The 57,671-nt window shown below is 45.8% G+C and carries 50 protein-coding genes (1 of these 50 running past the window's edge); 18 read left to right on the top strand and 32 right to left on the bottom strand.

Translation table 11 applies throughout. The features are described from left to right. The 3 genes from A4R26_RS11085 to A4R26_RS11075 all read left to right on the top strand — a co-directional run. Positions 1–1,253: the 3' portion of a CinA family nicotinamide mononucleotide deamidase-related protein gene (locus tag A4R26_RS11085; protein ID WP_081163847.1), read on the top strand. 4 nt of this gene lie to the left of the window's left edge; only the last 1,253 of its 1,257 coding nucleotides appear in the window; its start codon lies off the left edge, out of view; the stop codon is at positions 1,251–1,253. 282 nt (positions 1,254–1,535) lie between these two features. Next, a complete protein-coding gene (locus tag A4R26_RS11080) occupies positions 1,536–2,903 on the top strand; it encodes a dihydrolipoamide acetyltransferase family protein (protein ID WP_081163846.1) in 1,368 nt (455 codons plus the stop codon). A gap of 318 nt (positions 2,904–3,221) precedes the next feature. After that, positions 3,222–3,938: a hypothetical protein gene (locus A4R26_RS11075; RefSeq protein ID WP_081163845.1), complete on the top strand. Its 717-nt coding sequence runs from the start codon at positions 3,222–3,224 to the stop codon at positions 3,936–3,938. A 99-nt stretch (positions 3,939–4,037) separates the two neighbouring features. Here A4R26_RS11075 and A4R26_RS11070 read toward each other — a convergent pair whose 3' ends face one another. The 5 genes from A4R26_RS11070 to A4R26_RS11050 form a co-directional block, all read right to left on the bottom strand. Then, on the bottom strand, positions 4,038–7,019 hold the full coding sequence (locus A4R26_RS11070) for an alpha/beta hydrolase family protein (RefSeq protein ID WP_107685825.1): 2,982 nt from the start codon (positions 7,017–7,019) through the stop codon (positions 4,038–4,040). Positions 7,020–7,383: 364 nt separating this feature from the next. Further along, positions 7,384–8,259 (bottom strand): DMT family transporter, encoded by an 876-nt coding sequence (locus A4R26_RS11065; RefSeq protein ID WP_081163843.1) that lies wholly within the window; start codon positions 8,257–8,259, stop codon positions 7,384–7,386. Between the two features lie 56 nt (positions 8,260–8,315). Continuing rightward, positions 8,316–9,119, bottom strand: coding sequence for a polyprenol monophosphomannose synthase (locus tag A4R26_RS11060; protein WP_081163842.1), 804 nt, complete (start codon positions 9,117–9,119; stop codon positions 8,316–8,318). A 94-nt stretch (positions 9,120–9,213) separates the two neighbouring features. Then, positions 9,214–9,984, bottom strand: coding sequence for a 3'-5' exonuclease (locus tag A4R26_RS11055; RefSeq protein ID WP_081163841.1), 771 nt, complete (start codon positions 9,982–9,984; stop codon positions 9,214–9,216). Between the two features lie 163 nt (positions 9,985–10,147). Continuing rightward, complete coding sequence (locus A4R26_RS11050) at positions 10,148–11,515, bottom strand: UDP-N-acetylmuramate--L-alanine ligase (RefSeq protein WP_081163840.1); 1,368 nt, start codon at positions 11,513–11,515, stop codon at positions 10,148–10,150. A 419-nt stretch (positions 11,516–11,934) separates the two neighbouring features. Between A4R26_RS11050 and A4R26_RS35835 the strand changes: the two genes are divergently transcribed. Then, positions 11,935–12,066, top strand: a complete 132-nt coding sequence (locus A4R26_RS35835) for a hypothetical protein (protein ID WP_278248418.1) — start codon at positions 11,935–11,937, stop codon at positions 12,064–12,066. Between the two features lie 315 nt (positions 12,067–12,381). Here the strand turns inward: A4R26_RS35835 and A4R26_RS11045 are convergent, their stop codons facing one another. Beyond that, a complete protein-coding gene (locus tag A4R26_RS11045; RefSeq protein WP_081163839.1) occupies positions 12,382–12,582 on the bottom strand; it encodes a hypothetical protein in 201 nt (66 codons plus the stop codon). Positions 12,583–12,805: 223 nt separating this feature from the next. Between A4R26_RS11045 and A4R26_RS11040 the strand changes: the two genes are divergently transcribed. Together A4R26_RS11040 and A4R26_RS11035 are read left to right on the top strand one after the other, a co-directional pair. Beyond that, on the top strand, positions 12,806–13,378 hold the full coding sequence (locus tag A4R26_RS11040) for an RNA polymerase sigma factor (RefSeq protein WP_081163934.1): 573 nt from the start codon (positions 12,806–12,808) through the stop codon (positions 13,376–13,378). After that, a complete protein-coding gene (locus A4R26_RS11035) occupies positions 13,378–14,469 on the top strand; it encodes a S1 family peptidase (RefSeq protein WP_081163838.1) in 1,092 nt (363 codons plus the stop codon). The genes A4R26_RS11040 and A4R26_RS11035 overlap by 1 nt, the downstream gene beginning before the upstream one ends. A 178-nt stretch (positions 14,470–14,647) precedes the next feature. Here A4R26_RS11035 and A4R26_RS11030 read toward each other — a convergent pair whose 3' ends face one another. Further along, the gene (locus A4R26_RS11030; RefSeq protein WP_081163837.1) at positions 14,648–15,547 is read right to left on the bottom strand and encodes a nucleotidyltransferase family protein; all 900 of its coding nucleotides are present in this window, start codon (positions 15,545–15,547) and stop codon (positions 14,648–14,650) included. A gap of 134 nt (positions 15,548–15,681) precedes the next feature. Between A4R26_RS11030 and A4R26_RS11025 the strand changes: the two genes are divergently transcribed. Continuing rightward, positions 15,682–16,605 (top strand): 1-aminocyclopropane-1-carboxylate deaminase/D-cysteine desulfhydrase, encoded by a 924-nt coding sequence (locus A4R26_RS11025; protein ID WP_165760229.1) that lies wholly within the window; start codon positions 15,682–15,684, stop codon positions 16,603–16,605. 75 nt (positions 16,606–16,680) lie between these two features. Further along, positions 16,681–17,580, top strand: a complete 900-nt coding sequence (locus A4R26_RS11020; protein ID WP_081163835.1) for a hypothetical protein — start codon at positions 16,681–16,683, stop codon at positions 17,578–17,580. A gap of 108 nt (positions 17,581–17,688) precedes the next feature. On the opposite strand, the gene lipB is transcribed toward A4R26_RS11020, so the two are convergent. After that, positions 17,689–18,477, bottom strand: a complete 789-nt coding sequence (gene lipB, locus A4R26_RS11015) for a lipoyl(octanoyl) transferase LipB (RefSeq protein WP_081163834.1) — start codon at positions 18,475–18,477, stop codon at positions 17,689–17,691. A gap of 68 nt (positions 18,478–18,545) precedes the next feature. Here lipB and A4R26_RS11010 point away from each other — a divergent pair, with 68 nt between their 5' ends. Continuing rightward, positions 18,546–19,631: an RluA family pseudouridine synthase gene (locus A4R26_RS11010; RefSeq protein ID WP_081163833.1), complete on the top strand. Its 1,086-nt coding sequence runs from the start codon at positions 18,546–18,548 to the stop codon at positions 19,629–19,631. An 83-nt stretch (positions 19,632–19,714) separates the two neighbouring features. Here the strand turns inward: A4R26_RS11010 and A4R26_RS11005 are convergent, their stop codons facing one another. The 5 genes from A4R26_RS11005 to A4R26_RS10985 all read right to left on the bottom strand — a co-directional run bounded on the left by A4R26_RS11005 (position 19,715) and on the right by A4R26_RS10985 (position 23,670). Then, the gene (locus A4R26_RS11005) at positions 19,715–20,584 is read right to left on the bottom strand and encodes a hypothetical protein (RefSeq protein ID WP_242674886.1); all 870 of its coding nucleotides are present in this window, start codon (positions 20,582–20,584) and stop codon (positions 19,715–19,717) included. A gap of 80 nt (positions 20,585–20,664) precedes the next feature. Then, positions 20,665–21,243, bottom strand: a complete 579-nt coding sequence (gene def / locus A4R26_RS11000) for a peptide deformylase (protein WP_081163831.1) — start codon at positions 21,241–21,243, stop codon at positions 20,665–20,667. A gap of 189 nt (positions 21,244–21,432) precedes the next feature. Next, on the bottom strand, positions 21,433–21,846 hold the full coding sequence (gene ruvX / locus A4R26_RS10995; protein ID WP_081163830.1) for a Holliday junction resolvase RuvX: 414 nt from the start codon (positions 21,844–21,846) through the stop codon (positions 21,433–21,435). A gap of 88 nt (positions 21,847–21,934) precedes the next feature. After that, positions 21,935–22,906, bottom strand: coding sequence for a UbiA-like polyprenyltransferase (locus A4R26_RS10990; RefSeq protein ID WP_081163829.1), 972 nt, complete (start codon positions 22,904–22,906; stop codon positions 21,935–21,937). A gap of 206 nt (positions 22,907–23,112) precedes the next feature. Continuing rightward, positions 23,113–23,670 (bottom strand): RNA methyltransferase, encoded by a 558-nt coding sequence (locus A4R26_RS10985; RefSeq protein ID WP_081163828.1) that lies wholly within the window; start codon positions 23,668–23,670, stop codon positions 23,113–23,115. A gap of 144 nt (positions 23,671–23,814) precedes the next feature. On the opposite strand from A4R26_RS10985, the gene mutS reads away from it, so the two are divergent. After that, complete coding sequence (gene mutS / locus A4R26_RS10980) at positions 23,815–26,439, top strand: DNA mismatch repair protein MutS (RefSeq protein WP_081163827.1); 2,625 nt, start codon at positions 23,815–23,817, stop codon at positions 26,437–26,439. A 350-nt stretch (positions 26,440–26,789) separates the two neighbouring features. Beyond that, the gene (locus tag A4R26_RS10975) at positions 26,790–28,286 is read left to right on the top strand and encodes a T9SS type A sorting domain-containing protein (RefSeq protein ID WP_081163826.1); all 1,497 of its coding nucleotides are present in this window, start codon (positions 26,790–26,792) and stop codon (positions 28,284–28,286) included. A gap of 133 nt (positions 28,287–28,419) precedes the next feature. On the opposite strand, the gene A4R26_RS10970 is transcribed toward A4R26_RS10975, so the two are convergent. The 4 genes from A4R26_RS10970 to glmM form a co-directional block, all read right to left on the bottom strand. Then, positions 28,420–29,616 (bottom strand): acetyltransferase domain-containing protein, encoded by a 1,197-nt coding sequence (locus A4R26_RS10970; RefSeq protein WP_081163825.1) that lies wholly within the window; start codon positions 29,614–29,616, stop codon positions 28,420–28,422. A gap of 398 nt (positions 29,617–30,014) precedes the next feature. Further along, positions 30,015–31,565 carry a gluconokinase gene (locus A4R26_RS10965; protein ID WP_165760228.1) on the bottom strand — a complete coding sequence of 517 codons (1,551 nt, stop codon included), beginning with the start codon at positions 31,563–31,565 and terminating at the stop codon, positions 30,015–30,017. 234 nt (positions 31,566–31,799) lie between these two features. Beyond that, the gene (locus A4R26_RS10960) at positions 31,800–32,939 is read right to left on the bottom strand and encodes a cysteine desulfurase family protein (protein ID WP_081163823.1); all 1,140 of its coding nucleotides are present in this window, start codon (positions 32,937–32,939) and stop codon (positions 31,800–31,802) included. A 328-nt stretch (positions 32,940–33,267) separates the two neighbouring features. Further along, positions 33,268–34,647 carry a phosphoglucosamine mutase gene (gene glmM / locus A4R26_RS10955; protein ID WP_081163822.1) on the bottom strand — a complete coding sequence of 460 codons (1,380 nt, stop codon included), beginning with the start codon at positions 34,645–34,647 and terminating at the stop codon, positions 33,268–33,270. A gap of 339 nt (positions 34,648–34,986) precedes the next feature. On the opposite strand from glmM, the gene A4R26_RS10950 reads away from it, so the two are divergent. Then, a complete protein-coding gene (locus A4R26_RS10950) occupies positions 34,987–35,733 on the top strand; it encodes a class I SAM-dependent methyltransferase (RefSeq protein WP_081163821.1) in 747 nt (248 codons plus the stop codon). 203 nt (positions 35,734–35,936) lie between these two features. Here the strand turns inward: A4R26_RS10950 and A4R26_RS10945 are convergent, their stop codons facing one another. Next, positions 35,937–37,838 (bottom strand): LTA synthase family protein, encoded by a 1,902-nt coding sequence (locus A4R26_RS10945; RefSeq protein WP_165760227.1) that lies wholly within the window; start codon positions 37,836–37,838, stop codon positions 35,937–35,939. Positions 37,839–37,963: 125 nt separating this feature from the next. Here A4R26_RS10945 and A4R26_RS10940 point away from each other — a divergent pair, with 125 nt between their 5' ends. After that, positions 37,964–38,572, top strand: coding sequence for a phosphatase PAP2 family protein (locus A4R26_RS10940; RefSeq protein ID WP_081163819.1), 609 nt, complete (start codon positions 37,964–37,966; stop codon positions 38,570–38,572). A 21-nt stretch (positions 38,573–38,593) separates the two neighbouring features. After that, positions 38,594–39,907, top strand: coding sequence for a hemolysin family protein (locus tag A4R26_RS10935; protein ID WP_081163818.1), 1,314 nt, complete (start codon positions 38,594–38,596; stop codon positions 39,905–39,907). 120 nt (positions 39,908–40,027) lie between these two features. Here the strand turns inward: A4R26_RS10935 and A4R26_RS10930 are convergent, their stop codons facing one another. Then, positions 40,028–40,558: a DUF6702 family protein gene (locus A4R26_RS10930; RefSeq protein WP_081163817.1), complete on the bottom strand. Its 531-nt coding sequence runs from the start codon at positions 40,556–40,558 to the stop codon at positions 40,028–40,030. Between the two features lie 59 nt (positions 40,559–40,617). Between A4R26_RS10930 and A4R26_RS10925 the strand changes: the two genes are divergently transcribed. The 4 genes from A4R26_RS10925 (at position 40,618) to A4R26_RS10905 (ending at position 48,162) form a co-directional block, all read left to right on the top strand. Continuing rightward, positions 40,618–41,262: a HupE/UreJ family protein gene (locus tag A4R26_RS10925; RefSeq protein WP_081163816.1), complete on the top strand. Its 645-nt coding sequence runs from the start codon at positions 40,618–40,620 to the stop codon at positions 41,260–41,262. Beyond that, positions 41,204–43,594: a M1 family metallopeptidase gene (locus tag A4R26_RS10920; RefSeq protein WP_081163815.1), complete on the top strand. Its 2,391-nt coding sequence runs from the start codon at positions 41,204–41,206 to the stop codon at positions 43,592–43,594. Before A4R26_RS10925 ends, A4R26_RS10920 begins: the two co-directional genes overlap by 59 nt. A gap of 650 nt (positions 43,595–44,244) precedes the next feature. Next, positions 44,245–46,170, top strand: a complete 1,926-nt coding sequence (locus A4R26_RS10910; RefSeq protein ID WP_081163813.1) for a T9SS type A sorting domain-containing protein — start codon at positions 44,245–44,247, stop codon at positions 46,168–46,170. 99 nt (positions 46,171–46,269) lie between these two features. Then, complete coding sequence (locus A4R26_RS10905) at positions 46,270–48,162, top strand: T9SS type A sorting domain-containing protein (RefSeq protein ID WP_081163812.1); 1,893 nt, start codon at positions 46,270–46,272, stop codon at positions 48,160–48,162. Positions 48,163–48,277: 115 nt separating this feature from the next. Here the strand turns inward: A4R26_RS10905 and A4R26_RS10900 are convergent, their stop codons facing one another. The 13 genes from A4R26_RS10900 to A4R26_RS10830 all read right to left on the bottom strand — a co-directional run bounded on the left by A4R26_RS10900 (position 48,278) and on the right by A4R26_RS10830 (position 57,550). Then, positions 48,278–48,928 carry a toxin-antitoxin system YwqK family antitoxin gene (locus tag A4R26_RS10900; protein ID WP_133054631.1) on the bottom strand — a complete coding sequence of 217 codons (651 nt, stop codon included), beginning with the start codon at positions 48,926–48,928 and terminating at the stop codon, positions 48,278–48,280. Positions 48,929–49,172: 244 nt separating this feature from the next. After that, positions 49,173–49,598, bottom strand: a complete 426-nt coding sequence (gene aroQ / locus A4R26_RS10890) for a type II 3-dehydroquinate dehydratase (protein WP_081163809.1) — start codon at positions 49,596–49,598, stop codon at positions 49,173–49,175. 64 nt (positions 49,599–49,662) lie between these two features. Then, entirely contained in the window at positions 49,663–50,772 is a 1,110-nt protein-coding gene (carA, locus tag A4R26_RS10885; RefSeq protein WP_081163808.1) for a glutamine-hydrolyzing carbamoyl-phosphate synthase small subunit, read from the bottom strand. Between the two features lie 248 nt (positions 50,773–51,020). Then, the gene (gene rplQ, locus A4R26_RS10880; RefSeq protein WP_081163807.1) at positions 51,021–51,527 is read right to left on the bottom strand and encodes a 50S ribosomal protein L17; all 507 of its coding nucleotides are present in this window, start codon (positions 51,525–51,527) and stop codon (positions 51,021–51,023) included. Positions 51,528–51,706: 179 nt separating this feature from the next. Then, positions 51,707–52,708 carry a DNA-directed RNA polymerase subunit alpha gene (locus A4R26_RS10875; protein ID WP_081163806.1) on the bottom strand — a complete coding sequence of 334 codons (1,002 nt, stop codon included), beginning with the start codon at positions 52,706–52,708 and terminating at the stop codon, positions 51,707–51,709. Between the two features lie 129 nt (positions 52,709–52,837). Beyond that, positions 52,838–53,443: a 30S ribosomal protein S4 gene (gene rpsD, locus A4R26_RS10870; RefSeq protein WP_081163805.1), complete on the bottom strand. Its 606-nt coding sequence runs from the start codon at positions 53,441–53,443 to the stop codon at positions 52,838–52,840. A gap of 150 nt (positions 53,444–53,593) precedes the next feature. Then, positions 53,594–53,998 (bottom strand): 30S ribosomal protein S11, encoded by a 405-nt coding sequence (gene rpsK, locus A4R26_RS10865; RefSeq protein WP_081163804.1) that lies wholly within the window; start codon positions 53,996–53,998, stop codon positions 53,594–53,596. Between the two features lie 203 nt (positions 53,999–54,201). Beyond that, positions 54,202–54,582 (bottom strand): 30S ribosomal protein S13, encoded by a 381-nt coding sequence (rpsM, locus tag A4R26_RS10860; RefSeq protein WP_081163803.1) that lies wholly within the window; start codon positions 54,580–54,582, stop codon positions 54,202–54,204. Positions 54,583–54,691: 109 nt separating this feature from the next. Then, on the bottom strand, positions 54,692–54,808 hold the full coding sequence (gene ykgO / locus A4R26_RS10855; protein ID WP_010519235.1) for a type B 50S ribosomal protein L36: 117 nt from the start codon (positions 54,806–54,808) through the stop codon (positions 54,692–54,694). A 27-nt stretch (positions 54,809–54,835) separates the two neighbouring features. Beyond that, the gene (infA, locus tag A4R26_RS10850; protein ID WP_081163802.1) at positions 54,836–55,054 is read right to left on the bottom strand and encodes a translation initiation factor IF-1; all 219 of its coding nucleotides are present in this window, start codon (positions 55,052–55,054) and stop codon (positions 54,836–54,838) included. Between the two features lie 212 nt (positions 55,055–55,266). Continuing rightward, entirely contained in the window at positions 55,267–55,674 is a 408-nt protein-coding gene (locus A4R26_RS10845) for a hypothetical protein (protein ID WP_081163801.1), read from the bottom strand. Positions 55,675–55,890: 216 nt separating this feature from the next. Then, positions 55,891–57,189, bottom strand: coding sequence for an MFS transporter (locus A4R26_RS10835; protein WP_081163799.1), 1,299 nt, complete (start codon positions 57,187–57,189; stop codon positions 55,891–55,893). Positions 57,190–57,295: 106 nt separating this feature from the next. Beyond that, positions 57,296–57,550, bottom strand: coding sequence for a hypothetical protein (locus A4R26_RS10830; protein ID WP_133054630.1), 255 nt, complete (start codon positions 57,548–57,550; stop codon positions 57,296–57,298). Positions 57,551–57,671: the final 121 nt, after the last annotated feature.

The raw sequence follows: 57,671 nt of genomic DNA, 5'->3' as shown, positions 1-57,671 counted from the left end.
AAAAAATTGTAGCCTCGATAATAACCATTGGCGATGAATTGCTGATAGGCCAGGTAATTGATACCAACAGCGCCTTCATTTCACAGGAACTAAACAAAGCCGGCGTATGGGTGAAAAGAAGAGTGGCTGTGGGCGATAGCAAAGAAGAGATCGTTCGCGCCCTGAATGAAGAAAGCCGCGATACCAATATTATTATAATGACCGGCGGCCTCGGCCCTACCGCCGATGATATTACCAAACCGGTGCTGGCCGAATATTTCGGCGGCAAACTGGTGGTGAATGAAGATGTGCGCAAACACGTGGTGTATTTGTTTGAAGAGGTTTTTCGCCGTCCGCTCATCGAACGCAACCTGAAGCAGGCAGAGGTACCCGATGTGTGCACCGTACTGCCCAATGCCCGCGGCACAGCGCCGGGCATGTGGTTTGAAAAAGAAGGCAAAGTATTTGTTTCATTACCGGGTGTGCCGCATGAAATGAAGGGACTGATCATCAATGAAGTGCTTCCGCGCCTGCAACAAACGTTCACGATGCCGTTTATCAGTCACCGCACCATGCTTACCGCCGGTGTGGGCGAATCGTTTGTTGCTGAAATGATAAAAGACTGGGAAGAACGCCTGCCTGCGCATTTGAAGCTGGCCTACTTACCCAACTATGGCATGGTACGGTTGCGCATTACCGGGTGGAGCACCAACAGTGATCAGCTCGAAAAAGAACTGAACACCGAATTCGACAAACTGAAAATACTGGTACGGGAATGGCTTGTTACCGATGAAGACCAGTCGCTGCCCCTGGCGCTGAGCAACCTGTTGCGTTCAAAGAACAAAACAATGTCCACTGCAGAAAGCTGTACAGGTGGTTATATTGCCCACCTTATTACTGCTTATCCCGGCGCCAGCAACATATATAAAGGCAGCATAATAAGTTATGATAACGAGGTAAAGATCAAAGAGCTGAAAGTATCGCCCGCAACATTGCAAAAAGCAGGGGCCGTAAGCGAGGAAGTGGTAAAGGAAATGGCGGCTGGTGCATTGGCGAAGCTGAACACCGATTATACGCTGGCCGTATCGGGAATCATGGGGCCCGATGGCGGTTCGCCCGAAAAACCGGTAGGAACGGTTTGGGTGGCAGCGGGTGATCGCAACAAACTGATCACCCAAAAATTTCAGTTCCGGTTCGATCGCGACCGGAATATTGAGATGACCGCAACACAGGCTTTGAATTTATTGCGGAAATTTGTAGTAGAAAACGCATAAAGCAAACGATTGTTAGTAAATCCCTATCTTCGCAACGGTGGCTGAACTTTTTTAGTCCCAAACGAAGTGAAAAGATGCGTTCTGCTTATTAATTAATAAGTTCGCAGCCCCTGACCGCCGAAACGTTAGCGCAGGCGGTTGTTTCACTGTCATGGCAAAAAGTTATGGCACTGATGAAAAGAGGCAGACCGCCCTGCCGAAAAGCGAAGGCGGTCGAAGAAACCGAAAGCATAAACCATCCCGGCGAATTAGATGAACCGGGAAAAAAATCTGCAATTGCATATGGCTCTAGTTGACCTGGTGATGCCTAAAATGGGAGAAAGTATTACGGAAGCCACCATATTGAAGTGGTTCAAACATCCCGGTGAAACGGTGAAGATGGACGAGGCCGTTCTTGAAATTGCCACCGACAAGGTGGATAGCGAAGTGCCCTCCATCGCTGAAGGCGTAATTGAAGAAACCTTTTTCAATGTAAACGATGTAGTTCCGGTTGGTACAGTGCTGGCACGAATCAGATCAGGTGCTGCAGAACCGGCTACTACCAACACACCGGTTGTAACAAGCCCGGCAGTTGAAGTATCGGAGAACCGCCCGCTGGCCACTGACATGAACCATAAGCCGGTTTCAACCGAAACATACACCCCCTCTTCTTCCCAAAATGGGTCGCGCTTCTATTCCCCGCTGGTATTGAACATTGCCACCAGTGAAGGTGTAAGCCTGAGCGAACTGGAAAGCCTTCCCGGTACCGGCATCGAAGGCCGCGTTACCAAAAAAGACATTCTGCAATATGTAGCCAATAAAAAGGCCGGTAAAGCCGGAAGCAGCACTGCTACATCAACGGTAACCAATAAAGTACCGGAAACAACACCTACCATTCTGCCACAGGTTCAAACCGCACAGCCCGTTCAGGAAACTGAGCGCCATATACAAACCTACAGCGGAAATGTAGAGATCATTGAGTTGGACCGCATGCGCAAACTGATCTCCGATCATATGATCCGCAGTAAACAAACCAGCGCGCATGTGACCAGTTTTACCGAATGCGATGTTACCCATATGGTAATGTGGCGCGAAAAGGTTAAAAAGGAATTCGAAAAACAGGAAGGCGAAAAACTAACCTTTACGCCGCTGTTCATTGAAGCCATCATCCGTTGCATTAAAAAGTATCCCTGGCTTAACAGCAGCGTCGATGGCGATAAACTGATCGTTAAAAAAGATATCAATATAGGCATGGCCACTGCACTGCCCTCCGGTAACCTGATCGTTCCGGTAATTCGTAATGCCGATCAGCTGAACCTGGTTGGACTTACCAAACAGGTGAACGGCCTTTCCCATGCGGCCCGTAATAACCGCCTGCGTCCCGACGATACCCAGGGCGGCACATTCACGCTCACTAACGTAGGAACTTTTGGCAGCCTGATGGGCACCCCCATTATCAACCAGCCGCAGGTAGCCATACTGGCTACAGGAGCCATCAAGAAAAGACCGGTGGTTATAGAAACAGATCAGGGCGATTCCATTGCCATCCGCCACATGATGTACCTGTCGCTGTCATACGATCACCGCATCATCGATGGCGCCCTCGGTTCAACCTTCCTGAATGCGGTAGCGAAAGAACTGGAGAACTTTTCGGTTGACAGAGCATTATAATTTCAACCGTGCCACGGTTTGCAACCGTAACACGGTCCACAATATCAACCCCGTTCGGGCTTAACCTGAACGGGGTTTGTTTTTTGTATAATAAGTTAAAAGAACCTGCGTTTTCATAAGGAGGGTTCCTTTTTAATGGAAACTGACCCTGGCGCCAGCTTAGCACTACTTTATATACCATTTAACGGAAAATATGTAAACCCGCCCTTCCTGGCATGGTCTTTTTTTTGTAAATTACTATAACGACAAACCTGATTATTTTGCCTGCAGAACTAAGTGACAGCACCGGCCTTTTTCTAAAACCTAAAACGTAATCAAATGAAGACGCTTTCAGAAACCTGGTTTGCCGAAGGCTATATTGATTTCGAGTTGAAGAAATATACGCTTCTCGCCTATCTGCAACAGGTTACCAGCTATTTTAATGAATCCAAATTGTACCCGCAATTATCGGATGTAATATTCCATTACAACAATTTGCAGGCATTAAAAGAAAACAAGAAATTCCTGCAGGAACAATTCCCCAAAAAGCTTTCCGGCGTTCAAATAGAAAAGCTGCAGTTGCTCTATGAGCAGATCATCGAAGATGATGAACTGATGCAGGAACTGGAAGACATAATCAATTTCTCTGCCGATAAACTAAAGACAACCATTAGCAGCGGCACAGAGATCTATGAATTTGTAGAAGATAAGCTGAATATATTTCCGGTAGGGCTTGTACCGCTCGATACCAATGAAGGGTATTTCTTTTTAAGTGAAGGCTCGTACCGGCAAACACTGGTGTATCAATACCGGCTGAGCTTTTTTGAAAAACACGATGAAAAATACCGCGCCATCAAAACCGAATATGTGAACGAGTGGGAACGCAGTATCGTGAATACGTATGAAAACATCAAAGCCGAATTGTTACGCAACAACAAAGACCTTCCTAACCCGGCGGTATACTCAATTGAAACGGAACTGACCTTCCCTATTGGTGAAACGTTGCTACCCGTTGCAAAGCGGAGCCTGGTGAGGTATATCTCTAAAGCGGCGTAAAAAAAGTTAACGAGTTGACGAGTTAACTTGTTAACCGGTTAACTCGTCAACTTAACAAACTTATGTCCTCAAAGAAACATTTTTCAAACAAGTGCTCTCTTAAAAAGCCTTTTTCTCTTCAACCTCAACACCCCAATCAATTCCTTTCGATGTAGCAGGTAATCCCTCTGCCAGCCAGCGCGGTGCGGGTGCGCCTTTCAAAAAGTGATCGAAATACTGGCCAAGGCGAATGCTCAGGTCTTTGCGGTTCCTTCTTTCAACCAGGTTATGGTCTTCGCCATTATACTGCAACATCCATACTTTCTTCCCCAACCGGCGCAATGCCGTGAAGTATTCAATGCCCTGATACCAGGGTACGGCTCCATCGGCATCGTTATGCATTATCATCAACGGCGTATTTACTTTATCGGCATTGAACAAAGGTGAGTTTTTGATATACAGATCGGGCCGCTGCCACAGCGTATAGCCGATACGGCTTTGCGAACGCTCGTACTGGAACTGGCGGTTCAAACCGGTTCCCCAGCGAATGCCCCCATATGCGCTGGTCATATTGGCCACGGGCGCACCGGCTTCCGCAGCCGCAAACATATTGGTGCGCGTAATGAGGTAAGCTACCTGGTAACCGCCCCAGCTTTGTCCCTGGATGGCCATTTTCGTTGAATCGACCCAGGGCTTTTTGGCCATGAACTTCGCAGCCGATACAACGGCGTTGTAAGCGCTTTCACCGGGCTCGCCTTTTTTGTAATAGATGTCGGGAACGAAGATCAGGTAACCATTGCTTGCAAAGTACGGGAAGTTGACCGTTGAAGCGCTTGGCGCCGGCGGCCGGTAAGCATACAACTCATCGCTGTATTTTTCGTAGAAGTAAAAAATAACGGGATACTTCTTCTTCGGGTCAAAGTTTTCCGGTTTGTACAACAACCCTTCCGATCGTTTGCCATCGAACATGGTCCATTTTACCAGTTCACAGGTTAACCAGTTGTATTCTTTTTGTTGCGGATTGGTAGCGTGTAACTGAGTTTGCACTAGCACGGGCATCATGGCGCCGCCGCTGTTGTCAGATACATCTGTATTCTTTATCTGGGCCATCATCAAAACCGGCGATACATCAAAACTCTCCCTGGTATAAACGAACTGATCACTGTTCTTTGCTTTTACAATACCAAAACCAATCTTAAACGGTCCATCGGCCGTATCGGCCACAAACCGTCTGTCCTTCATATCATAGATCGACAGGCCGCCGTACTTGTTCACCATGTTCAGTCTTTTGAACACCAGCTTTTGCGTATCGGCAATAAATTTTTCCTCCTTATTGGTCGGCATATACCGGTACACCACCTTATGCGGGCGGCCATTGGTAACATTGAGCGGTGCTGTTTTTCCGCCGGGATCGCACTGCCATACATCATACTTATCGTACAAATAAACATACTTATCATCCTCATGCCATTTCATAATACCGTGCGCCGGGGGATCGTCGGGATGATCATCGTCCTCTTCATACAAAGGCACTTTAATGCTTTTGGTGATATTGGTAATAGCGCCGCCGGCTACCGCATAGGTGAAGTAGTTCTTCTGCGCAGCATCGTACCAGAGCACATATTTTCCTTTTGGCGAGAAAATGATGGGTGTGCGTATTTTATCCTTTACCTGTTTACGAGCGCCATCGATAGTGCTTACAAGATATACATTGTATCTTGTATACCCCAGCCACTGGAACTCGATGCGGTTGCCTTTTGTTGTGGCCGCCATCACATAATCGGAATTCCCTTCATCGGCCAGGTAAACCATTTCCGCATCTTCACCACCCAGCTTTATCACTTTATCATCATCGCCATTCAACACGGCACGGTAACTTCTTTGTAACTCGGTGTTCAGTTGCACCAACTGTTGCGGTTGCAGGTAATCGTCTTTATAATGCCAGATGTCGAGCCGCGCCGTTTCAAAATCAACCAGTGTGGTATCTTTTGGTTTACGTATGGCCATCAGGCTGAAATATAATTTCTTTCCGTTCGCGCTGAATTCAGGCGCCTGGGTTTCACTTATGGTCAACCCTTTTGTTATGCCGGCTGTATTTCTGTGAACCCGCAACCGGGCACTGTCCATTCCGGTGCGATAATGATATAATTTATAAAACTTCTGCAGGGCTTTTGCACTGCTATCGCGTTCGGCAATAAACGCCAGTTGGGTGCCTGCATCATCGAGCACATAGTTCTTTGCTTCGTTGAACCCACGGAACACCGTATCGGCTTTTCCATTGATGATGCTGTACCACAATACCGTCGCTTTCATCAATGTGTCGGCATTACTGCGCGTAGTTTCTATGATGAGGGTATTACCCGGTTTGCTGAAGTAATAATCGCTTGCCAATGCAAATTTCTTTTCTTCACCCGTGTATAAATTCCGCAGCACGAGCTCCGTTCCTTCATCAACGCGGTCGCCCGCCTTTGGTTTGCTTTCTTTTTTGACGGGTTGCAAAGCAGTAAGACCTTTTGTTTTGGCTTCGCTGGCCTTATTACGTAAGCTATCGGCCAGCCGGGTAAGGCTGTCGGCCATTCGTAATAAGCCATTCAATTGCGATAAAGAATCAGGTGTGGCCACTGCAGGCGGAACAGGCAATTCCTTCTCACGCAAATAAGCCATCCATTGCCCTGCTCCCTTTTCGGGCGTCTTAAATGATTTCACCCGTGGAATACGCAATACGCTGTCTGTGCCGGTTTCTATTATGGCCAAACTGTCATTCGGCATTTCATCGGGCTTTTTCTTTTTGATCTTTGCCTCGCGGGTAGCGCTGAACAATGGCCTTATCTTACAGATCACAAAACGGCTGTCTTCGGTAATAGCCGCTCCATATCCGCGGGGGATCTCCTTTCTGTAGGTATTGTCGGTTGACTGAATGACCAGTGTGGCGTCACCCTCCTGGGGCGTAACAGTGTAAACCACCCATTTGCCATCATTGCTGATATAGCGTTCATTGATGCTTTGCCAGCCATCGTACACGGCGTGGGTAAGCGGCTTTTTCTGTGCTGAAACATGCAGGCCTACCAGTAGCAAGACTGGGATACAGAATAATTTTCTCATTGATAGAAGTCGGTTAAAAAATAAAATTAATACAAACTCCATTTTTCCCGCAACTATCATCCTGCCGTTGAACCGCTTGTAGAATTATGTTTAATGCAATAATTCGCTAATGTGATAATTCAATAATGGAATGCAGATATTTCCACTTCCAGGGATATACCTGACAATAAAAAACCGGCCGCCCCTGGCGAAACCGGTTACATCGCATGTTTAAAAACAATATTAATCGACTATCAGTTCTTTGTTTATCCGTCGGTATACTTCCTTATGGCCCGCATCAAGCGCATAACAAAAACAATTTTTTCATGCACCAGTATTTTTATTGTTGACACATGGTTGAATACGGGCGTTGCATGTGCAGGCGTTAAGTTTTTTTTCCTGTTCTGTACACCAGCCATGTATGCATCACTACGGATAACATAATTAAAAACAGGCCTGTGTAAAAAGAGCCCGACAGGTATTTATCTTCCCGGTATATAAGAAATGCAAGGGCTATTCCATAAACGGGTTCCAGGTTATAGGTGAGGTTGACGGTGAACGCAGCAATCTTCTTCAACGCATTCATTGATAAATTAAAAGCCCAAACGGTACAAAACAAACTTAAGACCAGCAGCCAGCCGGCATCTGACAGGGTTGGTAAAATATGACCGGCAGGAAAATACAACAGGTATACCGGCAGCAGCATGGTGAGGAACAAAAAGCCGCCGCTCAACTGGTATAAAGTAACCGTTTCCGGTTTATTCTGTTGTACCAGTATGCGGTTGAATACGGTAAACAAACTGGCAAGCAGTGCTGAGATAATTCCCAAAATGATCCCGGTCTTGAATTGGGGATCGAAATGAAAGATGAGGTAAATGCCGGCCATCACCAGCAATCCAAGCATCAACTCTGTTATACTGAACGGCTTTCGAACAATTAGCGGTTCGAGTATGGCGGTGAAAAAACCAATTGCGGAAAAGCAAACTAGCGCTACCGAAACATTTGCATATTTGATGCTGGCGTAAAAGGTTACCCAGTGTAAGGCTACAATCACTCCCACTCCCATTATGCGCCTGATACCCGCCCACGAAACACGATGCAGTTTTTGCTGAAAATAATACAGAACCCATAATGTAATTACCGTTATCAATAACCGATACCATACCAGGTATGCCTCGTTCAATGTGATCAGCCGGCCGAGTATACCGGTAAATCCCGCCAGGAAAACAGCAGTATGTAATTGTATAAAGGCCTTACGCATACTAAAAAGGTGTGCCACGTTTTGAAAACGTGGCACACCTGCTATTTTTAAAAATATTATTTTGTTTTTGCCAACACCTTATCGCCCGGCTGGGATACGGGCTCGTACGGCGCCCCCCCTGTATTCTTAACCCGGTTGTGGTAATCTTTGAAGAGGCTGGCCCAGCGTAATTTCAGTACGCCCCAGATGCCTTCTTTAACAATACCCTTGTGCATTTTTGAAACGCCGTATTTGCGGTCTTCAAAAATAATGGGCACTTCTTTTATTTTAAAGCCGAGTTTCCAGGCTGCAAACTTCATTTCAATCTGGAATGCATATCCGAGGAACTGGATCTGCTCGAGGTTGATCGATTCAAGCACTTCACGCGAATAACATACAAAACCCGCTGTGGTATCGTGAACCGGCATCCAGGTAATAAGCCGGGTGTATAACGACCCGCCTTTTGACAACAGGATTCGGTTACGCGGCCAGTTGATGGTGCCGCCGCCCTTTACATAGCGCGAACCAACTGCCAGATCGGCGCCACCGGTGGCACAGGCATCGTATAACCGCTGAAGATCCTTGGGATTATGCGAAAAATCGGCATCCATTTCAAAAATGAACTGGTAGCCCTTTTTCAAAGCCCATTTAAAACCATGAATGTATGCGGTGCCAAGGCCCAGCTTGCCTTTTCGTTCTTCGAGGAAGAGTTTACCTGAATACTTTATCTGCCGGTCCTTTACCAGTGTGGCGGTATTATCGGGAGAGCCGTCGTCAATTACAAGAATGTGAAAATTATCGTATTGCGCAAAGATTATATCAATCAAATGACCGATATTTTCCCTTTCATTGTAAGTTGGTATAATAACGATGTTTTCCAAACAAATCAATTGATATTGGAGTACGAAAATACAATAATTCAATTTGTGCAATTATATAAATTACACATTTGCAAGTAAATAAATTGAAGGCAAATCACAATCCTTTCTTTAACAAGGTTCTGTTAAATATCTCGGTAAGTTTTGCCTTGGTATGTTTGGGGAAATCACCCTTCATCATCCAGTCATAATATTGAGGCTCAGCTTTTAACACATCTGCCACCGACCGGCCCTTGTGTTTTCCGAAATTAAACACTTCCACGCCGTTCTCCATGATCATGCGGCGGGCAAAATCCACAATATTATCATCCCCAATGCAGGTGATAATACTTTCCACACTATCTCCCAATTGGGGATATTTCTCCAATTGGGCCTGCAATACTTCCCATGTGGCCAGTGCGTCGGGCTCTGCACGATGTGAATCATCGAGCTGCTTATTACAGTAAAATTTATATGCCGCGCTGAGGGTACGCTGCTCCATCATATGGAAGATCTTTTGTACATCCAACAGTCTGCGGTTGCTGAAATCGAATTCGAGCCCAACCCGTAAAAATTCCTCGGCCAGCATGGGAATATCGAACCGGTTCGAATTATACCCGGCCAGGTCGCAATTATCGAGAAATTGCTTTATTTCGTTAGCTACCTGTTTGAACGTGGGGGCATCCTTCACCTTTTCATTGGTTAAACCATTCAGTTCCTGTGAAACTTGAGAGATCGGAATTTCAGGATTGATAAGTTTTTGCTTAACCAGACGGCTACCATCGGTTTGGATCTTTACAATGGCTATTTCAACGATACGATCCGAGCCCAGGTTTATCCCGGTGGTTTCAAGATCAATGACTGCCAGCGGCTTCTTTAACTGCAACATTCAGCAATGATAATTGATAATGGTTATATAAAATTAGTCGTATAGGTCAAAAGTTAAAAATTCTCCCCCTTTTGCAGGCAGATTCTTTATAAAATTATCAAACAGGCAAATGATAAAATGGTTTATTTTGAAATTTGAGGTCAAAATCAAAAACAATATAATACTATTTGCTATTCCCTGTTACCTGCTGTGCAAAAGTAAGTATATCTGCCCCATCATAATTGCCCGAGCTCATTAACAGCAAACAGGCATTGTTATAATTATGTTGTTGCAGCCATTGCATGAGGTCGTTTTTATCGTTCACCACTTTCAGACCCTCTTTTCCAAAACCTGCTATAACTTTTTCAGCAGGCAGTTCAGGCATGCGCTTCAGTTCAAGGGCATGGCGCGAATAAAATACGGCTGCTTTGTCGGCCTTGTCCATTGCACCTTTATACTCGCTCATAAACTGCTCGTTCAGGCTGCTGTAGGTGTGCAGTTCCAGAACGCCAATCAGTGTACGGTTGGGAAATTGCTGTTTCACCGCCTCGATGGTGGCTTTTACTTTGGAAGGGGCATGGGCAAAATCGCGGTACACGATCGTATTATCGTTACTGGCCAGCAGTTCGAGCCGTTTGGCAGCGCCGGTAAAGGAAGAAATGGCCTTTACATAATTTGCGGCATTCATGCCAAGCTCCCGGCAAACGTACCAGGCGGCGTGTAAATTCAACAGGTTATGGTTGCCAAATACCTGCAGCACACCGGTTTGCCCATCAATGGTAAGCGTGGTTTTGCCATTGTTGATGGTATGGAACGGCACATTGTAGGGCTGATAGCGGATATCGGCACGTTTGTTCGCCTTTACCAGTTTCTTCAGCACCACGTCGGTTTCGTTGTAGATGAGGATGCCGCCCGGCTCTATCTTTTGAATGAAGATGGTGAATTGCTCGAGGTAGAAATCGAAGGTTGGAAACACATTTATATGATCCCAGGCGATGCCGGTTAAAATGGCAATATGGGGGAACAGGAAATGGAACTTGGGCCGTTTTTCAATAACGCTGGCCGGGTATTCATCGCCCTCGCATACAATAACGGGGGCATGGGTCACCTGCACGCTCTGATCGAACCCGTCGAGGCGGGCGCCCACCAGGTAATCGAAGTCTTTTTTGGCGTTTCTCAACGCATGCATGATCATGGAAGTAGTTGTGGTCTTTCCATGGCTGCCACCTACTACTACCCGGGTTTTTTCCCTGCTCTCCTGGTATATGTATTCGGGGAATGAATAGATCTGTAATCCCAGCTCACGGGCCTTTTGCAACTCGGGATTGTCCTGTTTGGCATGCATTCCAAGGATCACCGCATCGATGCCGGGCGTTATGTTGGCCGGATGCCAGCCAATTTCGGCGGGTAATAATCCCTCCTTTTGCAGGTTACTCAGGGCCGGTTCAAATATTTCATCGTCGCTACCGGTTACCTGGTAGCCTTTTTTGTGCAAAGCAAGCGCCAACTGATGCATCACACTTCCACCAATGGCAATAAAATGTACTTTCATCGGAAAATTGATTTGTTTTTTTGACTGCAAAGGTGTGCCACACTTCCCCGGCTGTGCTAAAGCAAGTGTGGCACACCTTGTAATCCGTTTCATGCAACAGGCAATATACAATAGGCAAAGTTGTAATAATACGCCCCCGGCTGTTTGCGGGACTTGCCAATTGCCAATTGCAAATTGCCAGTTGATTTGCGGCTAAATGTATTTAAGGTGAAACGATTACCAAAAACTATTTATATACAATCAAAATAAATTTTTGGCACAGTCTTGCATGAACCGGATATTCTTTGTTATTTTGATAATCTTTCTATCCAATCCGACCGAATTTTCCTCTCCCTTAAGTCCGTTAACCTTTGAATGACCTGATGATCGTTGAGCCCTTGTATTCATCAGGCAATTGTCAAACTTTAAATAATCACAAAATGAAACGGACACTCGTTATCCTGGCTATGCTTATTCTGGCCGGTGCTACTATCACTTCATGTGCTGCCTCAAGAGGCGCTAAGGGCGGATGTAAAGGAACTCAAGGTTATATAGGTTACGGCCACCGCTAATATTTAATCCCTGATATTATTGTTGAGGCTATCTTTCCGGATAGCCTTTTTTTGTTTGGGGCCAGTTTGAGCGAACTGCAGGCCATTTGTAATTACACAAAACGCCGATGATACCGCGATGATCAACTTAACATACACAAAATCAATGACTAAAACTAACTAAGGGACTTAGGGAGCATTTTTTGCCCTGAGGTGAAGGCAATAAGAAAACCCTTTCGCCGGTTGGTGAAAGGGTTTAAGCTTCTTATGGCTTGTCAAAAGGACCATCCTGTGAACAGGACGGTCTCTAACGATTGCTTGCCATATGAAAAAAACTTATTTCTTAGCAGCAGAATCAACTTTCGCTGAATCTGTAGCATGAGCTGAAGAGTCAACAATAGGTGCTGGAGTAACAGCAGCAGTATCAGCAGGAGCGATTGCAGCTGAATCAGCAGCAGTTTTTTCAGCCTCGGCGCTTCCGCCATCATTACAAGCTACGAAAGAACCAATAGCTAAAACTAACAACAGTTTTTTCATTGTACCGTTTTTTGTTTGTTTACAAATGATTTATTGTAGGTTAATACAAGAAAGAGGAAAAGGTAACCCCGGTAACCCCAGAATTTTTATTTTTTTCTAAAAAAAAATACAACCTTTCAGCCGCAGGCCATATTTGGCTCCTTATTGGCGGGGCAGGCGCTGAATTTTACAACCCGGTTGGGTTACTTCTGATTAAATTGAGTATTAATTAATGGTTCAAAGCGTGAAAACTGATTCTACCGACGAAAAAGCACTGTTAAAAGGCCTGGCTGTAAACGACCGCAAATCTGTTGAAACCATATATAAACTGTTTTATAATATGGTTCAAACGTTAATTATCAACAACAATGGATCGGCGGACGATGCACGGGACATATTCCAGGAAACTGTAATTGTTCTGTATGAAAAAGCGAAGAGCGGCTCATTTGAATTAAACTGTCAGCTAAAAACATATGTTTATTCAGTAAGCCGCCGGTTGTGGCTCAAAAAGCTGCAGCAACAGCAGAAATACATTCCCAACCTTATCGGTTTGGATGAAACCGTACCGGTTGAGGAAGAAGTTGATAACCACAGCTTGCGCAATTCAGAGTTCCAGATGATGGAAAAAGCATTGTTGCACCTGGGCGAACCCTGCAGAAGTTTGATAGAGGCATTTTACCTGCAGAAAAAAAGCATGACGGATATTGCCAGCCATTTTGGATATACAAACGCTGATAACGCCAAAAATCAGAAATATAAATGTCTGATGCGGCTTCGGAAATTATTCTTTGCCGAACTTAAAAACAACGACGTGTGATGCAAGATGTACAATTATTAGATGCTATCGAACGCTTTCTCCGTGGTGAAATGTCGCCCGAAGAAATGGCTTCTTTTGAGCAGCTGCGAAAAAGTAATCCGGAAGTGGATGAAAAAGTAGTGGAACACACTATGTTTTTGCAGCAGGTTGACCAGTTCGCCGACTGGAAGAATTTCAAGTCAACTCTCCACGATGTACATAATCACCTGATCGAATCGGGCGATATCAAAGAAGCGCCCAGGGCTACTGTTATCCAGATCTGGAGAAAATACAAACGCGTTATGGCGGTTGCCGCTTCCATCGCCGGTATCACTACCCTGCTTATTGCCGGTATGGCCACTTACCTTAACCAGAAGAAAACGGCCAACGATCTGCAAAAACTAAGAGGCGAATACAAATCTGAAATAGCCAGAAAAGCGAACGAAATAAAAAAAGACGTACAGGACCGTATGCCTAAAGGCCCCGAAAACCAGCCGGTTAAATTTAATGGTACCGGCTTCCTGGTCGATGGCAAAGGTATACTGGTAACCAACGAACACGTGGTAAGCGGTTCTTCTACCGTCGTTGTACAAAACAACAAGGGCCAGGAATTCAGATCACGTATTATATATACCAATAAAGAAAATGATATTGCTTTTATAAAAATAGAAGATGCTGACTTCAGAAGCGTAGGCCCCCTGCCATATGGCATTCGTAAAAGCAGCACCGAACTTGGCGAACAATTGTTCACCCTGGGCTTCCCCCGCGAAGAAATTGTTTACAACGAAGGGTATATGAGCGCCAAAACCGGTTATAATGGCGATACCCTCTCCTTCCAGATCGGCGTATCGGCCAACCCCGGTAACTCAGGCGGACCGGTATTCAATAAAAATGGAGAAGTGATCGGGATTATCAATTCCCGCGAAAAAGCCGCCGAAGGCGTGGTATTCGCCCTCACCGCAAAAAACATTTTCCGCAGCCTCGAAGAAATAAAAAAAGATACAGCCTTTCAGAATATACGCTTAACACTTAACTCTTCTATCAGAAGTATGGACAGGGTACAGCAGATCAAGAAAATTGAAGAAGCGGTGTTTATGGTGAAATCTTATTAAGGCAGTGAGGCAACAAGGCATAAAGGCATAGAGCCGAACAAATATATAAAAGAAGCCCCCGGATATTCCAGGGGCTTTTTAGTTTTACAGAACATTCATACGTTAGCTGTATTTCTACTTCTGCATTCAACATTGAATATTCAACATTCTGTATTCAGAACTTTTCATTTCTAATTGCTCATTTCCACAAAGAAGCAGGATACTCGCCAGCTTTTACTAAAGTCTCCAGATTGGCTTTCACCTCAGGCGCATCTTCTTTATACGTTACACCAAACCATTGCGCAGAAGTGGGGATCACTTTAATAGTGCCCTTGCCTTCATTGATGAATTTGTCGGCAACGATAGGAATAAAGAACTCCGATTTAATATTGGTGATATTATCTTTCAGGAACTCGTTGAACAGTTTTTCTGAATAACTGAAAATAGAAGGCGAAAAACACCAGAAGTTCATCGACACCTGTGAATCTGTAGGCAACTCTTTTGGCTGCTGATTGTCGTCGGTCATTATTTTACCATCAACTTTGGCAATGTTCAGGCGCTCGGCAATGGAAACCAGGTCACCATTACCATTGGCCACGCAAACGCCCCTGTTCACGGTTCCATTGTCGCTTAATGTTTTCAGCAATTCATAACCGATAATAGAGTATGTATTATCATTTACATCTTTGGTAAGGAAGGTATATGCTTTTTCAAATGCATCGCGACCATAGAAATCGTCGGCATTGATAACAGCAAATGGTTCATTGATATTATTTTTGGCGCACAGAACGGCATGCGCGGTACCCCAGGGTTTTGTACGGTCGGCCGGCACAGCATGGCCTTCAGTAAATGATTTCAGGTCCTGGTATACATAATCAATGGCAATTTTACCTTTAAGCGGTGGTTCCACAATGGCTTTGAAATCGTCAGCGAATTCTTTGCGGATAATAAATACCACCTTTTTAAATCCGGCGCGAATAGCATCATAAATTGAATAATCCATGATCGTTTCACCACCGGGGCCGAATGCCTGTATCTGTTTCATACTGCCATAGCGGGAAGCCATGCCTGCTGCCAAAATCAAAAGAGTTGGTTCCATTATTGTATTTTTAAAAATTGAGCCACGAAAATATAAAAATATAGGTTCTGACAAACAACATATTCATTCAACCGATTGACCTTTCAAAAGCGGTAGTACAGCCGATTGAAGATGAACTGCTTTATAAAAAGAGTGTGCCAATAGATGTTTTACGCCTCGATCGTATTCACCCGGTGATCTCAGGCAACAAATGGTTCAAACTGAAATACCATTTACAGGAAGCCATTGGCCAAAACAAAAAAGGGATCCTCACTTTTGGCGGCGCGTGGAGCAATCACCTCGTTGCCACCGCCCTCGCCTGCCGCCAGGCCAATCTCCAAAGCATTGGCATTATCCGGGGCGAAAAGCCGGCTACGCTTTCAGCTACTTTACAGGAAGTGCAGGACTATGGAATGCAATTACAGTTTGTTTCGCGTGAAGCATATAGTAATGAGGCAGCCATTATACCCGGCTTGCAACTGCAACATCCTGATCATTTCATTGTGCCGCAGGGCGGACAAAGCCATCTGGGCGTGCTTGGCGCAGCAGAGATCCTGGAACTGGCACCCATAAAAAGTTATTCACATATATCCTGCGCCACGGGTACCGGCACCATGCTTGCAGGTTTGGTGCACGCTGCATTACCGCATCAAAAGGTCATTGGCATTTGTACGCTTAAAATGCCCGATGCGGACGACAACAGCCTGAACACCTTTGTAAAACCATACGCAGCGGGCCCGGCCTCCTACGCCAACTGGCGGAGAGGAGAAAAGACCTCTCCCCGGCTCGAGGAAGGAGTTGATAAAATAGGTGAACCCGTTAAAAATTACCGCATATTTTACGATTATCATTTTGGCGGTTATGCACGTAAAACCGGTGAATTGCTCCGGTTTATGAACTCAATTTATCAAAAACATGAGCTGCCTACCGACTTCGTGTATACCGGCAAATTGCTTTTCGGATTGATGCACCTGGTGCAAAACGATCATTTTCAACCCGGCAGTCGTATATTGATGGTGCATAGCGGCGGATTACAGGGTAACCGGTCATTACCCGCAGGAACATTAACATTCCTGTAAATTGCAATATAAAACCGCTATCGCAAAACTATTATATTTGCGACGCCAAATCCTTTACCTACTAATACAATAGGCATGCGCAAACTGGCAGTATTACTTTTTATTTTTACTTGTACCTTATGTACCACCAGCTGGGCGCAGGAAGTTCTGCCTAATTTTACTGTTGTTACCAAGGGAAATAAAAAGGTTATCATTAGCTGGACCAACAATTATCCTGTTGTTAAGCAAATAAACATTCAGCGCTCGAAGGACAGCACCAGGGGGTTTACCAGCATTTTATCCGTTGCCGACCCTACCGCCCCCCAAAACGGTATTGTTGACAGTAAAGCTCCGGATGAAAGACAATTCTACCGCCTGTTCATTGTACAGGACAGCGGCAAATTCGTGTTCACCAAATCAAAACGCCCCATCCTCGATACCACCCGCGTTGTAGTAAACAAACCGCAACAAAATGAGAACGCTCCCCGGGTGATCATATCAGAAAGTGTTACGCCTAAACAGGCCGAAGAAATAAAAGAAAAACTGGCGCCCACGCCCGTAGAGAAAGCACCCGAGCCCGAGAAGTTCTTTTTCGTAAAAAGACGCGATTCGCTGATTGCCACTATCAATTCAAAGGACCTGAAAAAGTTCCGCGATTCGGTGGTTTTAAAAACAAAAGACACGATCGCATTTGCAGGCAGCGATACCATTTTGCTAAAACCATTTGTTCCAAAAGAAGTATTCAAACCATCGAAGTTTGTTTTTACCGCAAAGGATGGAAATATAATTGTGAATGTGCCCGGGGCGCCGCAGCGCCATTATTCGCTCAAATTCTTCGACGACAAAAGCGAATTCCTGTTCGATATTACAGATGTAAAAGAACCCGTTGTTACGCTCGACAAGGTAAACTTCCTGAAATCGGGCTGGTACCGGTTCGAGTTATTTGAAGACGGGAAAATAAAGGAAAAGCATAAGTTCTTTGTGCCGAAGGACTAAGATCAATGTGATAATGTGATAATGGAATACAACTTTCTGCCAAAATCAAGGGATTTCGAGTATTATCAGCATAACCTAAAATGCATTAATTATCACATTATCGAATTATCAAATTAGTTCCACATCAAATACACGTTCAAAGTGATGTTTCACGCGTTCCTTCACCTCTTTCATCTCCAACTTCCGCCCCAACTCTTTCTCCATTGAAGTAACCTGCTTGTTCTGAATACCGCAGGGAATGATATAATCGAAATAAGAGAGATCGGTATTTACATTGAAGGCAAAGCCATGCATGGTGACCCAGCGGCTGCAACGAATACCCATTGCGCATATTTTTCTTTCCTTCCCTTTTATGGCCGCATCCATCCAAACCCCCGTTTCACCGGGTGAACGCTCGCCTTTCAGGCCATAATCGGCCATGGTAGCTATGATCACATCTTCGAGGTTGCGCAGGTATTTGCCAATATCTGTATAGAACCGTTCAAGGTCGAGAATGGGATACCCAACCAGTTGTTCTTTTCCATGAAAAGTGATATCGCCGCCGCGGTTGGTATGGTAGAAACTGATGCCCTTCGCCGCTCTTTCCTCCTCGCTGATGAGCACGTTCTCAATATCGCCGCTTTTACCAAGCGTATACACCGGCGGATGTTCAACAAACAATAAATAGTGTGTAGTGGAAGGCGCAACAACCTCATTATCAATGGCATTTATAACCAATTGCCCGGCCGCTTCCCCGCTGGGAGAGGAGATATCTTGCAAAGCAACCTTTCGGTTCCTTATTTCCGCTTTTACAGCCACATTCTCCTGCAGTAATTGCTCCTGCAGGTCCCAGGCGTTACGGTACTCTATCTGTCCCAGATCGCGGAACAGCACCCCCTGTTTATTACTGGTTTCCATATAGAAACAAATGTACTACTTTATACAACTCCCCCGGATGCTTACCTTTGTGCAAACTGTGATACCCAATGACTATAAAGGATGCCAACGCTTTTAACGATCAGGAAGAAAATATCGATAGTGTGGAAGGTGCCGATGGAGCGGAAGAATTATTTGAGCGATTTAGTTTGGTAGTGGATAAAGGCCAGGAACCTATGCGGCTCGACAAATTCCTTGTCGCCCGCATCGAGAACGCGTCCCGTAACAAAGTGCAGCAATCTATCGAAAGCGGCCGGGTAACCGTAAACGGTAAAACCGTACAGGCCAATCACAAAATAAAACCGGGCGAAGAGATCATTGTATACTCCGACAAGGAGATGCACGGGGAAGATATTATCCCTGAAAAAATGTCTTTGAACATCGTGTTCGAGGATGATGATATCCTCATCGTAAATAAACCGGTGGGTCTTGTTGTTCACCCTGCAAGCGGCAACCCGCGCGGTACGCTTATCAATGGCGTTGCCTGGCATTTACAGCAACAGAACAGCGATATTTCGTCCGACACGCTGCCGCGCTTCGGACTGGTGCATCGTATAGATAAAAATACCAGCGGCCTGATGGTACTGGCGAAAACCGAAAAAGCGGTTACCTGCCTTGCCAAGGAATTCTTCGACCATACCATTCACCGCCAGTATGTGGCCATGGTTTGGGGCGATGTGGCTGAAGACAGCGGTACCGTACGGGCGCATATCGGCCGCCACCAGCGTTTTCGGAAGATCTTCGATGCCTATCCCGACGGGGAATATGGTAAAGATGCCATTACTCACTACAAAGTGATCGAACGCCTCGGTTATGTGACCATCATTCAATGCGAACTGGAAACCGGCCGCACCCACCAGATCAGGGTACACATGAAACACCTTGGCCATCCCCTGTTCAATGATGAATTATACGGCGGCGACAGAATTGTAAAGGGTACCGTTTTCAGCAAGTACAAACAGTTTGTAGATAACTGCTTTTCCATTTGCCCACGCCATGCCTTACACGCAAAAACAATTGGCTTTATTCATCCGCGCTCCCGCAAGGAAGTAGTGTTCAACAGCGAAATGCCCGAGGATATGCAGAAGTTGTTTGAGAAGTGGCGGGGATATGCGAAGACCAAAAACATAATGTGATAATTCGATAATTAAAAAGCAGGCTCTTTGCCAGTTAGGTAGAGTGCCTGCTTTTTTTGTATTCCATTATCACATTCGACATATTACTCACTTTTGCTAAAATCAAAGAGAGTGGCTGTAAACACACACCTTTCTCTCTTCTTCATCACCACATCCCAATTGCCATTATAACGAAGCACTTTTGGCACCAGGTAATTGCCGAGTTTGGTTAGCTCAACCTCCATGCTTACGTCAAAATCGTATACGCCTGCATTGTAACTCAGATCGTAATTACGGGCAACGATCTCCCAGGTATCTATTTTAAACCAGGTGGTCATATCATTCACTACGATCTTGTCTTTTTCTCCGCCACTAAGACCGTCCCGCGGCTTACAGGTAAACACATAACACATTTCGCCTTTAAAAGCATCCATATCGATGGTGAAATCGTACCGTTCGGCTACCTCGTCATCAAAGATGGCCACCTTGTTGCCGATAAATGGAATACCGGGGATCTTTTTACCGGGATTGAAGAACAGCATTTTCAACTGCTCCTTGTGTTTGGCCAGTCCGCTTTTTCCCCGGGTGCTAAAGGCGGCATCGCCTACAATATTGGTTTCACCGCAAACAGTATCTGCGGCAAAAAACAAACCGGCGTACATGCCGGCCGTATAATAGTTGAACTGATGATCTTTGTCGTAAATGTCGCCGGTGGTTTGTTCTTCCAACACCTGGGTATAGCGACAGCCATCGTTCACATACTGCCGGGTTCTGCTGTACAGCGATGCGGTTACCCTGTCTTTTTTATCGAACATCCTGATATCGTTCAGCGAGGTATAACCAAGCACTTTCAGATTGCGGAACGCTTTATAAAAAGTAGTGTCGTTTTTGATGCGTTCAATAAAAGCCTGCACATTCAGGTTGTTACGCACCACCACCTCTTTCAGGGTTACCGTTTTGTTTTGCAATTTCACCAAAGAATCCTGCGCAACGACTTGGCAGGAAACCAGCAAAAAAACAATAACGCACCAGCAGCCGGAATACATAGCGTACACTATTTAGGGAAGATCATTTTATAATCGGCCCGTACTTTACCCTTTGAAATATCGGTAAGTTTTCCGTGCAGCATTTTTTTCTTCAGCGGCTTCAGGTAATCGATGAATAGTTTCCCTTCTATATGATCGTATTCGTGCAGAATGATACGGGCGGTAATACCGTTGAACGTTTTTTCGAATGGTTTGAAATTTTCATCAACATAAGAAATGGTCACCGACTCATTACGCATCACATCTTCCCTGATCTTTGGAATGCTTAAACAGCCTTCATTATAGGCCCATTCTTCGCCATTGAGCGCTGTTACCTTTGCATTGATGAATACCTGTTTAATGCCCGGCTCATCGGGATATTTTCCTTTTTCATCTTCATCCTGGTTCTCAAAAACCTGGGCACTGTCTATAATAAACAAGCGGATATCTTTGTTGATCTGTGGCGCGGCCAGGCCTACCCCGCTGCTGGCATACATGGTTTCCCACATGTCGGTAATCAATTTGCCCAGGTTCGGATAGTCGGGCGTTATTTCTTTTCCCGTGGTCCTCAAAATATCAGCGCCATATGCTACGATCGGTAATATCATTATTAAACTGTTGTTATTGTATGAGTTTGCAAAGTTACTTGAAAAATACGAGTGGCGGAAGGCTGTAGCCGGGTTCCGGTTACCGGTTCCCGCGTACCGGTTCCGGGGAATTACAATTGCTCAGCCCTCTGCAAAAAGGGGCCGGCAACTGTCGCCTGGCAACCGGCAACAGTCATTATAAATTGATAATCAGCTAATACTGCGCAAATATTCCTGTAATAAGATAGTAGCGGCTATTTCATCCACCAACGCTTTGTTCTGCCGTTGTTTTTTCTTCATGCCCATATCGATCATGGCCTGGGAGGCCATTTTGGAGGTAAAGCGTTCATCGACCATTTTTACGGGAATGGCGGGAAATTCCTTTTTTAACCGCGCCACCGCCTGTTTTACCAGCGGGGTGGCATGCGTATCGGAATCGTCCATATTTTTTGGTTCGCCCATAATAATGAGCTCTACCTGTTCTTTGGCAAAGTATTCTTTTAAAAATTTGAACAGCTGGGGCGTTTCAACCGTCGTTAACCCCGTTGCGATGATCTGTAAGGGATCGGTAACGGCGATGCCGGTGCGTTTTTTTCCGTAGTCTATAGATAATATGCGAGCCATTTAAAGTTTTAAGTTCTACGTTTTAAGTTCTAAGTTCTTTAATTCGAAACTCATAAGCATTTATAGGCTTCGCCAGGGTCCGGGCTATTTAATTAATATTTTCAATAAACCTTATCTCCCTGATAAGCAGTAGATCGGCAATAACAAATAAGGCGAATACCACGCTGGCAATCCCGTTGGCGGTCATAAAGGCGAGGTTCACCCGGCGCAGATCGGTGGGTTTTACAATAGAATGCTGGTAAACCAACATACCCACGAAAACAGCCACTCCAATCCAGTACAACCAATGCAGTTCTCCCACTATTCCTGCTGCCATCACGCATGCTGCGCTTATTACGTGAAGTATTTCAGACACGCGTAATCCTTTCGATTTACCCAGCCAGGCGGGAATGGAATACAATTGTTTCGATTTATCGAACTCTTCATCCTGCAGGGCATAAATGATATCGAAGCCGCTCACCCAGAAGATCACCGTAAGCGAAAACAGGATGGGCAGTAAAGCAAATTCGCCGGTCACAGCGAGGTAAGCGCCTATTGGCGCCAGTGATAAACCAAGTCCCAATACGAGGTGGCACAGGGGCGTGAACCGTTTTGTATAGCTGTAAAATAAGATCACAAACAAAGCTACCGGCGAAAGGAAGAAACAAATGCGGTTGATGAACCAGGTGCAAACGATAAACAATACACTGCAAATGATGGTGAACCAGAGTACATTGTTTGCTTTTAAAATACCGGCCGGAATTTCGCGGATGGCGGTGCGTGGGTTTTGCGCATCGAAGCTGCGATCGAGATAGCGGTTGAACGCCATGGCGGCGCTGCGCGCAAAGATCATGCAGAGAACGACCAACAAAAACAACAGTGCGAGACGGGAATAGTTAGGAGTAAATCTGAAAACAGTGTTTACAAACTCGCCCTGTTCACCAATAGCTTTTTTTGCATCAGCTATGCCCCTGTTCATTAATGTAAACACGCCCAGCACAAACCCGATCAGCGCAAACGGCATTGCGAAAATGGTATGCGAAAATTTGATCAGGCTCAGGTATTTCTTAACGGTGCTCATTGATAATAACGAATATTGAATGTTAAATGTCGAATGTCGAAATGAAGGCCGGCAATCGTGAAACGTGAAACGGCAAATGTGAAAGGGTTACCGGTTGATCAGCGTACATTTCACGGCGCTTCCTCTGTTTTTCCGGGCCTCATCCTTCGGTTTGGCCTTTAAGTTGTATTTGTATTCGCTTGCAGCTGTATTCAGGCTTTCGGCTTTTAGCTTTCAGCTTTGTGCTGTATTCGCGTCCTAACCAGTTCCCACAACACAATTCCTGCAGCCACAGAGATATTCAGCGAATGCTTCATGCCCAGTTGCGGAATTTCGATGCAGCCATCGCATAATTTTATCACCTCCTGCTCTACCCCGCTCACTTCATTGCCAAATACAACAGCCACCGGTTCCGCGCCTGCGCGGGATTGGTTCATTTCGAATTTATTCAGCGCAATGCTGCTTTCCACCTGCTCTACCGCAAACACTTTGTACCCGTCTTCTTTCAGCCGGGTTACCGCCTCTACGGTTGTTTCGGTATATTTCCATTCCACGGTTTCAGTGGCGCCAAGGGCGGTTTTGTGAATATCGCGGTGCGGCGGCTGGGGCGTATACCCGCAGAGGTAAATACCGCGTAATAAGAACGCATCGGCAGTACGAAACACGCTGCCTACATTGTGCATGCTGCGGATGTTATCCAGCACCACTACCACAGGCATTTTTTCGGCTTCCTTAAATTCATGAACCGATTTCCGGTCCAGCTCGTCCATACTCAGCTTTCGCATGGCGCAAAGATAGGACAAGTTGACTTGTTAACTGGTTAACGAGTTAACTTGTCAACTTGTCAACTCGTCAACTATTCCCCATTTTCTCCACATACCCCAACCTCTCTTTTTTATCCCCTTCCAAACCTTTTATATTTGCCCTCCATGTCAAAAGCTACTACAGAAACTCCTTTAATGCAGCAACACCGGGCCATCAAGCAACGGTATCCCGACGCTGTGCTGCTCTTCAGAGTAGGTGATTTTTACGAAACTTTTGGCGAAGACGCCGTTATTGCTTCGCAGGTGCTGGGCATTACCCTTACCAAACGAAACAACGGCGCAGCTTTCAGCAGCGAACTGGCAGGGTTTCCACACCATGCGCTCGACACCTACCTGCACAAACTGGTGCGGGCCGGTTACCGGGTAGCCATTTGCGATCAGCTCGAAGATCCCAAAGCGGCAAAAGGCATTGTGAAACGCGGCGTAACCGAACTGGTAACGCCCGGGGTGGCCACCAACGATAAAATGCTGGAGCATAACAGCAACAACTTCCTGGCCGGCATTCATTTTACCGAAGACTTTGCAGGTATCGCTTTTCTCGATATTTCAACCGGTGAATTCTTTGTGGCCGAAGGCAATTCGGAGTACATCGATAAATTACTGCAAACATTAAAACCGGCTGAAGTGATCTTTCAGCGCAGCTTTCAAAAACATTTCAAGGAAGTGTTTGGTTCCCGCTTCTATACTTATACAATGGAAAGCTGGATCTTCGATGAAGCCTATGCCACTGAAAGTTTACTGAAACATTTCAACACACATTCGTTAAAAGGTTTTGGGGTAGAAGAACTGCATCATGGTATTGTGGCCGCCGGCGCGGTATTGCATTACCTGAAAGATACCGAACACCCCAACCTGCAACATATTACAAGTATCCAGCGCATCGACAGAGATGACTATCTGTGGATGGACCGCTTCACCATCCGCAACCTCGAACTCATCAGCACCGGTAACGGCGATGGCAACAACCTGCACAAGGTGCTCGACAATACCGTATCGCCCATGGGTGCACGGCTGCTGAAACGCTGGATCTTACTTCCGCTAAAAGATATCAACCGTATCAACGAACGGCTCGAACTGGTTGAGTTCTTTATAAAAGAAGTTGACCTGCGCAGCAAACTGATTCAACATATAAAACAATGCGGCGATATAGAGCGGCTGGTGAGCAAGATCCCGCTGAAAAAGATCAACCCGCGCGAGGTATTGCAAATAGCCCGCGGCCTGCGGCATATTGAAGAAATAAAACAGATCTGCAGCACGGCAGAGAATGAATACCTGAAACGGCTGGCCGACTCGCTGAATGGCTGCCGGTACATTGAAGAAAAGATCACCAGAGAGATCATCGATAACCCGCCGGTGGCCGTGGCCAAAGGCGGCGCTATTGCCAATGGCATTCATGCCGGGCTCGACGATCTGCGCAACATTGCCACCAATGGCAAAGAATACCTGGTGCAACTGCAACAAAAGGAATCGGAGAAAACTGGCATTTCTTCCTTAAAGATCGGTTTCAACAACGTTTTCGGTTACTACCTCGAAGTAACCAACTCGCATAAAAGCAAGGTACCGGCCGAATGGATGCGCAAGCAAACCCTCGCCAATGCCGAACGTTATATAACCGCCGAACTGAAGGAGTATGAAGAAAAGATAACCGGCGCCGAAGAAAAGATAATGGCCATAGAGCTTGACCTGTATGAAAAATTGCTGCTCGAACTGCAGGATTATATTGCGCCCATGCAGGTAAATGGTAACGTAATGGCCATTCTCGACTGCCTGCTATGTTTTGCGCACAATGCCCTTCACTTCAACTACAAAAAGCCCGAGCTGCACGAAGATGGCGTGCTCGAACTGAAAGATAGCCGTCACCCCGTTATTGAACGTAACCTGCCCGTTGGTGAACCGTATATTGCCAACGACGTGTTGCTGGAACCAGCTACGCAACAGGTGATCATTTTAACCGGACCGAACATGAGCGGTAAAAGCGCCATCTTACGGCAAACCGCGCTTATTACGCTGATGGCGCATATGGGAAGTTTTGTTCCGGCCACCGCCGCCCGCATTCCGCTTACCGATAAGATCTTTACCCGCGTAGGCGCCTCCGATAACTTAAGCGGCGGCGAATCAACCTTCATGGTAGAGATGAATGAAACGGCCAGCATCATCAATAATATTTCATCCCGCAGCCTGATATTGCTCGATGAAATAGGCCGCGGTACCTCTACATACGACGGTATTTCCATTGCCTGGAGCATTGCAGAATACCTGCACCAAAGTCCCCACGCACCAAAAACCTTGTTCGCCACGCACTACCACGAGCTGAACGAACTCGAGAACAAACTGGCGCGCATCCGAAACTTCCATATCACCAATAAAGAAGTAGGCAACAAGATCATCTTCCTGCGCAAACTGGCGCCAGGCGGCAGCACCCATAGCTTTGGTATTCATGTGGCCAAAATGGCCGGCATGCCCCCCGCCCTTATCGACCGCGCCAATGAAATTTTAAAGCTGCTGGAAAAGAAACACGAAGACAATCAGCCAGCTGGCGGAAGCACCCAAACAAACCTCACCGATCAGGTAAAACAGATCTCCACCCAAAAAGTACAACTCTCCATTTTCGATGCCCACAGCGAAACCTTCGATGACATCAGAAAGATGCTGAATGATATCGATATCAACAGACTTACCCCTGTAGAGGCTTTGATGAAACTGAATGAGATAAAAGGACTGGTGAAGTAATTAGCTAATTTGATAATGTGATAATGTGATGATGGAATACAAATACAGAATTAGCTAATTGGATAATTTGCTAATGTGCTAATGAATACAGGCTTCGTGAATGCTTCGCGTGGGCTTGGAATATAATTTAGCTGACTCGAATCTATTGGCATCCTCACAATTGCATTTAATTATCGAATTATCACATTATCATATTATCACATTAATCGGATTTATTGGATAAATCATCGAAAAAAGTACCAGTGTGGTAACATTAATATCATCTTGCGCTGGCAATACTGATTTTGCTAATTCGTTTAATCTAAGGATTAACCCGTAGAACATTTTAAATATTTAATAGTACCCCTCCCTTGAAAACTGGTAAACTTTTAGTTATCAGCCTGTTGCTTTTTGGCCGGCTGAACGCGCAAACCTGTGCCTCGCCCCAGGGTGACCAAAACACGTACGGCACCAATGACACCTGGATAGGCTACGTTTACAACAACAATAACTTTACAAATTATTATGGTTATGTTACCGAAGGCTCAGGCGGTAATATGAATTTCGACCAGAGCTTTGGCGGCGACAACGTTACGTATGCGGTCAATGGCTGTAATATTCAAACCGAAGATTTCAGTATTCGGTACAAGCTCAATAAGAACTTTACCGATAACGATTATACCATCATTGTCGGCGGCGACGATGGTTACCGCTTTAGCATCGATGGCGGCGTTACCTGGGTGCTGCAGGACTGGGGCGGCCATGGTTATACCACCCGGCAGGGAACATTCCGTTTGAACGGCAGCACCAACCTGGTAATAGAGTATTTCGATAATGGCGGCGGAAACCGCATAAGTTTTAGCATTTGCAGCCTGGCCGATGATCCAGGCGTATATGGAACAAATAATGTTTGGCGCGGATATGTATACGATAACCCCGATTTCACTGCCTTCAAAGGCACCGTATTCGAAGGTTCTGCAATGAACCCCTTTTTCGATCAAAACTTCGGCGGCGATGATGTTACCTATTATACCAACACCTGCTCCATAAACACCCAGACATTTAGTGTACGTTACCGGCTGCGAAAAACATTCAACAATGAGAACGTCGTATTTCTGGTAGGCGGCGACGATGGATATCGCTTTAGCCTCGATGGCGGGGCCAACTGGGTTATTCAAAACTGGAACGACCATGTTTATATGACCGACAACTACACAGCCACCCTCACCGGTACATACGATATGGTGCTGGAGTATTACGAGAACGGCGGTTCAAACCGCATTAGCTTCGATATGAACTCAACTGTGCTGCCCATAGAGCTGCTGCGTTTCACCGGCAACCGGCAGAACGGTCGAACCCATTTATACTGGAGCACTACCCTCAACAGCAATACCGAACAATTCATAATAGAAAGAAGCGCCGATGGCCGGGTGTACGATGTGGCCGGAGAGGTAGAAGCTGCTTCCGGTATCAATATCGCTACCGGTACACAGTATGCCTTTACAGATAAGGTTTCATTCAGCGGCAGCCGCTTCTATCGCCTGAAGATGATCGATCTCAACGGTATTGTCACTTACTCTGAAGTTATTACCATTAAGAACAACACCAGCGAAAGCATTAGGATATACCCAACAGTATTACATGCCGGCAATCAATTGATACTTGAAAGCAATAAGCGGGTGGAAGACCTTACCATCACCCTAACCGATATGATGGGCCGGCCGGCAATGCAAAAACAGCTGCCGGCGCTGGAAAGTAACCAGACAACAGCTATTGTACTAAAGCGAAATCTGGTGACTGGCGTTTATATGGTGCAGGTGAAAACCATAACAGGCATTTTGCTTAACCAGAAAATTGTAGTTCAATAGAAAAAGTTATTCAGTTATTCAGTTGTTCAGTTGTTCAGTTGTAAGTTATTGCTTTGACTGAATAACTGAACAACTTAACAACTTACAACCTGTTTCCTACAACGACACAGGCGTCAAACGTTTACAATAGTTGCTATAAATAACTCAACCACCACTGTGTATGTGTGGCTTTGTACTTATTGTACCATCTGCATAAAGGATATAAAGCCAGGATCAATACGATCCAGATCACATACACCGCCCACAGCGGGTACCCGAACTGTACCGGCCTGAACAGGAATGGCGTTTGCCCGCTTATATCCTTAGAACCATAACCTTCTAAGTAAAAAGCGATCACGGTAAATATGTGAATGAAATATAAGTGCAGCACATAATAGAAGAACGGTACGCGGCCAAATACCTTTACATAATCAGTAAACCGGTTCTGCACATTTTCGATCAATGCCAGCAGAATAAGCGCAGGCCCCAGTGTAATGCTTGCATACATCAATGAAGGCGGATACTTCTGCACATTCATAAATGCCATAAAGGTAGACAGCGCATCTTTTTGCGGCGGCCATGGGAATGGATTGCCGTATTCATTGATCAGCCGCAGCACCACAAACAGGGCGATCAACCCACTGCCAATGATCAATAAAGCCTTTTGGCGTTTTATGGGTTCTACCGTTGCTTCAAATAATTTACCGGCGCTATAACCCATGAACATAATTCCCGTCCAGGGTAAAAATGCATAGGCAATGATCAGTACGCGGCCGGGGGCAAAATTGTAGGTATCGAACCGGCCGTTATGCAACAGGTCCCACACAAAACCCACATCGTGTTTGCGGTCGGCTTCGGGATAGTCGAGCAAATTATGGCCCAGTACGATCAATGCGCCTACGGCAAAAATAACTTCATAGGGCAACCGCACCGCCAGGCCCAGCAACACCATACTGATACCGATAGCCCAGATCACCTGGAAGATAATATTATGATATAATGGGTCAAACGTCCAGCCCAACGAAATTATAACCGCTTCAACCAGTATCAGCCACAGTCCGCGCTTAAGCAGAAAACTGCTTAGGCCGGCTTTTGTTTTTCGTAAGCCGATCAGATAACCCGAGGTACCTGCCAGGAACACAAAGGTAGGCGCACAAAAATGGGTGATCCAGCGGGTAAAATACAATATGGGAGTAGTAGTATCGGGATTGAGCGGGTCGCCGGTAAATGCTTCTATATGGAAATAATCGCGCACATGATCGAGCGCCATTATGATCATTACGATACCGCGTAAAATGTCAATGGATTGTACCCGCTTTTTATTAGCGGTAAGGTCAGTTAGTTGGTTCATACTGGCTATATAAGGGATGTACAATTTACAACTATTCCTCTTAACAGCCCATGATTTAAGACGTACGGGATGTGCATAAAAAAGTCCTCCCGATCTATCGGGAGGACTGTATCGTCCCGCCATGCGGGAAGACTTGTTTTAACTTAACCACAGCGATTGAAAGGCAGAGTTGTGCAGCCTTTCACTATATATAACTTAAAAAATATGCCAGGGTTGACTTATAAATACAAGAAATTGTTAAAGAAAATGCTTTACGCTGAAGGCTAAAGGCTTAACGCTGACCTCAATATTCGTGCTGTTTTAAATATTTTGAAAAGCCTGAAATCCGGGAACCGGCTTCGCCCCTATGCATTTTGCGTTTAGCCTTCCTTAAGCGTTCTGCATTTCGCGTTTCGCGTTCAACATTCAACGTTCCGCGTTAAGCGTATTTCTTTGAGTGTTTGAAAATCAGCCTTTAATTTATGATACAATCCTGCATATACCCCATAATACCGCTGATACGCAGCGTGCAATGCCATATCGGGGTTAAATTGCTGCTTATTGTGGAAAACAGGCGCCGATTCGTCAATGGGTGTCATATCAATAGCCTGCAGCCCCAGCATAGCGGCCCCTACTGCAGATGCATCATCACTGCTGATCACTTTTATTTCGCGGCCAAACAGATCGGTTAACCATTGCAGCCATAACGGTGCATTGATAAACCCGCCGCTGGCATACACATGTTGAATACTGCCAACTGTTTCTTCTACCGATTTTGCCACCTGGTATAAAGCATAGTTTATTCCTTCAATAACAGCACGCATAAAATGCGCCTGTGTATGACCGGCATGTACACCTATAAACACTCCGCGGGCATCGGCATCCCATACCGGCGCGCGTTCGCCCAATATATAGGGAAGAAAGATCAATCCATCGGCGCCTGCCGGCGCACGCGCCGCCTCTTTTAAAAACCAGTTGAGGTCGGTGGCGCCCGAAAATGTTTTTTGTAAAAAGTTTTCTGTATACCATTTCAGCAATACCACCCCGTTGTTGATGGCGCCGCCCGATACATATAATTTGTCGGTAAGTATATAATTGAAGATGCGCTCCTGCGTATCGGCGGCCGGCGCTGTTGTTAACATGCGCACCGCCCCGCTGGTGCCAATGGTCACCGACAGATCGCCGGGTTTTGTAGCATGGCTGCCCAGGTTGGCCAGGCAACCATCGCTGGCGCCAATGACAAACAACGCATCCGCTACCATCGTAAGCCGTTCGGGATACGGTTTATTTAATTTTGGAATGGTGTAGTACGTGGGAACGGGCGTGGATAACCGCTCACTGGTAATACCCGCAGCAGCCAGCGCCGGTTCATACCATGTTTTGGTGTGAATATCGAACAGGCCCGTAGCGGCGGCAATGGAATGATCGATCAGGTACCTGCCGAAGAACCGGTAAAAGATAAATTCCTTTATGCCGATAAATTTATGTGCCGCTGCAAATACCTCAGGCCAATGATCGCGCAACCACATGATCTTGCACAGGGGGCTCATAGGATGAAGGGGTGTACCGGTATGCAGGTAGATCGCGTGACCGGCCGGTGAGCCTTTTAATGCTTCGGCGTATTCAACACTGCGGCCATCGGCCCAGGTAATTACATTGGTAAGCGGATCGCCGTTTGCATCGACCGCTATAAGGCTATGCATGGCCGTACTAAAAGAAACGGCGTTCAGCATCTTTCCCAATGGCGGCAGCTGTTGCGCCGTTCTTTCGATACTGGTAACAACGGCCTGGTACAATACTTCGGGATCCAGCTCATGATAGCCCGGTTTACCCGGCAGGGGATTATATGAAACGTAAGTATTTGCCACCACCCGGCCGTCGAAGGTTACCGCAATGGCCTTGGTGCCCGATGTGCCGATATCAACGCCTATGATAACGTAATTTTTTCTGCTTTGAGACCATTCGTTCATGAGAAGTAATTTACCCCATTTTCGCATTACCTGTATATACAAAAAAAGATCCCGGTAAAACCGGGACCAATTCTTATTTAGCAAAAACAAAACATACAGCAGTTGTAACTATTTCACTAACTCCCCGCCTTCCCTCTTCAACCTTTTAACTTAAAATCTGCAAACCAGTCAACTCGTTAACCAGTCAACTCGTTAACCAGTCAACTCGTCAACTCGTCAACTCGTCAACTTACCCTAAATCATCTCCCTCAGTTTCTCTACCACAAAATCAATTTCTTCTCTGGTATTATGTTTACTGAACGAAAAACGTACCGTTACCTGGTTTGGATCGTTATTGATGGCGCGTATAACATGCGAGCCCTGATCGGCCCCGCTGGTACAGGCGCTGCCGCCGCTCACGCAAATATTGTTCATATCGAGTGCGAACAGGATCATCTCCGACTTTTCGGTCTTTGGGAAAGAAACGCTCAGCACGGTGTACAGGCTGCGGCCCAGCGGATCGCCATTGAAGGTGATGCCCGGCACCGCATTCTTTACCTTCTCCATCATATATAACTTCAATTCCCTTATATAAGCGCTTTGTGTTTCGTATTCTCCGGTGGCCAGCTCAAGGGCTTTGGCAAAACCTACTATTCCATACAGGTTTTCAGTTCCCGCACGCATATTGCGCTCCTGGGCACCGCCATGGATATATGGTTTTATTCTTACATTTTCATTGATGTATAATATGCCTGCCCCCTTGGGCCCATGAAATTTATGCCCGGCGCCGGTAATAAAATGCACGGGCGTATTGCGCAGGTCGAAGGGAAAATGCCCAACGGTTTGCACGGTATCTGAATGAAAGATGGCGCCATACATTTTACACAGGTTCCCTACCGCATGCAGATCGATCATATTGCCGATCTCATTATTGGCATGCATAAGGGTTACCAGGCATTTTTCGCTGCTGTTTGCCAGCAGGCGCCCAAGGTCGTCCAGATCAACATGGCCGTCAGGAAGTAATTTTACCATGCTTAACTCCACATCGCCATAACAGCTTAGATGTTCTACCGTATGTAACGTAGCGTGATGTTCAATGGGCGAAGTGATGATATGCCTGCAGCCGAGGTCGGTTATGGCTGCATTGATGGCCGTATTGGAGCTTTCGGTTCCGCCCGATGTAAAAAAGATCTCGGCCGGATGCGCATTCAGGATCTTCGCTACCGATTTGCGGGCATTCTCGATGGCCAGCCGGCTCTCCCGTCCATATGAATATATAGAAGAAGGGTTACCAAACTTATCGGTAAAATACGGCATCATCGCCTCCAGCACCAGCGGGTCGAGGGGCGTTGTTGCAGCATTATCGAAATAAATACGGTTAACCGGCTTTGACATGTAGTTCTGTTTTACTCCCCTCCACCGTTTTCGTTCCCCCACCGGGGGAGTCGGAGGAGGCTGGATTGGCGAGGCCTAAAAAAAAGCTCCGCTTAAAAAGCGGAGCAAAATTGAATAAAATATTTCAAAAGTTATTTTAATACCAATGAATTACAAGCCTCACATCAAAAACGTCAACAGACAGGTAATTGTTCAAAAATTCGCTTAAATGGTCAAATATTTTTTAATAAAGAAGGCTGTTTATTATATTATTTAAACCAATCAAATTGCCGTTCGATTACGCGCTGCGGCTTCAGCTATAGGCCTTCCCGCTTCTACTTTGCCCGGGCTACATAAACTCCTTAATATCATGCATCAAACGCAATGCAATATTATTGGCGGTGGTTTCAAAACTGCTTTCGGCATAAATGCGGATGATAGGCTCAGTATTCGATGTACGTAAATGAACCCAGTCGCTATCGAACTCGATCTTCAAACCATCTTCGGTATTCACCGGCTGGTTCCTGTATTTCGTTTTTATCTTCTCGAAAATATCTTTTACATCTATACCGTTCTGCAGCTCAATTTTATTCTTGGAGATGAAATAATCGGGGTAACGCGTTCTGAAAGAACGGATGCCATTCTTATGTGTTGCCAGCGAGCTCAGGAATAAACCGATGCCAATAAGCGCATCGCGGCCATAATGCAGATCGGGTACAATGATACCGCCATTGCCTTCGCCGCCGATCACCGCATTCACCGCTTTCATTTTATCAACCACATTCACCTCGCCCACGGCAGAAGGATAATACTCGCCGCCATGTTTAAGGGTGATCTCTTTCAGCGCTTTGGTGCTGCTCATATTGCTTACGGTATTGCCAACCTTTTTGCCCAGCACATAGTCGGCAACCGCTACCAGGGTATATTCCTCACCGAACATGCTGCCGTCTTCACAAACAAAACAAAGGCGGTCAACATCGGGATCCACTGCAATACCCAGGTCGGCTTTATGCTTGCGTACAGCTCCGCTTAAACCGGTAAGGTTTTCGGGCAGTGGTTCGGGGTTGTGTGCAAATTTGCCCGTGATCTCTTCGTTCAGCACAATCACTTCTTCTATTCCCAATGCGGTAAGCAATGGGGGAATAGCCAGCGCACCGGTGGAGTTCACCACATCAACCACCACTTTATAATTCTTCTGGCGAATGCTTTCCACATCAACCAGCGGATAGTTAACGATCGTATCGATATGTTTTTGCAGGTAGGTATCGTTTACTGTATAGGCGCCTAACTTATCTACCGATACAAAATTGAATTCTTCCTTACCTGCTTTTTCCAACACCTGCGCACCATCTTCACCGCTGATGAACTCACCACGCGCGTTAAGCAGTTTAAGGGCATTCCATTCTTTGGGATTATGGCTGGCCGTAATGATAATACCACCGGCAGCATTTTCCCAAACCACCGCCATTTCAACGGTTGGAGTGGTAGAAAGCCCGATATCGACCACATCTATGCCCAGCCCTGTAAGTGTATTCACTACTAATTGCTGCACCATAGCGCCGCTGATACGGCCGTCGCGGCCAATAACTATTTTATTGCCGGAATTTTTTTCAAGCAACCAACTACCAAAGGCAGCGGAAAATTTAACCACATCAAGGGGAGTGAGATTTTCTCCGGTTTTACCTCCGATCGTTCCACGAATACCTGATATACTTTTTATCAATGCCACAATAACAGGGTTTAACAGTAATAATTACAAAAATAAGTGTTTGGCCGTTAGCAGGGGCTACCAGATTCGGGTATTTTACAGGATCGGGAATCAGAAAAGTGAAGGTAAGTGAAAAATAACGACAATTTTAATATGATCCCCTGCATGTGGAAAACAATGAATAAAAAAAAGCATATCAATTAGTTATTTCTGATTTAGTGATTTTGGAATTGGATTTTGGATTTTGGGATTTCTTCAGTTTTGAAGTTTCCCATGAATTTCATAATCCCCGAATCCCGAAATCTCAAAACCCCGAAATCACAAAATTTCTAACTTACTTTTGCCTCAAATAAGGCAGCCATGTTCAACAGCAGCAACTGGTTCAGGGAGTGGTTCAATTCACCCTATTACCATAAATTATACTTTGAGCACGACGAACAGGAAGCTTCTGCGTTTATGACCCATTTGCTCAACAAACTGCAGCCGGCCGAACATGCAAAGCTGCTCGATGTCGCCTGCGGCCGCGGCCGCCATTCAAAATTTCTCGCCACAAAAGGTTTAGATGTTACCGGTATAGACCTGGCGCCGGCCAGCATCGCCATTGCCAAAGCACAGGAGAACGGGCAGCTGCATTTTTTCGAACATGATATGCGCCTGCCCTTCTGGATCAATTATTTCGACTACGCTTTCAACCTCTTCACCAGCTTTGGTTACTTTAGAACCGAACGCGAACACTACAACGTTATTCGTACTATCGCCAACGCGGTAAAACCGCATGGTACCGTGGTGATCGATTACCTGAATGTACATTATGCCGAAGACCACCTGGTGCATAAACAGGAAAAACAGATCGATGATGTTACGTATTACCTCACCAAATGGTTCGACGAAACCCATTTTTACAAAAAGATAGAGATAGAAGACGAAGCCCTTGAAGCGCCGCTTGAATTCACCGAGAAAGTAGCCAAATTCTCTCTCGGCGATTTCAACGATATGTTTGCCTTTTACCGGCTGCAGCTGAAGGATGTGTACGGCGATTACTCACTTAATTCGTACGATATAAAACAATCGCCGAGAATGATTTTGATCGCTGAAAAAATCAGCTAATGTGATAATTCGATAATGTGATAATTCTTTTATTCGGAAAGTCTGAGTTTTATCAAGCCTCCCGAATTTCATGCATTGTACATTAACTACCCAGCACACTGTATTCCTGTATTTCATCAGCACATCAGCACATCAGCACATTAGCTAATTAGCACATCGCATTCCGTTTCATTATTACATTATCGAATTATCACATTATCACATTATTTCTTCTTATTATTAAGCAACATAAACTTAGCTGTTTCGAAAAGGGCATCTGTGAGCACTTCCATCTCATGCGCAATAGCGGTATGTTCCGCGTCATTGGGCACGGGTTCGTTGTTAACGATGCTAACCAGTTCTTCCTTGTTCGAGCGCAATTGTTTGCGGTACAAATAATCGCCTTTTACCACACCGGTCATGCTGTTATCCGGATCGAAAATGAATGCAAATCCTTTGGTAGTGGAATCGAGCAGGTCTTTTCCCAACGTACTGTTGGTGTATTTGATATGGCACAAACCGGCGATCGTGGGCAACACATCCGTTTGCGAGCTGAGGATATTCACCCGTTTCGGCGCCAGCATTCCCGGTGCGTAGATCAGCAGCGGCACATGCATGGTGGTCAGCCGCTGGGCCGTCCATGAGTTCGGGAACAATGCATCGGCATTACCCGGAATGCCATGATCGCCAATGAACACAAACACCGTATTGTTATAATACTTTTCTTTCTGCGCCGCTTCCATAAATTTCTTATAACCAAAATCGGTATACCGGAAGGCGTTCATCTCAGCCAGCGATTCGAAGCCATACTTGCGTAATGAATCGGCCGGCACCTCCACCTTACTGAATTCTTTCAGATCTTCCTCCGGTATGGTATATGGCCGGTGGTTATCTGCGGTTTGAATAATGGCAAAGAAGGGCTTCTGCTGCCGGGCCAGCACTTTGTTCGCTTCGAGGAACAGGTTCTTATCGCTGATGCCCCATACGTCAATCTTTTCCGCTTTATAATCTTCCTGCTCGTACAAATGCAGGTTATCTATGTTATTGGTAAGCACGCCCCTGATATTCGCCCAACTGGTGCTTCCGCCCAGGAAATAGAATTTTTCGTAACCGGTGAAGTCATTGATAATGGTATGCTGATCGACAGCCGCCGGGTTGCGGCTGGCGGTTTTTGTCATTTCCACATCGGGCGTACCGGTAATGGTGGCCCAAACGCCCCGCGCCGTTCCGTAGGTAGGCGTAAAACAACGGTCGAAGAAAATGCCCTGCCGGCACATACTATCAAAAAAGGGCGTGGTATTCAACGGGTTGCCGAACATCGAGCTTTTATAAGCACTGAACGATTCGCAAATGACCAGCACCACATTGGGTTTTGTGGTGAGCGCACCGGGTTTTGGCTCCACTACCCGTACAAAACTCAACGGGTTATCATTGGGCGTAAAATTGAAATAGCTGCCGATGACGGGCGCCAGCGCCTTCACCTTCTTTTCATCGTACCCGCTGTGCCTGAACTTCAGCGTGCTGAAAAAGCTTTCGAACGGGTTCAGTGCCAGGTAGGCTTTATAATCGCTGCCCAGCGCAAAAGCATCGCTCCAGCGCAGGGGATACTGATCGAACTTGCCAAAGATGAAAAAACCGCTCAGCAGAAAACACACTGCAAAAGATATGATGCGGCTGCGCCGGGTGCCGGTATAGGGCTGTTTGCTTACCCACCGGTGGGTGCGGTGTATGATCCATATTAATAACGCCGCCAGCAGCAATACCCCCAGCACCATGCGAATAATGGGGTAACTCTGCCAAACCATACCCATAGAGATCTTTGCATCCTCGAGGTAATTCAACACGCTGGCATTCAGCCGCTGCTCGAGATAGGCATAATGGGCAAAGTCGACCGAAAAGAAGAAAAGCACAAACAAAACGACCGCCCCCAGCAACAGCATCCAGAACTTTTTACCCCGTTTACCGGTAAACGGGTGCAACACGGGAATGCTGCCCAAAACAAGCATTACGATCAATAACCAGGAGATCATCCGTAAATCGTACCGCAAGCCAAGGAAAAAAGAACCACCCAACTTGCTAAGTCCATAACTTTGCTGGTCACTAAGAATAAATAATCCCAGTCGCATGATTGTAAATAAAACCAGGAACATCAAGCCCGTCCAAATAATCCACCGGATCAGTTTAGGAATTTTCGCCATACGTGATTAAATACAAATAAGACCTAAAATTATAGTTTTTTATTTTTGCAATTATGACTATTGACCTGCCCTTTTGCTTATTAACATTTTGGGAGCATATTCAACCCTTCGATTCCTGGCTTATTACCCATATTAACCAGGACTGGGGCAATAGCTTTTTAGATACCGTTTTACCCTTTATGCGGGAAACCCTGTTCTGGATCCCCCTGTATTTATTCCTTTTGCTGTTTGTAACCGGCAATTTCGGTATCAAAGGCTGGTGGTGGGTGATGGGCGTTATTCTTTGCGCCGCCCTGAGCGACCTCATCAGCAGCCAGTTCATAAAACAAACCATCCTGCGCACCCGCCCCTGCCGCGATGAAATAGTGGGGCCGCAACTGCGCTTTTTTATAAATTATTGTCCGCGCAGCTCCAGCTTTACCTCATCGCACGCCACTACCCACTTTGCACAAGCCATGTTCTTTTTCACCACTTTACGGCCGGTAATGGGAAAATGGGCATCCCTTTTTTTTGTTTGGGCGTTTATTATTGCCTATACGCAGGTTTATGTAGGGGTTCATTATCCTTTTGACGTATTTTGCGGAGCGCTCCTGGGTTGCGGAATAGGTTTTATGCTGAGCAAACTATTTCATAAGCGAATAGGAATGCTTACAGTATCTTAGTTTAACCAAACCAACCGGCTAATGGAATTATTTATTTTACTGGCGTTGATCTTATTGAATGGTTTATTTACAATGTCTGAAATAGCCCTGGTATCGGTTCGAAAATCCAGGTTGGAGAACCTGGCCAATAAAGGCGATGAAACCGCCCGCAAGGCGCTCGACCTGGCTAACAACCCCGAAATATTTTTATCGGCAGCCCAGATCGGCATCACCCTGATAGCCATTCTTACGGGTGTGTATTCCGGCGAACGTTTTGGCAAATACCTGGAACCCTATATTGAACAAATTGACTTGGTGCGTTCGTATGCGCAAACGATATCTACCACTATCATTGTAATTATCGTTACGTTCCTTTCTATCGTTTTTGGCGAACTGATCCCCAAACGCATCGGTTTAATAAAGGCCGAAAAAATAGCGCGTATCGTTGCATTGCCGGTTTTGTATTTCTCCAAAGCCACCCACCCTTTCGTGTGGTTGCTGAACAAAACCAGCAACCTGTTCCTGAAGATCCTGAACATAAGGTCAACGGCCGATAATAACGTTACGGAAGAAGAGATAAAAGCCATGATAAGCGAAGGCACCGAACAGGGCGCCATCGAAGAAGTGGAACAGGAGATCATTGAGCGGGTTTTTCATCTGAGCGACCGCAACATTACCTCGTTAATGACCCACCGCAGCGATATCATCTGGTTCGACCTCAACGATACCGAAGCTTCCATCCGCGACAAGATCATTAAGGAACCACACTCGGTTTATCCCATTTGCGATAAAGACCTCGATAATATCAAAGGCAACGTATCATTGAAAGATCTATACGTTACCAACGATTTTACCGCCTTCAAAACCATCATGAAACCTGCGTTGTTCGTTCCCGAGAACATTACGGCATACCGCCTGCTCGAACGCTTTAAACAACAACGGGTAACATCGTGTTTTATCGTAGATGAATACGGCAGCCTGCAGGGCATGATCACCCTGAACGATATTTTACAGGCCATCGTGGGCGAAATGCCGCAGCCCGATGACGACGATTACGAGGTAGTGAAACGAAAGGACGGCACGTTCCTCGTTGACGCGCAAATACCTTTCTATAATTTCCTGAGCTATTTCTATAAGGCCGAATGGATGAACGAAGTGGAGCAGGAGTTCGATACCCTCGCCGGCTTTATTCTGCACCAGCTTGAACGCATTCCGCATATCGGCGACACCATGGAATGGAAGGGCTTTCAGTTCGAGATCATCGATATGGACGCCCAGCGGATAGATAAAGTGCTGGTGACCGCTTCGGAAGATATTAAAGAGGATATGGAGGATAATGAGGAAGACGAAAGCTAATTAGCTAATTTGATAATGTGATAATTCGATAATGGAATACAGTTCCTGAGTTATTCAGTTGTTCAGTTACTAAGTTGGAAACAACTAAACAACTGAACAACTGAATAACTGAATAACTCCTTAAAACGCAAAAGTCACCTCCTTATCCGGATAATTCAACCTGTAACTCTTCCGGTTGCCATTCACCTTCACGTGCATCAGGTTCATTTGTTTATTGTACAACTCGTACAGGATCGTATTGGTAACATCTATCTTTTTCGGCGCTGTGGCAATGTTCTTTACCTCAAAATAACTCCAAACCGCATCATTCTCTTTTTCAAACCCTATAAATTCCATCGTCACCGCTTTGTTATCCACCTTCAACAGTAAATGGCTTTTAATATACGCGCGCACCATGCTGTCGGCCTCACCCTTATCGGCAGGCGCTGTAAGATCAACCTTTGCCTTGAAAACGCCGGCCAGCGTTTTTTCAAAATCATCGGTAAAGACCTTGCAGCTTATTTCCAGGCTTTTTTCGGTAGCATTGTGCTCCATTTCAGTAACACTTATATACAACGGGTGGCGGGCGCCAGCCGTCTTACTGGTGGGCAATTCACCATTACCGAGGATCGTAGACGCCAGTAATAACCATTTATACAGAAGTATTACCATTAAACATGAAAATTTTAAGGATACAAATCTCTTAATTATTTTAACACCTTCACGGCAATATGCAGGATTTCACAATTTATTTTCAACTTGGAACCGAACACATTCTTACACCGGATGCACTCGATCACATCCTGTTCGTTACCGCTTTGTGCCTGCGGTACCTGTGGAAGGACTGGAAAAAAGTAGTGGTGCTGGTGACCGCTTTTACCCTTGGGCACTCGTTAACACTGGCTTTAAGCGCACTGGGGTATATCCAGGTTGATTCATCCTGGATCGAATTCCTGATTCCGCTTACCATTGCCGCCACCTGTATAAACAATATTTTTCAACAGCATACCGAACCTAAAAAAACGGTACCGCTCATCTATATCTTTGCCCTTTTCTTCGGCCTCATACACGGTATGGCCTTCGCCGGCCAGTTCCTGAGCCTCGAAGGGAAGGAAGGATTGATAGGGCACCTGCTGGCCTTTAACCTTGGTATTGAAGTAGCGCAACTGCTTATCGTGCTGATCGTATTGCTAATCTCTTATTTGGCAGTTCAGCAATTAAAATTATCACGAACGGTATGGTTGCGGGGCGCTTCTGCCTTAATTTTGGTCATTTCAATCTTTTGGGCATATCAAAGATTCCCATATAAAAACTACGATGATGAATCAGAAAAAACAGTTCTTGTTTCTGGTGATGGCTGTAGCCGCTCTGTATAATGGTGCGCAAGCGCAGAACATACAGAACAATCCCGGATCCAATCACGGAAATAAATTCGAACAGTTGGGTACCATACTACCAACCCCCAACGAATATCGCACCGCCAGCGGTGCACCCGGTCCAAAGTACTGGCAGCAGCGTTGCGATTATGATATCAAATGCGAGCTCGACGAGGCCAACCAGAAATTAACCGGCAGCGAAACCATCACTTATTTCAACAATTCACCCAATACGCTTACGTATTTGTGGCTGCAGCTCGACGAAAACCAGCACAGCACTACTAAAAATGCCAATTACCAAAGCGGCAGCACAATGCCCAAACAGCTGAATGCCGCCATTGTAGAAAGGCTGGAAGAAGGCGATACCGACAATGGCTACGGTTTCAACATCGTGAAAATATCCGATGCGCTTGGCAAAAAGCTTAAGTACACCGTGAATAAGACCATGATGCGGGTTGAACTGCCCACTGAGCTGAAACCCGGACAAAAGTTCGCGTTCAACATCAGCTGGAACTACAAGATCGCCGATCGTTTTAAATATGGCGGCCGCGGCGGTTATGAATATTTTCCCGAAGATGGCAACTACCTGTTCACCATGGCACAGTGGTATCCCCGCCTTTGCGTATACAGCGATTTCCAGGGCTGGCAGAACCACCAGTTCACCGGCCGCGGTGAATTCGCGCTTACCTTCGGCAACTTCAAAGTACAAATGACCCTGCCCGCCGATCATATGGTTGGCAGCACCGGCGAATGCCAGAACTATGCACAGGTATTGACGCCTACCCAGCTATCGCGCTGGACAAAAGCGCAAACCGCCAAAGAACCTGTTCAGATCGTAACGCTGGAAGAAGCCAAAAAAGCGGAAGGCTCCAAAAGCAAAACAAAAAAGACCTGGATCTTCAAAGCCGATAACGTACGTGACTTTGCATGGACGGCTTCACGCAAATTCGTATGGGACGCCATGCCGGCGTATGTAGAAAGCAAAAAGGTAATGTGTATGAGCTTTTACGGAAAGGAAGCATACGGCCTGTACAGCAAATTCTCCACAAAGGCGGTAGCGCATACCATTAAAAGCTATTCAAAATTCACCATCCCCTACCCTTACCCGGTAGCGCAAAGCGTAGAAGCCGCGAATGGGATGGAATATCCGATGATCTGCTTCAATTACGGCCGTACCGATAAAGATGGCACCTACAGCGAAGCCACCAAGTATGGTATGCTGGGAGTTATCATTCACGAGGTGGGCCATAACTTCTTCCCCATGATCATCAACAGCGATGAACGCCAGTGGAGCTGGATGGATGAAGGCCTGAACTCATTTGTAGAATACCTCACAGAAGAACTGTACGATAATAAATTTCCTATTCGCGGAAAAGGACCAGCCTGGGCCATCGTCGATTATATGAAACTGCCCAAAGATCAGCTGGAACCTATCATGTCGAATTCGGAGAACATCATCGGTTTCGGTCCCAACGCCTATACAAAACCGGCAACCGGCTTGAATATATTGCGTGAGACCATCATGGGCCGCGAGCTGTTCGATTATGCTTTCAAAGAATATGCTCGCCGCTGGGCCTTCAAACATCCTGAGCCTGCCGATTTCTTCCGTACGATGGAAGATGCATCAGGTGAAGACCTCGACTGGTTCTGGCGCGGCTGGTTCTTTGGAACTGACCCCTGCGACATCGCCATCGACAGCGTGAAATACTTCCGCCCCGATGCCAGCACTCCCCTCGCCCAGCCCACCGATACCGTCGTTTACAGAAAAGTGGATAAACCAATGCTCACCGCATTCGACGATATCAGCAAACAACGTAACCGCGAAGAGAAAATTAAATTCCTTGTAGAACAGGATACCGCCCTGCATGATTTTTACTACAGATATGCCCGCGGCCTTGAACCTGTAGATACAACAACCTATAGCGTTCCGGTGCCTGTTACTACCGAAAAGGTAGATGAAAGCACCAAAGAAAAAGTAGAAAGCAAATATTTCTATGAAGTAACTTTCAGCAACAAGGGCGGACTGGTAATGCCCATCATCGTTGAATGGACGTTTACAGATGGCAGCAAACAGGTAGACCGTATTCCTGTACAGATCTGGCGCTACAATGAAAAGAGCGTATCGAAAGTGTTCATGAAAGATAAGGAAGTAGCTTCCGTGAAGCTCGATCCGCTTCGTGAAACAGCCGATATCAACGAAAGCAACAACACCTGGGGCACTATGCCGCAGCCTTCAAAGTTTGCCGTGTTCAAACAAAAACAACAACCGCGCGGCCAGTCAACCGGTATTACTCCAATGCAGAAAGCACAGGAGAAGAAAAAAGGATTCTAATATAATTCTAACTGATACTCAATCGTTCCGGCTGCAACCGGAACGATTTTTTTTGCCCGTCAGCAAACAACACATGAAATAACATTATATATATACGAAGGAAATTTACTATTGTAATTTGAACATATAATATTTACATTTATGGCCGAAAAGAAAGATCCTTTACTGTATCCCATTGAAATCCCCGGCTGGTTACCTCCAATTTTCCAAACATTTGAATTATCCATTTCATTCCGCAATGTGATCCATTGTGCGGCTTTGTGTTGAATTTACCGGCTACCATTTTCGATGATAACCCGGTAACGTTATCATTAATTATAAATATTATAAGCATGAATCAGCTTACCTCAACTTTAATACATTATTTTTGCGACACATGAAATTAAAGTTCAGACAACACTTTTCAATCTGGACTTTTCTTTCTAATATAGCGCCACCATTCCTTTGAATGCCCCATCTTTTAAGGCTCCAATCTCCACGTAGATATTTTCATTGCACTATTAATAATAGATCCTTGGTTACGTGTTGACGCTAGGCAGGTTCTGATTGTTCCTTCCTTTCTTTATTATGTACCTCCCATATTCCTTTGAAACAATACCTCCAATTTCTATGCACGGGATTCTTGCAAAACTCTAAAGACACATATATTTATGAAGAAGGTTACCTCTACTCTCACTACTTTACTCATATGCCTGTACGTCAGCGCCCAGGTTGGCGTGCCGGATGGCGGTTTTAATACCACCGGCACCGTCATAAACCCGTTGAACGCCGCGGATGATTATGGCCAGGCAGTAGCTACCTACAGCGACGGCCGTGTTGTTGTCGCTGCCTATAATACTGACAAGTGGTTTACATTCTTACGGTATATGCCCGATGGCACCCTGGATCCCAATTTCGGTACCGGTGGCCTTGTTAAAGTTAGAAATTCAAACGACGACGCAATTGCCTATGCTATTACGGTATTAAGCGATAACTCGCTGCTTGCAGCCGGTTATGCCTGGAACCCCACCAACTCAACTTTTGATATGGCATTGGTGAAGCTGGATGAAAATGGCGCCCCCATCACCACCTTTGGCCCCCAGGGAAACGGCTGGATCCTTACACCCGTTGGTACTGCCAGAGACGAAGCCCGTAGCATAGCCGTTCAAAGCGATGGTAAAATTGTACTCGCAGGATATATCAATAATGGAACAGACAATGACTATGCGGTAGTACGCTATACATCCAATGGCATTCTTGAAACCGGCGTTGGCGCATTTGGCGGCGGCACCGGCAAAGTAACTACCCATATCAATGGTGATGATGAAGCTTATAGCGTGGCGATACAATCAGCCGATCAAAAAATAGTTGTTGGCGGTATAACCAATGCCAGCGCCACCAACTCAAACATTGGTGTAGTACGTTATAATACAGATGGAACGTTGGATGCAGCCCCCGGTAACTTTGGCACCGGCGGTATCGTTGACCTCGATTTAGGTAATAACGGCGCAGGGTCAACCGACGAGGTGTACAAGATCGCTCTGCAGGCCGATGGCAAAATAGTGATGGCCGGAATGAGCAAAGGCGTTTCTTTCTCAAACTATGATTTTGCAACCATTCGTTTAACCACAACCGGCGCGCTTGATCCTGCATTTAATGCAACCGGCGCTATTGTCAACCGTGCGGGAGGTTTTACAGCAGCCGGCATTGCACTTTTCAACTATGGCCCATCAAACACCGACGAAGGCTCCCGCACCCTGGCCCTCCAAAGCAATGGCGATATCCTGGTAGGCGGAGATTCACAAGGCGGCAGCTCTACTTTTGCGTTTTTACTTTTACGTTACAATTCAGATGGCACCCTCGATGATACTTTTGATGGCAGTAGTAATAGTAATGGGGTAATTTTTTACGACATTTCAGGCAACCGCGATTATGGCTATGATATAGCATTATTCGGTAACCGCATCTATTTTACCGGTTCAACGGGAGAAAACGGTTCAAAAGACCTCGCCCTCATTGCCATCCAGAACGACGGCGCCCCGCTTCCGCTGGTATTATCACAGTTCTATGCGCAAAAACAATCCAGCAAAGTGGTGTTGCAATGGCAAACCAGCAGCGAAGAAGGCGTAAAACAATTCGTTATCGAGCGCAGCAATGATGGCAAATCGTTTAAAGCCATTGGTACAGTTGCTGCAACAGGCAACAGCACCATCACCCGCAAATATTCTTTTGCCGACAATTCGCCATTTATTTCTGCCAGCAACTACTATCGCCTGCTGATGCAGGATGCCGACGGGAACTTCAAATACAGCAAAATGCTCATCATTAAATTCGACGGACAGCTGAGCACCGACATGAAGGTTTATCCCAGCATGGTAAAAGATATTTTGCAGGTACAGCTGCCCGATGGCATGAACGGGAATATCGGTATCCGGATCATCGATATGAACGGCCGTGTTATAAGAAAGAACAACATAGCCGGCGATGGCCATGCCCTGAACACTACCATGGATGTAAGCACGCTGATAAAAGGTGTTTATATCATTAAGGCAACAGCCGGTAATGTTTCGGTAACCAGCCGCTTTACAAAACAATAGGCTATAAGCCAGGTTTTGCTTACTTCATAATCCTCTGAAAAAACTGTTTTCCAATTTCTATGTGCTTTTGTACATTCTAAAAGTCACAATTATAAATTTATGAAGAAGTTTACCTCAACCATTACAATGGCTTTCCTTTGCCTGTACGTAAACGCACAGGTTGGCAGCCTGGACCCTACATTCAACGCGTCGGGAACACCAGGATTCAGGATCGATAATGCATCCGGCACACCAGACGGATATGAATTTGCAACAGCGATGGCAATTACATCGGATGGCAAATTATTAGTTGGCGGACGTGCTGAGAACGACAATTATTTCCTTATAACCCGGTATACAATGGCCGGTGAAATTGATGCCACATTTGGCACCGGGGGCGTGGTGAAAGTACGCTCGGAAGTAAATAACTCCGCTCGCGGTTATGGCATGGTGCTTCAACCCGATGGCAAAATAGTAATGGCAGGCTGGAACTGGCCTTCTACTATTGATTTTTGCGTAATGCGTTTCAACGCCGATGGCAGCTTTGACAATACCTTCGGAACAGGCGGAAAAGTAACTACGCCAATAGGCGCCGGCAACGATGAAGGAACCAATGTGGCCCTGCAAAGCGATGGCAAAATAGTGGTAACAGGCTCCAGCTTCAATGCCTCAGGCAATACCGATTATGTAGTTATTCGATATACATCTACCGGCGTGGTAGATAGCACATTTGGCACCAATGGTATTGTAACTACAGATATCAATGCTTACGATATTCCGGAAGGAATTGCGATCAATAATGCCACCGGCGCCATAACAATAGCCGGCACCAGCAATTCAGACTATTCCCTATTAGGAACCCATCATACCGGTAATGGAGATTTCACCGTGGTACGATATACATCTACCGGTGCGCTCGACGCCTCATTTGGCACTGGTGGTATAGCAACCTTCGATATCAGCTCCGGTTCAGCCGATGCGGCACATGGCCTGGCGGTTCAACCCGATGGTAAACTGATAGTGGCCGGCACAACGGTAAGAACAGTAAATAATAAAGATGTGGTTGTATTACGGTTAACGACCGCCGGCGCGCTGGATGCAAGCTTTGGCACGGGTGGCGTAGTAATCGAAAACTATGATGGTGTCAATTCTGATGACGATTGCCGGAGCGTAGCCCTGCAAAGCGATGGCAAGATCGTAATTGGCGGCAACGTTGACGCTTTCCCCAACACAACAGGTTTAAAACCAATAGGCCTGATGTTGATGCGTTTTACAAATAACGGTGTACTCGATCCCTCATTCGATGGAGATGGAAAAACAGCAGCCAATATAGCATACACAGATAATGATTTCGGTATGGCACTTGTCCTGAGTGCTAACCGTATTTACCTGTCTGGTAGCAGCGGTCAACCCAAAGACCTGGCGATAGCCGCATTCCAGAACACTGTGGGCGGGGCGCTTCCACTGGTGTTGTCACAATTCTATGGACAAAAACAAACCAGCAAAGTGGTATTGCAATGGCAAACGGCCAGTGAAGAAGGCGTAAAACAATTCGTTATCGAGCGCAGCAATGACGGCAAAACGTTTAAAGCTATTGGAACAGTTGCCGCAACAGGCAACAGCACCACTACCCGCAAATATAATTTTGCCGATAATTCGCCATTCATCTCTGCCACCAACTATTACCGCCTGTTGATGCAGGATGCCGATGGCAGCTTCAAATACAGCAAAACGCTTAACATTAAATTCGATGGACAGCTGAGCACCGACATGAAGGTATACCCCAGCATAGTGAGAGACATTTTGCAGGTACAGTTACCCGATGGTATGAAAGGAAATATCGGTATCCAGATCATCGATATGAACGGCCGTATTATAAGAAGGAACAACATAGCCGGCGATGGCAGTGCCCTGAACACTACCATGGATGTAAGCACGCTTGTAAAAGGTATTTATATCATAAAAGCTTCGGCAGGTAATACTACCGCGATCAGCAGATTCACGAAGAACTAATTAGCTAATTAGCAAATTGGAAAATGTGCAAATGCAAAAGGCCCGCGACTACGTCGCGGGCCTTTTGCTATAATTGTATTTCATTTGCACATTTGCTAATTATCACATTTGCTAATTAACCTCCGGTGCTTCCATCCTTATACCGTACCCTTTTCTTACCCGAATTCTTCTTTTCAAACTCTATCACTTCTTTGGGTTTGGCTACCGGTTTTTTTTCAGTTGTTACGGGCGCTTTTGCTTCTTCTTCGAGTTTTCCCAATGTATATAACTCTGAACGAATTACCCGGCCCGTTTGAGGATCATAGTACTTCCAGATGCCGTGTTTAATGGCCGCGCCCTCGTTTTTGACGACCACCGTGCGGTAGGTATTGAATTTGTCGGGGTCCTCGATCTCGAGGGTATCATATTCCTTGTCAGGGTTCAATGCGCGCCAGCTTTGCTCGAGCCTGAGTGCTCCATCCTTTGTAAAATAACGGCAAATACTGTCCTTTAAACCCCATTTATAGTATTCAATGCCTACGAGGTCGCCCATAAGGGTAAACAACCGCCACTCACCTTCCTTGCGGTCCTTTTCGAACCAGCCTTCTTCCTCATACCCGGGCTCGCCGCGTACCTGGTCGTAATGCAGTTTCCACGGCCCCCATTTACGGTTTATTTTATCCACCCGGTTAAGGGTATCGCCCGATGAAGTCAGTTTATAACTTTTCCATTGGGCAAAACTGCTCAGGGAAAACACCAGCAGGAACACTAATAATATCGATCGCATCTTTAACAGGTTTGTAATGGTAATAAACAACTTGATCTTCACAATAATAACGCCAATCCTAATTATTTCATTGCCAGTCTGGAATAGGCTCTTTGTTAAAATTAACCATTATCCTGCGGATGTAGGAATTTGGAGATTGAGGGATTGGGGGATCGTGGGATTGGGGAATTTTGGATTTCGGGATTTTGGGAGTTGTTATAGAGCTCAAACCAATATACATCTCAAAATCAGAAATTACGTCTTCCTATCCTTTAAGGCCGATTAGGTACTGCATTGCCAGCTCGTAGCCCTTCAGTCCCAGCCCAATAATGCTGCCGGCCGATTTGCCCGATACGTGGCTTAACTTGCGAAACTCTTCCCGTGCATGTACATTGGAGATATGTACTTCAACCACCGGGGTCTTTATGCCGGCGATGGCATCGCCAATGGCTACTGAAGTGTGGGTATAACCACCGGGGTTCATAATAATGCCATCATAATCGAATCCTGTCCGTTGCAATTCATTGATGAGCTCGCCTTCTACATTGCTCTGAAAATAATGAATATCAACCTGCGGATATTTCTCTTTCAACGTCACCAGGTAATCGTCGAATGACATGCTGCCGTAAATACCGGGTTCGCGTTTGCCCAGCAGATTCAGGTTTGGACCATTGATGATGGCTATTTTCATATTGAGTATAAGGTGTGCCACACTTTCCCTGGCGATGGGAACATAAGTGTGGCACACATTCAGTTTAGTTCATGTGTTCTTTGATCAGGTTGATAAAATCATCGAACAGGTAGCGGCTGTCGTGCGGGCCGGGCGTGCTTTCGGGGTGGTATTGCACCGAAAAAGCCGGCTGATCTTTCAGCTTGATACCTTCAATTGAATTATCGTTCAGGTTCACGTGGGTGATCTCTACATTCTTTGCCTTTTTCACGCTCTCGGGGTCAACACCAAAGCCATGGTTCTGCGTGGTTACCTCACATTTGCCGGTGACCAGGTTCTTCACCGGGTGGTTCAGTCCGCGGTGGCCGTGGTGCATTTTATAGGTTGAGATATCGTTTGCCAGGGCAATCAACTGGTGGCCGAGGCAAATGCCGAAGGTTGGCTTTTTCTCTTTTAGTACGTCCTTCACGGTAATGATGGCATAGTCCATTGCTGCCGGGTCGCCGGGACCGTTGGAGATAAAGTAACCATTGGGCGCGAATTTCTTCAGTTCGCTGATCGGTGTTTTGGCGGGGAATACTTTTACATAGGCGCCGCGTTCAACCATACATTGCAGAATGTGCTGTTTGGTACCGAAATCAAGCACCGCGATCTTCACCGCTGAACTGGGATCGCCCAGGGTGTAAGGCTCGGCCGTGCTCACTTTGCTGGCCAGCTCCAGACCGTCCATGTTGGGCTCTTTCGCCAGTTCTTTCTTCAACTGGTCGATGTCGAGTATTTCAGAAGAGATGATACAGTTCATAGCGCCCTTTTCACGAACATGCGTTACCAGCGCGCGGGTATCAACACCTTCTATACACACGATATTATTTTTGATCAGATACTGATCGAGCGATTCAGTAGCCTGTTTACGGCTGTATTGTTCTTCCAGGTTACGACCGATCATACCTCTGATCTTAACACCGTCAGATTCAACATCAGTGTCTTTGGTGCCATAGTTACCTACGTGCACGTTGTTCATGATGACGACCTGGCCATAGTAGCTGGGATCGGTAAAAACTTCCTGGTAACCGGTCATCCCGGTATTAAAACAAATTTCACCGGCTGTAGTGCCTATTTTGCCAAAGGCTTTTCCGTAATGTACGGTACCATCTGCCAATAGTAATACAGCGGGTTTTTGAAGCGTGTTCGACATTGTCTAAAAAAAAATTTTGCAAAAATAACACAATAATTAATTATTTCTGATTTTAAGATTTAGAGATTCTGGGGATTTATAATTATTTAAGACATAGAACCAATCTCACCATCTCAAAATCCCGAAATCAGAAATCCCAAAATGCATACTCCATTACCTCAGGGTTGCATCCTGAACATCAATTTAATTTCAAAAAAAAAGCAAGACTGTTAAAAGTCTTGCTCCTTTATAAAACAGTTCGATCATTTTTACTTTGCTGCTTTTTTAGCTGGCTTTTCTTCTGCTGCTTTTTCTTCTGCAGGAGCGGCGGCAGTATCTTCAGCTTTTTTACGGCTTCCACCACGACGTGTTCTTTTCGCAGCTTCTTTAACTTCGCCTTTTCCTTTACCGTAGATCTCGTTATAGTCAACCAGTTCGATCATTGCAGTTTCAGCGTTATCACCTACGCGGATACCCAGCTTAATGATGCGGGTATAACCACCAGGACGACCACCTATTTTCTCAGCGATGGGTCCGAACAGTTCGGTAACCGCTTCCTTGTTTTGCAGGTAGCTGAATACTACGCGGCGTTGGTGAGTGGTGTTATCCTTAGCTTTAGTGATCAGCGGCTCAATGAACTTGCGCAGCGCTTTTGCTTTAGCTAAAGTGGTGTTGATACGCTTGTGTCTGATCAACTCAGAAGCCAGGTTCTTCAGTAACGCCTTCCGGTGAGAAGCCGTTCTGCCGAGATTGTTGATTTTGTCTCCGTGACGCATGACGATGTTTGTTTTACCGACTGTACCGTGTCAGGAATTACAGTCTACAATTTATAAATGTGATAATGTGATAATTCGATAATTTGATAATGCTTTGAGGCCCGGCAGCTCCTATAAAATCGAAGCTCATGCGTAAGCATTCACTAAGCCAGTATTCCATTATCACATTAGCTAATTAACTAAAGTTCTTCCTTATCCAATCCGAGTTTGCTAAGGTCCATTCCGAAGTGCAAACCTCTTTCAGCAAGCACCTGCTCAATTTCAGCAAGTGATTTTTGTCCGAAGTTCCTGAACTTCATCAGGTCTTCCTGCTCGTATTGAACCAACTCGCTTAAGCTGTTGATCTTGGCAGCTTTCAAACAGTTGAAAGCGCGCACAGACAGATCGAGATCTTCGAGCGGAGTTTTCAGGATCTTGCGCAGTTGCAGCATTTGCTCATCAACCACATCTTCTTTCTTGTCTTCCTTGTTATCGAAAGTGATGTTTTCGTCGGTGATGATCATCAGGTGCTGGATCAGGATGCGGCTGGCCTGTTTCACCGCTTCTTCAGGATGAATGGTGCCATCGGTAGATACGTCCATGATCAGTTTTTCGTAGTCAGTGCGCTGTTCAACACGGGTGTTTTCAATAGCGTACTTTACGTTTTTGATCGGCGTGAAGATAGCGTCAGTGGGGATGTAGCCGAATGGTGCATCTTTCACTTTGTTATCTTCAGCAGGAACATAACCGCGACCTTTTGAAATGGTCAGCTCGATGTCGAGCTTTGCAGATGAATCCAGAATACAGATCAGCAGATCCGGGTTCATGATCTCGAAGTTTTGAGTAGCTTCTCCGATCATACCGGCTGTGAACTCTGATTTATTTTTAATGCTCAACGTCACTTTTTCCTGGCTCACTTCATGATCTACTTTCTTTTTGAACCGAACCTGTTTCAGGTTCAGAATGATCTCCAGCACATCTTCGGTGATTCCTTTGATGGTGGCAAACTCGTGGTCTACGCCTTCAATGCGAATACCTACGATTGCAAACCCTTCCAATGAACTCAACAATACCCTGCGCAAAGCATTACCGATGGTTACACCGTAACCAGGCTCTAACGGGCGAAACTCAAACTGAGCTTCGAATTCCGTTGCTTTTTGTAAAACTATTTTGTCAGGTTTCTGGAAATTTAAAATGGCCATATTTTAAAATTTCGATTTTTTACTTCTTTATAAAAAGGTAGCTGTGACTTTGAGTTGTGCGTATCAGTCGCGAACCGGACATTCCGGAAATCCTTTCACGTTTGCCGTTTCACGTTTCACGCTTCCCGATTATTTACTATACAACTCAACAATCAACTGCTCCTTAATGTTCTCTGGAACGCTTTCACGCTCTGGATAAGCTACGAAAGTACCTGTCATTTCAGTTTCGTTCCAATCGAGCCAGCTGAACTTTTGGTTCTTACCGCGGAATACGCTGGTAATAGCTGTATTTCCTTTATCCTTTTCCTTGATGCTGATGATATCACCTGGTTTCAACTGGTAAGAAGGAATGTTCACTACAAAACCGTTAACAGTAACGTGTTTGTGAGAAACCAGCTGACGGGCGCCGGGACGTGAAGGAGAAAGACCCAGGCGGTAAACTGCATTATCCAAACGGGCTTCCAGCAATTTGATCAGGTTTTCACCGGTAACACCTTTGATACGGGCAGCCTCTTCAAATGTTTTGCGGAATTGTTTTTCCAGAACGCCGTAAGTATATTTAGCTTTTTGCTTTTCTTTTAACTGCAATGCATACTCACCGGGCGCTTTACGTCTTTTTGAAGGACCATGCTGACCGGGAGGGTTGCTGTTCTTTGAAAGATATTTACCATTGCCTAAGATAGGCTCGCCGAAAATACGGCAGATTCTTGTTTTTGGACCAGTGTAACGTGCCATGTTGTTATTAAATAGATTTTTTGGTGACGGTACACGATCCTAAAAATCTTAAAAATCAATCGTGTACCCTTTTAATATTTAGAGATTTCTGATTTGGCGATTTCGGGATTTTACATCTAAAAATCAACAAATCAGAAATCAGCAATTTCATTATACTCTTCTCTTTTTGGGAGGACGGCAGCCATTGTGAGGCAGCGGAGTTACGTCCTTGATCATAGCTATTTCAATTCCGTTCTGAGACAGACCACGGATCGAGCTTTCACGACCAGCGCCGGGACCCTTTACATATACGTCAACTTTCTTCACACCTGCATCGAAGGCTGTTTTGGCAGCATCGGCTGCAGCCATCTGAGCGGCGTATGGGGTGTTCTTTTTAGAACCTTTGAAACCCATTTTACCGGCACTGCTCCAGGAAATAACCTGGCCATTCTTGTTGGTAATGCTGATGATGATGTTGTTGAAGCTTGCTGAAATGTGAACATCACCGTAGGTGTCCACCTTCACAATCCTTTTCTTCGCAGCGGCTTTTGCGCTGGGTTGTTGTGCTTTTGCCATAATTGTTTACAGGTAATCTTGTTTTAAAATAATCCCATTTGCATGGAAACCAGATCAACACTCCACCTGCACCGGGTATCCGTAGCTGACCTGTTATATTGGTGCATATAAAAAAGCCTCAAGCCACAAGCTTCAGGCTGCAAGCAATACAAATACATTTTGTATTTTGCCTGAAGCCTGCAGCTCGCAGCTTACAGCTAATATTATTTCTTAGGTGCTTTCTTTTTACCGGCAACAGTTTTCCGTTTTCCTTTACGGGTACGGCTGTTGGTACGTGTACGTTGTCCACGAACAGGTAATCCTTTACGATGACGTAACCCACGGTAGCAAGCGATATCGAGCAGGCGCTTGATACTCATTTGCACTTCTGAACGTAACTGACCTTCTACCTTAAATTCGTTGGTAATAATGTTACGGATTGCGTTCAGTTCATCATCATTCCACTGATGAACTTTCTTGTCCAGCGCAATACCTGCTTTTTCAAGGATGTACTGGGCAGTTGAACGGCCGATCCCAAAAATATAGGTAAGACCAATTTCGCCTCTTTTATTCTTGGGTAAGTCTACACCGGCAATACGAGCCATAGTTCTTGTTTATTGTTTGTTGTTTGTAGTTTGTTGTTCATTCAATCGATCGGCCAAACAAACTGCAACAGCATTTATTGCATCTTGCCAGTTGTCTATAGCCAATTGATTACCCTTGCCTCTGCTTGAAGCGGGGGTTCTTTTTGTTTATAACGTATAACCGGCCTTTTCTACGCACAATTTTACAATCTGCGCTACGCTTTTTAATAGATGCACGAACTTTCATAACATTTATTTATTTACAGTGCTTTACTTATTTATACCGGAAGATTATCCTTCCTCTCGTCAAATCATAAGGGCTCATCTCTACCCCCACTTTATCACCGGGTAAAATCCTGATGTAATTCATCCGCATTTTGCCCGAGATCGTAGCCAGTATTTCATGCCCGTTCTCAAGTTTTACCCTAAACATGGCGTTCGATAAAGCTTCTATAATAACTCCATCCTGTTTAATCAGCGGTTGTTTACCCATATAATTTTAAGGAGCGCAAAGATATGATTATTGAAATAAAAAAGGAAAAAAATAAGAAAGAATTATAAATAACGAGGAAAAATGAAAAAATAATTCCCTATAATCCTTCGCAAATATACAAAAAAAAACAAGGAATGCTGCCCGCCGAAGCTTCATCCATCGCCCGGGCCCAACACTCCTTGCCAGTTTATAAAAATTTGAAAATTAATACATTAATGCACATTTGCCGGTATCAGCTCCACCTTGGTCATCTGGTAGTAATGGTTTTGCAGCTCATGTACATTGATGGGCTGGTTCAAAAACCGGTGATCTTCCCGCCACCAGATCTCCATGTTCGAAAAATCGCCTTTTTGGGGCAATAAAACCCTGAAAGAGTCGCGCATGTACTTCACCGACCCATTCCCGTCCTCGGCTTTTGTAAAACCAAGCCTGCCCATTTGCTCGTCATTCAAGGCAATCGGGTACAACTGGTCGGGGGTATACCAGAATTCCTGCTCACCGCTTTCAACACACACTTCCTTATCTTCCCGGTTCAGCTCCTTTACCATTCCTTCACGCCGTTGGCCTTCGTATTCAGCCAGAACAATATCTCCGAATTTAAGCTCTGAAAATTTGATCATATGACAGCATTTTTTGTTGATTTCCAATTTACAAAAGGCTTGTCACATAACAATATTTTAGTTTCAACATGTATCCGCCGAATATAGTGAACCGTTTCAGGTAACAGGTAAACCGTCACCAGTCTGCCTTTTAACGGGTTCCGGGTGGCGCTGTACCAATTCAGGATGCCAAAAATGGCGGGTTCTCCCAACAACAGGCGATCGGGTAACCCGTAACTATTCAATTACAAACGCTTCCACAGGCTCCTTCGAAGTTTCTTTATGCGCACCCACGCCCGCCATCTTCCCGGCCACCTGTTTGTTTACGAAGTACAACATAACCATCACCACCAGCATTGAAGCTATAACAATGATACCCAGCGTGCTGTAATGCTGCAATTTTTGATCGGGCCCTTCGGTTATCACCTGTCCGGCCACAAAAGCCGCCAAACCACCCGCAAACTGCTGAACCGATGAGTTGATGCTCATGAACGCTCCCCTGTCCTGCGGCTGCGGAATGGCGCTCACCAAGGCCGTTGAGGTGGCCATTCTTGCCAAAACCCCTGCAAACATGAGCACATTGATGGAAATGACAACCGCCAGCGGCGTAACGCCGAGGTTGGTATAAATGGCCACCATGATCATTGTCAAAATGCTGCCGCCTGCAAAAACACTGTATTTGCCCAGTTTATCGCCGAGGTAACCGGTGAGCGGACCAAACACAAAGGAAAATACCCCTGAAACTCCGTATAAAACCGGCAGGTCTTCCTGCCTGATGCCGAGGTTCCTGATACTGAAATCACTGCCAAATGGCATCAGCATAAAACCGCCGGTTGCCAGCAGGGTGGTAGTCAGAAAGGCCAGCAGGTAATTGGGGTTCGAAACGGTTTTCCGCATATGCACAAAGGCATTATGATTGTTCTGCAACGCCAGATGGGCGTTCACCGGCTTCATTTTCAGCGCAATAATGATCCCCGGAATAATGCCCGCGATAACGATCATCCAGAATGGCGCGTGCCAGGCGAACTTATTGGCGAGGTAGAGCCCAATGGGCAGTCCCAGCACCTGGCTGGCGGCAAAGGCCATTTGAATAAACCCCATTACCCGGCCCCGCACTTCCATGCGGAACAGATCGGTTACAATGGCCATACTTACCGAGCCTATAACGCCACCGAAAAGACCGGTCACGATGCGGGCGCCCAGTAAAAAGTAATAGTTTGGCGCCATAGCGCATAATGCGGTACCAATTAAAAAGCCGGTATAAAAGAAGATGAGCAGTTTCTTACGGTCGAACCTGTCGGCAAAACCTGCAGCCAGCAACCCCGAAACACCCGCGCTGATGGCATAGGCCGATACCGCAATCCCGAACTGGGCCGGGGTAATCTTCAATTGCGGGCGGATAATGGCGCCCAGCGGCGACATCACCATAAAGTCGAGAATAACGGTGAACTGCAAAAAGGCTAAGATGGCTATCACAAAAACCTCATAGCCCGAAAAGGAAGGTTTCGCGGGTTTGGTTAAATTGGTTTGGTTCATTTGATGTGTTTATTTGATTGGACAGATGCCGCCCATGTCGTAGAACAGGTGGTTTCCCCCATCCCCGGTACAATCGGAATGACGTTTCCTCTGGTTTTAAATTTTATTAGTCGGGCAGTTCTTCACAGATATATCCGGCGCCGGTAACCAGGCGGATGATATCTTCAGGCAATAGCCAGGCGGTTTCGATCCGCAGCACATTGTCTATATCGTGCTCGTCGACATTCCACCTGAGAATGCCGGGTGTTTCGCCCATAATGGGTGAAATATGCCAGATGTCCTTTGCAGACAACAGGTTGGTTTTAAAAACCAGCACCTGTATGTTTTGTCTGGAATAAGAAGGAGGTTTAATGTTATTCATATAAATGAACATTCATTTAGTTAATAGCCTAAAAGCTGAACGCGGAACGCCTGATGCCCCCGGGATGAAAATAGCGTTAAGCCTTAAGCATTAAGTGTCGTATAGCATAACATAGGATACA

The organism is Niastella populi, from assembly GCF_002078015.1.
GTDB classification, from domain to species: domain Bacteria; phylum Bacteroidota; class Bacteroidia; order Chitinophagales; family Chitinophagaceae; genus Niastella; species Niastella populi.
The sequence above is the reverse complement of the archived record's forward strand: the minus strand, read 5'-3'. Positions and strand labels throughout refer to the sequence as shown.

Excerpts from the sequence above, each read along its gene's own strand:
- A4R26_RS10940 (WP_081163819.1), top strand. The coding sequence starts at position 37,964 with ATGACTATTGACCTGCCCTTTTGCTTATTAACATTTTGGGAGCATATT.
- A4R26_RS11055 (WP_081163841.1), bottom strand. The coding sequence starts at position 9,984 with ATGTTGCAGTTAAAGAAGCCGCTGGCAGTCATTGATCTTGAAACCACC.
- infA (WP_081163802.1), bottom strand. The coding sequence starts at position 55,054 with ATGGGTAAACAACCGCTGATTAAACAGGATGGAGTTATTATAGAAGCT.
- def (WP_081163831.1), bottom strand. The coding sequence starts at position 21,243 with ATGATATTACCGATCGTAGCATATGGCGCTGATATTTTGAGGACCACG.
- ruvX (WP_081163830.1), bottom strand. The coding sequence starts at position 21,846 with ATGGCTCGCATATTATCTATAGACTACGGAAAAAAACGCACCGGCATC.
- A4R26_RS11070 (WP_107685825.1), bottom strand. The coding sequence starts at position 7,019 with ATGAGAAAATTATTCTGTATCCCAGTCTTGCTACTGGTAGGCCTGCAT.
- rpsK (WP_081163804.1), bottom strand. The coding sequence starts at position 53,998 with ATGGCAAAAGCACAACAACCCAGCGCAAAAGCCGCTGCGAAGAAAAGG.
- A4R26_RS11045 (WP_081163839.1), bottom strand. The coding sequence starts at position 12,582 with ATGAAAAAACTGTTGTTAGTTTTAGCTATTGGTTCTTTCGTAGCTTGT.
- rpsD (WP_081163805.1), bottom strand. The coding sequence starts at position 53,443 with ATGGCACGTTACACTGGTCCAAAAACAAGAATCTGCCGTATTTTCGGC.
- A4R26_RS11080 (WP_081163846.1), top strand. The coding sequence starts at position 1,536 with ATGGCTCTAGTTGACCTGGTGATGCCTAAAATGGGAGAAAGTATTACG.
- A4R26_RS10925 (WP_081163816.1), top strand. The coding sequence starts at position 40,618 with ATGCAGGATTTCACAATTTATTTTCAACTTGGAACCGAACACATTCTT.
- A4R26_RS10985 (WP_081163828.1), bottom strand. The coding sequence starts at position 23,670 with ATGCGAAAGCTGAGTATGGACGAGCTGGACCGGAAATCGGTTCATGAA.
- A4R26_RS10990 (WP_081163829.1), bottom strand. The coding sequence starts at position 22,906 with ATGAGCACCGTTAAGAAATACCTGAGCCTGATCAAATTTTCGCATACC.
- A4R26_RS10945 (WP_165760227.1), bottom strand. The coding sequence starts at position 37,838 with ATGCGACTGGGATTATTTATTCTTAGTGACCAGCAAAGTTATGGACTT.
- A4R26_RS10830 (WP_133054630.1), bottom strand. The coding sequence starts at position 57,550 with ATGAATAACATTAAACCTCCTTCTTATTCCAGACAAAACATACAGGTG.
- A4R26_RS35835 (WP_278248418.1), top strand. The coding sequence starts at position 11,935 with ATGAAACGGACACTCGTTATCCTGGCTATGCTTATTCTGGCCGGTGCT.
- A4R26_RS10950 (WP_081163821.1), top strand. The coding sequence starts at position 34,987 with ATGTTCAACAGCAGCAACTGGTTCAGGGAGTGGTTCAATTCACCCTAT.
- A4R26_RS10970 (WP_081163825.1), bottom strand. The coding sequence starts at position 29,616 with ATGAACCAACTAACTGACCTTACCGCTAATAAAAAGCGGGTACAATCC.
- carA (WP_081163808.1), bottom strand. The coding sequence starts at position 50,772 with ATGTCGAACACGCTTCAAAAACCCGCTGTATTACTATTGGCAGATGGT.
- aroQ (WP_081163809.1), bottom strand. The coding sequence starts at position 49,598 with ATGAAAATAGCCATCATCAATGGTCCAAACCTGAATCTGCTGGGCAAA.
- A4R26_RS11020 (WP_081163835.1), top strand. The coding sequence starts at position 16,681 with ATGCGCAAACTGGCAGTATTACTTTTTATTTTTACTTGTACCTTATGT.
- A4R26_RS10875 (WP_081163806.1), bottom strand. The coding sequence starts at position 52,708 with ATGGCCATTTTAAATTTCCAGAAACCTGACAAAATAGTTTTACAAAAA.
- A4R26_RS10845 (WP_081163801.1), bottom strand. The coding sequence starts at position 55,674 with ATGATCAAATTTTCAGAGCTTAAATTCGGAGATATTGTTCTGGCTGAA.
- A4R26_RS10905 (WP_081163812.1), top strand. The coding sequence starts at position 46,270 with ATGAAGAAGTTTACCTCAACCATTACAATGGCTTTCCTTTGCCTGTAC.
- A4R26_RS11075 (WP_081163845.1), top strand. The coding sequence starts at position 3,222 with ATGAAGACGCTTTCAGAAACCTGGTTTGCCGAAGGCTATATTGATTTC.
- A4R26_RS10835 (WP_081163799.1), bottom strand. The coding sequence starts at position 57,189 with ATGAACCAAACCAATTTAACCAAACCCGCGAAACCTTCCTTTTCGGGC.
- A4R26_RS11030 (WP_081163837.1), bottom strand. The coding sequence starts at position 15,547 with ATGGAACCAACTCTTTTGATTTTGGCAGCAGGCATGGCTTCCCGCTAT.
- A4R26_RS10900 (WP_133054631.1), bottom strand. The coding sequence starts at position 48,928 with ATGCGATCGATATTATTAGTGTTCCTGCTGGTGTTTTCCCTGAGCAGT.
- lipB (WP_081163834.1), bottom strand. The coding sequence starts at position 18,477 with ATGGAAACCAGTAATAAACAGGGGGTGCTGTTCCGCGATCTGGGACAG.
- A4R26_RS11035 (WP_081163838.1), top strand. The coding sequence starts at position 13,378 with ATGCAAGATGTACAATTATTAGATGCTATCGAACGCTTTCTCCGTGGT.
- A4R26_RS10920 (WP_081163815.1), top strand. The coding sequence starts at position 41,204 with ATGATGAATCAGAAAAAACAGTTCTTGTTTCTGGTGATGGCTGTAGCC.
- ykgO (WP_010519235.1), bottom strand. The coding sequence starts at position 54,808 with ATGAAAGTTCGTGCATCTATTAAAAAGCGTAGCGCAGATTGTAAAATT.
- A4R26_RS10930 (WP_081163817.1), bottom strand. The coding sequence starts at position 40,558 with ATGGTAATACTTCTGTATAAATGGTTATTACTGGCGTCTACGATCCTC.
- A4R26_RS10935 (WP_081163818.1), top strand. The coding sequence starts at position 38,594 with ATGGAATTATTTATTTTACTGGCGTTGATCTTATTGAATGGTTTATTT.
- A4R26_RS11050 (WP_081163840.1), bottom strand. The coding sequence starts at position 11,515 with ATGAAAGTACATTTTATTGCCATTGGTGGAAGTGTGATGCATCAGTTG.
- A4R26_RS10960 (WP_081163823.1), bottom strand. The coding sequence starts at position 32,939 with ATGTCAAAGCCGGTTAACCGTATTTATTTCGATAATGCTGCAACAACG.
- mutS (WP_081163827.1), top strand. The coding sequence starts at position 23,815 with ATGTCAAAAGCTACTACAGAAACTCCTTTAATGCAGCAACACCGGGCC.
- A4R26_RS10965 (WP_165760228.1), bottom strand. The coding sequence starts at position 31,565 with ATGAACGAATGGTCTCAAAGCAGAAAAAATTACGTTATCATAGGCGTT.
- rplQ (WP_081163807.1), bottom strand. The coding sequence starts at position 51,527 with ATGCGTCACGGAGACAAAATCAACAATCTCGGCAGAACGGCTTCTCAC.
- rpsM (WP_081163803.1), bottom strand. The coding sequence starts at position 54,582 with ATGGCTCGTATTGCCGGTGTAGACTTACCCAAGAATAAAAGAGGCGAA.
- A4R26_RS10910 (WP_081163813.1), top strand. The coding sequence starts at position 44,245 with ATGAAGAAGGTTACCTCTACTCTCACTACTTTACTCATATGCCTGTAC.
- A4R26_RS11010 (WP_081163833.1), top strand. The coding sequence starts at position 18,546 with ATGACTATAAAGGATGCCAACGCTTTTAACGATCAGGAAGAAAATATC.
- A4R26_RS11065 (WP_081163843.1), bottom strand. The coding sequence starts at position 8,259 with ATGCGTAAGGCCTTTATACAATTACATACTGCTGTTTTCCTGGCGGGA.